This is a genomic window from Paenibacillus lupini, assembly GCF_011761355.1.
GTDB classification, from domain to species: domain Bacteria; phylum Bacillota; class Bacilli; order Paenibacillales; family Paenibacillaceae; genus Pristimantibacillus; species Pristimantibacillus lupini.
Genome location: NZ_JAASRW010000003.1, coordinates 390,859 through 448,529 on the forward strand (window position 1 = coordinate 390,859; position 57,671 = coordinate 448,529).

The 57,671-nt window shown below is 48.0% G+C and carries 52 protein-coding genes and 1 pseudogene (1 of these 53 running past the window's edge); 37 read left to right on the plus strand and 16 right to left on the minus strand.

Annotated elements, in window-relative coordinates; genetic code table 11:
- The 10 genes from FHS17_RS11340 to urtE all read left to right on the plus strand — a co-directional run.
- Positions 1 to 404 carry the 3' portion of an SDR family NAD(P)-dependent oxidoreductase gene (locus FHS17_RS11340; protein WP_167278512.1) on the plus strand. 253 nt of this gene lie to the left of the window's left edge, so 404 of the gene's 657 nt are visible here — the last part of the coding sequence; its start codon lies off the left edge, out of view; its stop codon occupies positions 402 to 404.
- A 584-nt stretch (positions 405 to 988) separates the two neighbouring features.
- Positions 989 to 1,501: an Hcp family type VI secretion system effector gene (locus FHS17_RS11345; RefSeq protein WP_167278513.1), complete on the plus strand. Its 513-nt coding sequence runs from the start codon at positions 989 to 991 to the stop codon at positions 1,499 to 1,501.
- Between the two features lie 217 nt (positions 1,502 to 1,718).
- Positions 1,719 to 2,870 (plus strand): enolase C-terminal domain-like protein, encoded by a 1,152-nt coding sequence (locus FHS17_RS11350; RefSeq protein WP_167278514.1) that lies wholly within the window; start codon positions 1,719 to 1,721, stop codon positions 2,868 to 2,870.
- A gap of 50 nt (positions 2,871 to 2,920) precedes the next feature.
- Positions 2,921 to 3,829: a helix-turn-helix transcriptional regulator gene (locus FHS17_RS11355; RefSeq protein ID WP_167278515.1), complete on the plus strand. Its 909-nt coding sequence runs from the start codon at positions 2,921 to 2,923 to the stop codon at positions 3,827 to 3,829.
- A 73-nt stretch (positions 3,830 to 3,902) separates the two neighbouring features.
- Positions 3,903 to 4,424 (plus strand): DinB family protein, encoded by a 522-nt coding sequence (locus FHS17_RS11360; RefSeq protein ID WP_167278919.1) that lies wholly within the window; start codon positions 3,903 to 3,905, stop codon positions 4,422 to 4,424.
- Between the two features lie 373 nt (positions 4,425 to 4,797).
- Entirely contained in the window at positions 4,798 to 6,048 is a 1,251-nt protein-coding gene (urtA, locus tag FHS17_RS11365; RefSeq protein ID WP_167278516.1) for an urea ABC transporter substrate-binding protein, read from the plus strand.
- 113 nt (positions 6,049 to 6,161) lie between these two features.
- A complete protein-coding gene (urtB, locus tag FHS17_RS11370) occupies positions 6,162 to 7,067 on the plus strand; it encodes an urea ABC transporter permease subunit UrtB (protein WP_167278517.1) in 906 nt (301 codons plus the stop codon).
- Between the two features lie 17 nt (positions 7,068 to 7,084).
- A complete protein-coding gene (gene urtC / locus FHS17_RS11375) occupies positions 7,085 to 8,179 on the plus strand; it encodes an urea ABC transporter permease subunit UrtC (protein ID WP_167278518.1) in 1,095 nt (364 codons plus the stop codon).
- Complete coding sequence (gene urtD, locus FHS17_RS11380; RefSeq protein WP_167278519.1) at positions 8,151 to 8,927, plus strand: urea ABC transporter ATP-binding protein UrtD; 777 nt, start codon at positions 8,151 to 8,153, stop codon at positions 8,925 to 8,927. Before urtC ends, urtD begins: the two co-directional genes overlap by 29 nt.
- On the plus strand, positions 8,905 to 9,603 hold the full coding sequence (urtE, locus tag FHS17_RS11385) for an urea ABC transporter ATP-binding subunit UrtE (RefSeq protein WP_167278520.1): 699 nt from the start codon (positions 8,905 to 8,907) through the stop codon (positions 9,601 to 9,603). The genes urtD and urtE overlap by 23 nt, the downstream gene beginning before the upstream one ends.
- 292 nt (positions 9,604 to 9,895) lie before the next feature.
- Here the strand turns inward: urtE and FHS17_RS11390 are convergent, their stop codons facing one another.
- Entirely contained in the window at positions 9,896 to 10,627 is a 732-nt protein-coding gene (locus FHS17_RS11390) for a suppressor of fused domain protein (RefSeq protein WP_167278521.1), read from the minus strand.
- Positions 10,628 to 10,894: 267 nt separating this feature from the next.
- Between FHS17_RS11390 and FHS17_RS11395 the strand changes: the two genes are divergently transcribed.
- Entirely contained in the window at positions 10,895 to 16,339 is a 5,445-nt protein-coding gene (locus FHS17_RS11395; protein WP_167278522.1) for an endo-1,4-beta-xylanase, read from the plus strand.
- A gap of 75 nt (positions 16,340 to 16,414) precedes the next feature.
- Here FHS17_RS11395 and FHS17_RS11400 read toward each other — a convergent pair whose 3' ends face one another.
- Positions 16,415 to 17,113: a Dph6-related ATP pyrophosphatase gene (locus FHS17_RS11400; protein ID WP_167278523.1), complete on the minus strand. Its 699-nt coding sequence runs from the start codon at positions 17,111 to 17,113 to the stop codon at positions 16,415 to 16,417.
- A gap of 59 nt (positions 17,114 to 17,172) precedes the next feature.
- Positions 17,173 to 18,108 carry a DMT family transporter gene (locus FHS17_RS11405; RefSeq protein WP_167278524.1) on the minus strand — a complete coding sequence of 312 codons (936 nt, stop codon included), beginning with the start codon at positions 18,106 to 18,108 and terminating at the stop codon, positions 17,173 to 17,175.
- Positions 18,109 to 18,254: 146 nt separating this feature from the next.
- Here FHS17_RS11405 and FHS17_RS11410 point away from each other — a divergent pair, with 146 nt between their 5' ends.
- The 14 genes from FHS17_RS11410 to FHS17_RS11475 all read left to right on the plus strand — a co-directional run bounded on the left by FHS17_RS11410 (position 18,255) and on the right by FHS17_RS11475 (position 37,524).
- Positions 18,255 to 19,595: an aminotransferase class I/II-fold pyridoxal phosphate-dependent enzyme gene (locus FHS17_RS11410; protein WP_167278525.1), complete on the plus strand. Its 1,341-nt coding sequence runs from the start codon at positions 18,255 to 18,257 to the stop codon at positions 19,593 to 19,595.
- Between the two features lie 94 nt (positions 19,596 to 19,689).
- A complete protein-coding gene (locus FHS17_RS11415; protein WP_167278526.1) occupies positions 19,690 to 20,295 on the plus strand; it encodes a GNAT family N-acetyltransferase in 606 nt (201 codons plus the stop codon).
- 116 nt (positions 20,296 to 20,411) lie between these two features.
- Complete coding sequence (locus tag FHS17_RS11420; protein ID WP_167278527.1) at positions 20,412 to 21,248, plus strand: RMD1 family protein; 837 nt, start codon at positions 20,412 to 20,414, stop codon at positions 21,246 to 21,248.
- Between the two features lie 92 nt (positions 21,249 to 21,340).
- Complete coding sequence (locus tag FHS17_RS11425; RefSeq protein WP_208420330.1) at positions 21,341 to 21,970, plus strand: 2OG-Fe(II) oxygenase; 630 nt, start codon at positions 21,341 to 21,343, stop codon at positions 21,968 to 21,970.
- 178 nt (positions 21,971 to 22,148) lie between these two features.
- On the plus strand, positions 22,149 to 23,705 hold the full coding sequence (gene abc-f / locus FHS17_RS11430) for a ribosomal protection-like ABC-F family protein (RefSeq protein WP_167278529.1): 1,557 nt from the start codon (positions 22,149 to 22,151) through the stop codon (positions 23,703 to 23,705).
- 159 nt (positions 23,706 to 23,864) lie between these two features.
- Positions 23,865 to 25,373, plus strand: a complete 1,509-nt coding sequence (locus tag FHS17_RS11435; protein ID WP_167278530.1) for a sulfatase-like hydrolase/transferase — start codon at positions 23,865 to 23,867, stop codon at positions 25,371 to 25,373.
- Between the two features lie 82 nt (positions 25,374 to 25,455).
- Positions 25,456 to 26,307 (plus strand): helix-turn-helix transcriptional regulator, encoded by an 852-nt coding sequence (locus FHS17_RS11440; protein ID WP_167278531.1) that lies wholly within the window; start codon positions 25,456 to 25,458, stop codon positions 26,305 to 26,307.
- 49 nt (positions 26,308 to 26,356) lie between these two features.
- The gene (locus tag FHS17_RS11445; RefSeq protein WP_167278532.1) at positions 26,357 to 28,366 is read left to right on the plus strand and encodes an alpha-L-arabinofuranosidase C-terminal domain-containing protein; all 2,010 of its coding nucleotides are present in this window, start codon (positions 26,357 to 26,359) and stop codon (positions 28,364 to 28,366) included.
- Between the two features lie 658 nt (positions 28,367 to 29,024).
- Complete coding sequence (locus FHS17_RS11450; protein WP_167278533.1) at positions 29,025 to 30,173, plus strand: hypothetical protein; 1,149 nt, start codon at positions 29,025 to 29,027, stop codon at positions 30,171 to 30,173.
- A gap of 34 nt (positions 30,174 to 30,207) precedes the next feature.
- Positions 30,208 to 31,746, plus strand: coding sequence for a glycan biosynthesis hexose transferase WsfD (gene wsfD, locus FHS17_RS11455; RefSeq protein ID WP_167278534.1), 1,539 nt, complete (start codon positions 30,208 to 30,210; stop codon positions 31,744 to 31,746).
- Entirely contained in the window at positions 31,743 to 33,320 is a 1,578-nt protein-coding gene (locus FHS17_RS11460; RefSeq protein ID WP_167278535.1) for a hypothetical protein, read from the plus strand. The genes wsfD and FHS17_RS11460 overlap by 4 nt, the downstream gene beginning before the upstream one ends.
- Complete coding sequence (locus tag FHS17_RS11465; RefSeq protein ID WP_167278536.1) at positions 33,317 to 34,567, plus strand: glycosyltransferase family 2 protein; 1,251 nt, start codon at positions 33,317 to 33,319, stop codon at positions 34,565 to 34,567. Before FHS17_RS11460 ends, FHS17_RS11465 begins: the two co-directional genes overlap by 4 nt.
- A gap of 15 nt (positions 34,568 to 34,582) precedes the next feature.
- Complete coding sequence (locus tag FHS17_RS11470) at positions 34,583 to 36,667, plus strand: cellulose biosynthesis cyclic di-GMP-binding regulatory protein BcsB (RefSeq protein WP_167278537.1); 2,085 nt, start codon at positions 34,583 to 34,585, stop codon at positions 36,665 to 36,667.
- A 5-nt stretch (positions 36,668 to 36,672) separates the two neighbouring features.
- Positions 36,673 to 37,524, plus strand: coding sequence for a diguanylate cyclase domain-containing protein (locus tag FHS17_RS11475; protein WP_167278538.1), 852 nt, complete (start codon positions 36,673 to 36,675; stop codon positions 37,522 to 37,524).
- Positions 37,525 to 37,586: 62 nt separating this feature from the next.
- On the opposite strand, the gene FHS17_RS11480 is transcribed toward FHS17_RS11475, so the two are convergent.
- A complete protein-coding gene (locus FHS17_RS11480) occupies positions 37,587 to 38,174 on the minus strand; it encodes an NAD(P)H-dependent oxidoreductase (RefSeq protein WP_167278539.1) in 588 nt (195 codons plus the stop codon).
- Between the two features lie 121 nt (positions 38,175 to 38,295).
- Here FHS17_RS11480 and FHS17_RS11485 point away from each other — a divergent pair, with 121 nt between their 5' ends.
- Positions 38,296 to 38,727, plus strand: a complete 432-nt coding sequence (locus tag FHS17_RS11485; protein WP_167278540.1) for a MarR family winged helix-turn-helix transcriptional regulator — start codon at positions 38,296 to 38,298, stop codon at positions 38,725 to 38,727.
- 15 nt (positions 38,728 to 38,742) lie between these two features.
- Entirely contained in the window at positions 38,743 to 39,156 is a 414-nt protein-coding gene (locus tag FHS17_RS11490) for a GNAT family N-acetyltransferase (protein ID WP_167278541.1), read from the plus strand.
- Between the two features lie 58 nt (positions 39,157 to 39,214).
- Here FHS17_RS11490 and FHS17_RS11495 read toward each other — a convergent pair whose 3' ends face one another.
- The 4 genes from FHS17_RS11495 to FHS17_RS11510 all read right to left on the minus strand — a co-directional run bounded on the left by FHS17_RS11495 (position 39,215) and on the right by FHS17_RS11510 (position 41,935).
- Complete coding sequence (locus FHS17_RS11495) at positions 39,215 to 40,435, minus strand: cation:proton antiporter (protein WP_167278542.1); 1,221 nt, start codon at positions 40,433 to 40,435, stop codon at positions 39,215 to 39,217.
- Positions 40,436 to 40,440: 5 nt separating this feature from the next.
- Positions 40,441 to 40,935, minus strand: a complete 495-nt coding sequence (locus tag FHS17_RS11500) for a cation:proton antiporter regulatory subunit (RefSeq protein WP_167278543.1) — start codon at positions 40,933 to 40,935, stop codon at positions 40,441 to 40,443.
- 50 nt (positions 40,936 to 40,985) lie between these two features.
- On the minus strand, positions 40,986 to 41,342 hold the full coding sequence (locus tag FHS17_RS11505) for a hypothetical protein (RefSeq protein WP_167278544.1): 357 nt from the start codon (positions 41,340 to 41,342) through the stop codon (positions 40,986 to 40,988).
- 89 nt (positions 41,343 to 41,431) lie between these two features.
- The gene (locus FHS17_RS11510; RefSeq protein WP_167278545.1) at positions 41,432 to 41,935 is read right to left on the minus strand and encodes an HPP family protein; all 504 of its coding nucleotides are present in this window, start codon (positions 41,933 to 41,935) and stop codon (positions 41,432 to 41,434) included.
- A 117-nt stretch (positions 41,936 to 42,052) separates the two neighbouring features.
- On the opposite strand from FHS17_RS11510, the gene FHS17_RS11515 reads away from it, so the two are divergent.
- The 3 genes from FHS17_RS11515 to FHS17_RS11525 all read left to right on the plus strand — a co-directional run bounded on the left by FHS17_RS11515 (position 42,053) and on the right by FHS17_RS11525 (position 43,835).
- Positions 42,053 to 42,916: a LysR substrate-binding domain-containing protein gene (locus FHS17_RS11515; RefSeq protein WP_167278546.1), complete on the plus strand. Its 864-nt coding sequence runs from the start codon at positions 42,053 to 42,055 to the stop codon at positions 42,914 to 42,916.
- Between the two features lie 105 nt (positions 42,917 to 43,021).
- Complete coding sequence (locus tag FHS17_RS11520) at positions 43,022 to 43,612, plus strand: TetR/AcrR family transcriptional regulator (RefSeq protein WP_167278547.1); 591 nt, start codon at positions 43,022 to 43,024, stop codon at positions 43,610 to 43,612.
- Entirely contained in the window at positions 43,599 to 43,835 is a 237-nt protein-coding gene (locus FHS17_RS11525; RefSeq protein ID WP_167278548.1) for a hypothetical protein, read from the plus strand. Before FHS17_RS11520 ends, FHS17_RS11525 begins: the two co-directional genes overlap by 14 nt.
- Before the next feature lie 46 nt (positions 43,836 to 43,881).
- On the opposite strand, the gene FHS17_RS11530 is transcribed toward FHS17_RS11525, so the two are convergent.
- Both FHS17_RS11530 and FHS17_RS11535 read right to left on the minus strand, forming a co-directional pair.
- Positions 43,882 to 44,655 (minus strand): SDR family NAD(P)-dependent oxidoreductase, encoded by a 774-nt coding sequence (locus FHS17_RS11530; protein WP_167278549.1) that lies wholly within the window; start codon positions 44,653 to 44,655, stop codon positions 43,882 to 43,884.
- A gap of 61 nt (positions 44,656 to 44,716) precedes the next feature.
- Positions 44,717 to 45,292, minus strand: a complete 576-nt coding sequence (locus FHS17_RS11535; protein WP_167278550.1) for a TetR/AcrR family transcriptional regulator — start codon at positions 45,290 to 45,292, stop codon at positions 44,717 to 44,719.
- 160 nt (positions 45,293 to 45,452) lie between these two features.
- Between FHS17_RS11535 and FHS17_RS11540 the strand changes: the two genes are divergently transcribed.
- Together FHS17_RS11540 and FHS17_RS11545 are read left to right on the plus strand one after the other, a co-directional pair.
- Entirely contained in the window at positions 45,453 to 45,962 is a 510-nt protein-coding gene (locus FHS17_RS11540; RefSeq protein ID WP_167278551.1) for a MarR family winged helix-turn-helix transcriptional regulator, read from the plus strand.
- Position 45,963: 1 nt separating this feature from the next.
- Positions 45,964 to 46,335, plus strand: coding sequence for a VOC family protein (locus FHS17_RS11545; RefSeq protein WP_167278552.1), 372 nt, complete (start codon positions 45,964 to 45,966; stop codon positions 46,333 to 46,335).
- A 124-nt stretch (positions 46,336 to 46,459) separates the two neighbouring features.
- Here FHS17_RS11545 and FHS17_RS11550 read toward each other — a convergent pair whose 3' ends face one another.
- The gene (locus tag FHS17_RS11550; RefSeq protein ID WP_243865301.1) at positions 46,460 to 47,335 is read right to left on the minus strand and encodes an S-layer homology domain-containing protein; all 876 of its coding nucleotides are present in this window, start codon (positions 47,333 to 47,335) and stop codon (positions 46,460 to 46,462) included.
- A 110-nt stretch (positions 47,336 to 47,445) separates the two neighbouring features.
- On the opposite strand from FHS17_RS11550, the gene FHS17_RS11555 reads away from it, so the two are divergent.
- The 3 genes from FHS17_RS11555 to FHS17_RS11565 all read left to right on the plus strand — a co-directional run bounded on the left by FHS17_RS11555 (position 47,446) and on the right by FHS17_RS11565 (position 49,886).
- Positions 47,446 to 48,315, plus strand: coding sequence for an SMP-30/gluconolactonase/LRE family protein (locus tag FHS17_RS11555; RefSeq protein ID WP_167278553.1), 870 nt, complete (start codon positions 47,446 to 47,448; stop codon positions 48,313 to 48,315).
- Positions 48,316 to 48,520: 205 nt separating this feature from the next.
- Positions 48,521 to 49,240, plus strand: a complete 720-nt coding sequence (locus FHS17_RS31085) for an IclR family transcriptional regulator (protein ID WP_341805827.1) — start codon at positions 48,521 to 48,523, stop codon at positions 49,238 to 49,240.
- Between the two features lie 19 nt (positions 49,241 to 49,259).
- Positions 49,260 to 49,886, plus strand: a complete 627-nt coding sequence (locus FHS17_RS11565; protein ID WP_243865302.1) for an MBL fold metallo-hydrolase — start codon at positions 49,260 to 49,262, stop codon at positions 49,884 to 49,886.
- 164 nt (positions 49,887 to 50,050) lie between these two features.
- Here the strand turns inward: FHS17_RS11565 and FHS17_RS11570 are convergent, their stop codons facing one another.
- The gene (locus tag FHS17_RS11570) at positions 50,051 to 50,776 is read right to left on the minus strand and encodes an LbetaH domain-containing protein (RefSeq protein ID WP_167278555.1); all 726 of its coding nucleotides are present in this window, start codon (positions 50,774 to 50,776) and stop codon (positions 50,051 to 50,053) included.
- Between the two features lie 158 nt (positions 50,777 to 50,934).
- Here FHS17_RS11570 and FHS17_RS11575 point away from each other — a divergent pair, with 158 nt between their 5' ends.
- Entirely contained in the window at positions 50,935 to 51,699 is a 765-nt protein-coding gene (locus FHS17_RS11575) for an SDR family oxidoreductase (RefSeq protein ID WP_167278556.1), read from the plus strand.
- A 69-nt stretch (positions 51,700 to 51,768) separates the two neighbouring features.
- On the opposite strand, the gene FHS17_RS11580 is transcribed toward FHS17_RS11575, so the two are convergent.
- A complete protein-coding gene (locus FHS17_RS11580; protein ID WP_167278557.1) occupies positions 51,769 to 52,782 on the minus strand; it encodes a zinc-dependent alcohol dehydrogenase family protein in 1,014 nt (337 codons plus the stop codon).
- Between the two features lie 120 nt (positions 52,783 to 52,902).
- On the opposite strand from FHS17_RS11580, the gene FHS17_RS11585 reads away from it, so the two are divergent.
- Positions 52,903 to 53,268, plus strand: coding sequence for a winged helix-turn-helix transcriptional regulator (locus FHS17_RS11585; protein WP_167278558.1), 366 nt, complete (start codon positions 52,903 to 52,905; stop codon positions 53,266 to 53,268).
- A gap of 74 nt (positions 53,269 to 53,342) precedes the next feature.
- Here the strand turns inward: FHS17_RS11585 and FHS17_RS11590 are convergent.
- The 3 genes and pseudogenes from FHS17_RS11590 to FHS17_RS11605 form a co-directional block, all read right to left on the minus strand.
- Positions 53,343 to 55,442, minus strand: a pseudogene (locus FHS17_RS11590) (CocE/NonD family hydrolase).
- 15 nt (positions 55,443 to 55,457) lie between these two features.
- The gene (locus FHS17_RS11600) at positions 55,458 to 56,618 is read right to left on the minus strand and encodes a dipeptidase (protein WP_167278560.1); all 1,161 of its coding nucleotides are present in this window, start codon (positions 56,616 to 56,618) and stop codon (positions 55,458 to 55,460) included.
- Positions 56,619 to 56,630: 12 nt separating this feature from the next.
- Positions 56,631 to 57,608: an ornithine cyclodeaminase family protein gene (locus tag FHS17_RS11605; RefSeq protein WP_167278561.1), complete on the minus strand. Its 978-nt coding sequence runs from the start codon at positions 57,606 to 57,608 to the stop codon at positions 56,631 to 56,633.
- Positions 57,609 to 57,671 lie beyond the last annotated feature (63 nt).

The window sequence follows — 57,671 nt, forward strand, 5'->3', positions numbered from 1 at the left end:
TCTACAATGCGGCTGTCATTTCACAATCCACGGTTTCTAACTTAAACGAACAGCAATTAATTGATGAATTTAAAGTAAATGTCGTTGGCGCGTTGACGAGCGTTAAGCAGGTAGTACCGGCATTTGTGGAACGCAGAGAAGGGACGATTCTTATTACAGGTGGTGGAATTGCGATCACTCCGAATCCTGAATATGCTTCGTTATCGATCGGTAAAGCTGGGGTCCGCTCGCTCACTTATTCTTTAGCTCAGGAGCTGAAGGCTCACAATGTCTACGTTGGTACAGTCTCAATTGGCGGGTATGTAGCTAAAGGCACGTTTTATGATCCGGATCAAATTGCCGAGAAGTACTGGGAGCTGTATCAAGAGCGCAACGAAGTGGAGTATGTGTATGCCCAGTCTTAAAGTACTGAGTAAGGGCCCAGATTTGATTTATATCTAACTTTAAGGGTACATCGCTGCATATGCGATGTACCCTTTCTGCAGTCATCAGTCTTATTCCACCTCGAATGTAACGACTAGCTCTGTGTTGAAATTCGCTAGATCAACACCCTTAGACGCGGTGTAGGGGTTAAAGTTACATGACTTTCCCCCGCCATAAGTTTTGCTGAAAATTATATCACATGACAAACAATGAGATGTCACATGAGAAGGTTACATACCTAGAAAATATTTGATACAAAACGTATCAAATAACAGTCATTATCCTGTATAATGCAAATGTATGACGGCCTATTAATCCGTTAAAAGGGGGATGAGCTTGATCGTTCTCTTCTTTGGGTTGGCAGAATAATGTAGTGTGTTTGGTTGGGTAATCATTTATGGATTATGCTTACGAAGTAAGAATCATCACAATTAACCATTGATCATGGTTAGTTGGGTGATAATTCTTTTTAGGAGGGATTTCTATTACGTTTTCATTTGGAAGCACATTCAAAAAAAGCGTCACGCTATTGCTCGTCGCCGCGATCACTTTGGTGGTGGTCGCGTTGTTTGGAGGACCATTCGCGAGCGCAGAGCCTCAGGAACACGTCTATGATGTTTATCTGAAGCTCGAAGGCTTTAGCGGAGACTCCGTTACGAAGGGTTATGAGAAGTGGATTGCACTAAATGACAACGTCAAGTTTGGGGTGGAAAACACATCCGTAGTTGCTGGTTCAGGAACCGGTATAGCCATTAGTAAACCTACCTTCAATGGAATTCAATTCACGAAGCCGACCGATTCTGCCTCTATTCAACTCATGCAGGCAGCTGCGATGTCGACGGTTATTAAGAGCGCATCGATTGTATTCGTGAAGGCAGGTGCAACAGGTACGAAGCCTTTCCTGACGGTTGACTTGACCGACGTCGTATTAAATTCTTATAGCTTTGATGGTGGCGTTGAAACGATAAAAGTCGGCTATTCATCTATTAACATGTCTTACACTGCTTTAAAAGCGGATGGTACGGCCGGTGCGACGATTAAGGGCGGCTTTGACCTCAAGAAGTTAATTAAAATTTAAGCTGCACGTTCAATATAAGATACAGTGAATATCCATAAGCAGGGCTGTAATTGGTAGCAACATGCTGCCAGTTACAGCCCTATTTAGTGTTCTTTTTGGCCAATCATCAAAATAATATAATGAATATATTTTATTTTGACATATTAGTTCTTCGCATAATATATTGGATGAAGATGGAATTGATATAAAGCTGACTAAATAATAGGGAGTGATATGAATGGATATTTCAAAGCTTCAGCCCGAGTGGAAAGTAGAGAAGATTGAGGTTGCGACTCTTACAGGTGAGCGTGCGAGAAGCGCGGGTTCGAACGGCAGGCTTGGAGATCACGGTAAAAATTGTTCCGTTCGTATCGCGCGAATTACAATTGATGGTGAGACGGGCTTTGGTCACACAGGATCATTGTCGGAGGAATTGGCGGAGGCCGTTGTTGGCATGAGGCTGATCGATCTCTTCGACGAGAACAGCAAAGTGCTTGAGCCGTATCGTATTCCGCTTGAATATCCGATTCTGGATTGGCTGGGGCGCAGACAGAATACTCCTGTATACGAATTAATAACCGCTGTCAATCGCGAGCCGGGTTCGCCGCTTGTTGTCCCTTGTTATGATACTTCGCTGTATTTCGATGATCTTCACCTGCAGAATGAGCAGGATGCAGTGGCGCTGCTCAAAGAGGAAGCGGAGCAGGGCTTCGCCAAAGGTCATCGGAATTTCAAAATTAAAGTCGGCCGCGGAGGCAGGCACATGCCGCTGTGGGAAGGGACGAAGCGGGATATCGCGATCATTCATGGTGTCGCCGAAGTTGCCGGACCAGCGGGGAAGATTATGATTGATGCCAACAATGCTTATAACTTGAATTTGACGAAAGAAGTGCTGGCAGCCGTCCAAGATGTGAATCTTCATTGGATCGAAGAGGCATTTCACGAAGATGATGCCTTGTATGCGGATTTGAAAGCGTGGCTTCGTGAACGTGGACAAAATGTACTCATTGCCGATGGAGAGGGGCTTGCATCTCCACATCTCGTCCATTGGGCGAAAAAAGGTCTTGTTGACGTACTGCAATATGACATTATTTATCCGGGCTTTACGCATTGGCTGGAGCTTGGCGCGGATTTGGACCAAGCGGGACTGCGTTCTGCACCTCACTGTTACGGTAATGCCTACGGCATCTTCGCACTTAGCCATATCGCTGCTGCGATTCATAATTTCGAGTTCGTCGAATACGATGATATCGCAATCGAAGGCATGGATACATCGGCTTATCGGGTGGAGAATGGCCAGTTCTACGTTCCTAATAAGGCTGGTTTTGGTCTCGATTTTGATGAGGAGCTATTTGGAAGTCGAGTTCTGGCAAATGGCTGGAGCCGTTAACGGACTTAATGGTATGATAGTGAGCAACACTATGAAATAGGTAGGTATTTATGAAATTAGAGCGCTTGATCTCCATCATCTACAAGCTGCTTAATAACGATGTGCTGCCGGCATCCACCCTGGCAGAAGAGTTCCAAGTTTCTCAGAGAACGATCTATCGGGATATCGATGTGATCTGTGCGGCGGGATTTCCGGTTGTGTCGTATCAGGGGAACAAGGGCGGCTTTGGCATGATGGACGGATTCAAAATGGATAGAAGTCTGCTTGGCTCGTATGACGTCGATTCTTTGATCACCGTACTGAAGGGTCTTTCCACCGTCTTTGAGGACGAGCGTGCGCAGGGGACGATCGAGAGACTGCAAACGGTCGGAACGGAACAGCAGACTTCCAGCTTAGCGGTAGATTTTGAAACCCGCCGGATAGATCCCGAAGTTCTTCCGCTAATACGCACAGCCATTTCGGCAAGAACTATTATCCGGTTTGATTACATTAGTGGGAAGAATGAGCGGACAAACCGTGAGATGGAACCAATCAGGCTGCATTTCAAGTATGGCAACTGGTATATGTATGGTTATTGCCGAACGCGCTGTGATTATCGGGAGTTTCGGCTTTCCCGGATGGTGGAGTTATCCCTGACAGAGCATACCTTTCAGCCGCACCAGGAGGTGCCTGAGGAGGCTGGTCCATTTGTGGGGGAGCAGATTCATGTAGAAGATGTGGTAATCCGGGTCGGGCAAGAGGCTTTAGCGGAAGCGATGGATCAGTTCGGTCATGTGGAAAAATCCTTTCATACGGACGGCAGCATGATGATGCGAATCCCGGTGTATAAGCCTCTGGAAGCCTGCTGGCTATGGGCCATTCTGCTAAGTTTCGGCAGCGGCGCCGAAGTGCTCGAGCCTAGTGGACTAAGAGATATCTTAAAACAAGAGCTCCAGAAAGCCCTCCAACTTTATGAGTAGTATGACACACTGTTGTCATACTACTTTTTTTATAATGACAACATGACCAGTCAAAAAGGAGACGATATACATGATGAATTATCCATCAGAAATGTTTAACTACCACACTTGGGCAAGCCAGACGATCCTTAGAAGAATCAAGGAGCTGCCAACCGCTGTACTGCATCAGGAAGTGAATAGCTCTTTCCCAACGATTGCCCATGCACTTAATCATATTTATGCCGTTGATAAAATGTGGTATATGGTGTTAACGGGCACCGATATGGGAGAAGCGCTGCAAGAGTGCATGCCGTTAAATGGGCGTATCCTTCAGACGGTTGATGAGTACGTCAAACTTTTCACCGAGCTATCTGAACAGTTCAGAAAATGGATCGGTAGTGAGTCCGATTTGGACCGAACCATTACGCTTAACAATCCATATGCCGGAATACGTGAAACACGCCTATCAGAGATCGTGCTTCAGGTGGCTAATCACGGAAGCTACCATAGAGGCAATATTTCTACTATGCTGCGTCAGTTGGGGCATGCTTCTACGATGAACGATTACGTATTATTCTTGTATCAGCAGCCTGCGGAACAGTCAGGGGCTTCATAGGCTAGGGTAACACGGCAACAGTGCGCGGTATATCGTGCACTGTTTTTTTTGTGATCACATGTACAACTCGGGAGCCATCTCTGTGGTCTCTACAGGGCAGATTAAATGCAATGAACATAACATAATTTGTTAATTTAATGGTATAAAATGTTGGTATTTTGATTAACGTACTGCGGACTATGACACTTTTTATCGAAAAATGCCAAAAACCACTCAATTAATAAGACGAATTTCCTCATTTTTTAATTTTAATGTCATGTATATTGACATGAAAATTGCCCCCTCCTATAATGATGATGCGAACGATGGAAATGCAATCCAATTTAATGTTCGTGATTAGAACAAAAACAAAGAAGAGTTGGGGAGTGGAGAGATGAAAAAGAAATGGTTTTATCAGATGGGGCTCGTTGCAGTGGTACTTAGCTTACTGCTTGCAGCCTGCGGCAACAATGAAGAACCAGCATCCACGACAACAGAGAGCAGCTCGGGAGCTGCAACCGGCGACACAATCAAGGTAGGGGTGCTGCATTCTTTAAGCGGAACGATGGCAATCAGTGAGGTATCCGTTCGGGATGCTGAAATGATGGCGATTGAAGAGATAAACGCAGCCGGCGGCGTGCTTGGCAAGAAGATCGAAGCAATCCAAGAGGACGGTGCGTCCGACTGGCCAACCTTTGCTGAGAAAGCACGTAAGCTGATCTCGGAAGATAAAGTCGCAACCGTGTTCGGAGGATGGACGTCTTCCAGCCGTAAAGCGATGAAACCGGTGTTTGAAGAATTGAACGGCTTACTATGGTATCCGGTTCAATATGAAGGTCTCGAAGCTTCCCCTAACATTTTCTATACAGGTGCAACAACCAACCAACAAATCGTTCCGGCGGTTGACTGGCTGCTTGAGAATCGCGGCAAAAAGTTCTATCTGCTTGGTTCGGACTACGTATTCCCTCGTACAGCAAATCTGATCATCAAAGAGCAATTGAAAGCAAAAGGCGGAGAAATGGTTGGAGAGGAATATACGCCGCTTGGCCATACCGACTACAGCACAATCATCAGTAAGATCAAAGAAGCGAAACCAGATGTTGTGTTCAACACACTAAACGGTGACAGTAACGTTGCATTCTTCAAACAGCTGCAGGATGCAGGCATTACGGCTAAAGATATGACGACATTGTCCGTGTCGGTGGCCGAAGAAGAAATTCGCGGCATCGGCGTAGACGTGCTGCAAGGACAATTAGCTGCATGGAACTACTATCAAACGACGGATACACCAGCGAACAAGACTTTCGTTGAGAACTATAAGAAGAAATACGGTGAAGACCGCGTAACGGCAGACCCAATTGAAGCAGGCTACACCGCAGTATACCTGTGGAAGGCTGCAGTAGAAAAAGCAGGCTCGACCGAAGTGGATAAAGTGAAAGAAGCGGCAAAAGGGCTTGAATGGGATGCTCCTGAAGGTAAAGTGACAATTGATGGAGAGACACAGCATATTTTCAAAACCGTGCGGATCGGCGAAGTGCAGGCGGACGGACAGTTTAAAGAGCTGTGGAACTCCGGAGATGCGGTTAAACCAGATCCATTCCTGAAAGGTTACGACTGGGCAGCAAGCATCAAACCGACGGATTAATCGGGTGAGCTTCAGCTAAGCGGCAGCGATTAAGGTGGGGAGTATTCGACAGTTTTTTGCTTCGGATACTCCTTTTCCTTTTGTGGCGGAAATCATGAAGGAGTTGAGGGTGTATGGAAGTAATTGTGTTGCAGTTGTTTAATGGGCTGAGCGTTAGTTCGATTTTGCTGCTGATTGCGCTTGGCTTAGCCATTACGTTTGGTTTGATGAAGGTGATCAATATGGCGCACGGGGAGCTTATTATGATCGGCGCTTACTCCACGTACTTGACGCAAAATATATTTAACGACTATTTGCCGAAATCGATGTTCGACTGGTATTTCGTGCTAGCGATCCCTGTTAGCTTCTTAATTGCCTTCTTGTTCGGCCTTATTCTTGAGATGAGTCTCATTCGGTTTCTATATGGCAGACCACTCGACAGCCTGCTTGCTACTTGGGGTGTTGGTCTAGTGCTGCAGCAGCTCGCGAGATCTATCTTCGGAGCACCAAACGTTGCAGTGACGAGCCCTTCCTGGCTGGATGGTGGTGTTACCTTCCTTGGATCGGTGCTTCCATACAAACGGTTATTTATTATCGGGCTGGTCGCTCTCACGCTGCTGGCGATGTACTTCTATATTTACCGCAGCCTTGAAGGGCGCAGAATGCGGGCGGTTATGCAAAATCGCGACATGGCCTCATGCCTTGGCGTATCGACTCGCCGCGTTGATGCTATGACATTTGCAATTGGCTCGGGGATTGCAGGCATTGCCGGATGTGCGCTTACGCTGCTTGGTCCAATTGGACCTTCGCTTGGCACTTATTATATTGTAGATGCCTTTATGGTTGTGGTCCTTGGCGGGGTCGGCAAGCTGGTTGGGACCGTGCTTGGTGCGCTTGGGATCGGCGTGTTTAATACGATGTTCGAATATTGGACGAATGCATCGCTTGGCAAAGTACTCGTATTCATCTGTATCGTTGCTTTCCTGCAATGGAGACCGATGGGGTTCATCGCGATGCGCTCGCGTTCGCTTGATTCATAGAGAAAGGTGGAGAATTGATGTTGACACTAAGAAAATTATCTCCCCAACGTTTATGGCTGCTCGCCGGATATGCAGCGGCTGCCGCTACGATGTTCTCAGCCCCGATGTTCTTAAACGACTTCCGGCTGAATCTGCTCGCCAAGTTTCTAGCCTTTGCGATTGTTGCGCCTGGCCTCGATCTCATCTGGGGCTACACCGGTATTCTGAGCTTAGGGCATGGTATCTTCTTTGGTCTTGGCGCCTATGCGATGGCGATGTACTTAAAGCTTGAGGCAAGCGGCGGGAAACTTCCGGATTTTATGGGCTGGAGCGGATTAAGCGAGCTGCCGTGGTTCTGGAAGCCGTTTGAGAATTTCGGATTTGCAGTGCTGATGGGGATTCTCATACCTGCTGCATTGGCGCTGTTTCTTGGATTCTTTACCTTCCGTAATCGAATTCGCGGCGTCTATTTCACGATTCTTACGCAGGCTCTTGTTATCATCACGACAACGCTGCTTGTTGGTCAGCAAGCCTATACTGGCGGGACGAACGGCGTTACGGGTTTTAGCAAAATATTAGGGGAATCCATTGCTTCGCCGGATACGAAAAGGTTGTTGTATTGGGTGACGGCGGCGGTGCTGGTGGCGGTATTTATCTTGTGTCGTTATGTCGTGAAAAGCCGGTTCGGCAAAGTGCTTCGTGCCATCCGTGACGGAGAGAACCGGGTTCGCTTCATCGGCTATAATCCAGCTGTTTATCAGATGGTTATTTTCACATTGTCGGCTGCGATTGCGGGGATTGCAGGGATGCTGTTTGTCCTCCATGTTGGTATAATTTCTCCTTCTATGATGGGGATTGTACCTTCGATTGAGATGGTGCTGTGGGTTGCTATTGGTGGCCGTGGCACATTAATTGGTGCCGCACTTGGCGCAGTGCTGATGAACTGGGCGAAAAGCGAGTTCAGCACGACCTATCCGGAAGGATGGACGTATTTCCTCGGTGGCGTGTTTATCCTTGTTGTTGTCTTTCTGCCAAACGGGCTGGCGGGCCTGGTCAGTAAGCTTAAGTTCAGCAAATCAAGAGAAGTCAGGAGTGAGGCGGAGCATGACGGAATCGAGCATCCTGCAGTGTGATGAGGTGACAGTGGCGTTTGATGGGTTCAAAGCGATTCAGGGCATGAGCCTGCATTTGCAGAAAGAAGAGCTTCGTTTTTTAATCGGACCAAATGGTGCTGGTAAAACAACGATGCTGGACGTGATCTGCGGTAAGGTAAAGCCGACGACTGGCTCGGTTACCTTCAAGCAATCCATCGATATCGCGAAGAAAAAAGAGCATCAGATCGCCGAGCTTGGCATCGGCCGCAAGTTCCAAGCGCCGTCGATTTTCCCATCAATGACGGTGTTTGAGAATTTGGAGATTGCCATGCGCCAGCGGCGCGGCGTGTTTACGGTGATGTTTGCCCGGATGAAGGCGGAGGAGCGGGAACGTATTGAACATCAGCTTGTTATGATCGGGCTGCAGGATAAGGCGGATTGGCGGGCGGGCGGCTTATCGCATGGCGAGAAGCAATGGCTCGAGATTGGCATGATGCTGCTTCAAGAACCGGAAGTCTTGCTGCTGGATGAACCTGTAGCAGGGATGACTGATAAAGAAACAGATAAAACAGGCGAGCTATTAATTGAGATAGCCCGGCATCGTTCAATCGTTGTGGTGGAGCATGATATGGAGTTTGTTCGTAATTTTGCGAGCAAGGTGACGGTCATGCATGAAGGGAAGCTGCTGAAGGAAGGGTCGATGGAAGAGGTGCAGCGGGATGACCGTGTAGCTGAAGTCTATCTAGGGAAAAGGCGGGATGCGGATGTTAGCCGTTCAACAGCTTGAAGCGGGTTATGGGGAAAGCGTCATTTTGCGTAACGTGACCCTGCGGGTAGAGCCTGGGCAGGTCGTCTGCCTGCTTGGACGTAATGGTGTCGGGAAGACGACACTGATGAAGAGTATTATGGGCTTGCTTAAAGCGCGTAAAGGAACGGTCGCATACAACGGGCGAGAGCTTACGAAGGCTGCACCGGGACGCCGCGCGAAGAGTGGAATCGGTTATGTGCCGCAGGGACGTGAAATCTTCGGACAGCTGACCGTCTATGAGAATATATTGGTCGGCCTTGAGGCTTCGCGGGACAATAAGCTCCAGTCCATTCCGGAGGAGGCAATCGCCAAGTTCCCGGTGCTGCCCACGATGTACACTCGGCGCGGAGGTGATCTAAGCGGCGGCCAGCAGCAGCAGCTGGCTTTTGCTCGAGCGCTCGCTTCAAAGCCGGACTTGTTACTGCTCGATGAACCATGCGAGGGCATCCAGCCATCTATCGTCGATGACATTCGTGATGTAATCCGATCCATTAAGGCGGATGGGAAGACATCGATTTTGCTGGTGGAGCAAAGCCTTGATTTTGTGAAGAGCGTCGGAGATTATTTCTATGTGTTAGAGAAGGGTGCTATCGCATGGGAAGGCGGCCTTGAAGCGCTGAGTGATGAGGTCATTAAGAAGTATTTGACGGTGTAACTGAAATAGGATCTCTTGGATCTGTCTAAAGACGTGAGCTACATTGGATTATCTCCAATAGAATGATACGCGGAGGATTTTATTGGATTTATTCCAATCAAGGTTCGAAGCTATCCCCAATTTAGTGTAAATATTGGATGAAATCCAATGTAAGATCCAAGGGAAATAAAAGCGGTTGTGCAATAGGCAGCGTGACGCCAGTCAAAATCGGCTGCACCGAGCTACGGAATACATTAGTGTTCATTAAAAGAGCAGTTCCTCTAATTGAAGGAACTGCTCTTTTCTTAGTCTGTTAGAACAAGCCTAACCACTTTTTGCAGGTATTTTTGCGTCCTGGATCGACTATAGGGGTTACGCCAGCTTTATCAAGCTTCTCTAATAAGGCATCTGAGCCATGCTTGAGTTTAAAGCTCATTTCACTATTATAAAGAGGCATTAAGTTGAAGAAGTGTACTTCCTTGCCAGGTAAAATCGGTAGCGTAAAGAACTCTTTAGGCGATTGGACTGTAGTGGGAAGGGTAAGCATCATACCCGACAGCTTTGTATTTTTTGCATAGGGCTCTACAGGATTGTTATTTGGAATCGTATGGCCTGCATACAGCCAAGTTTTATACTCGTGCGGAAAACGCGCAAGCGTCTTTAGGCTTCTGATGGGCCAATAATTCTCTTCGCTTTTGAAGCTCTCTTCAGATAGTTCCCAAGAAGCAGGGAGACAAATCATAAGTTCGGCATAACGGAAATCTTCTGCTCCATCAGGCACTGTCATTGATATATTACTCATTCCGCAGGTTATTAAGGTAATGTAGTTTCTCTCTTTGGTTGGAGCGACGAACAAGATATCCAGATGAATGAGATCGGAGATAACTTCATGGAAAACAGCTTGAATTGGCCCGATATGCTTCTCAACATGCTGGGAAATTAAATCAATGGAGACCTCATTAGCTTGAGCAAAAGTAAAAGAGTGGTTCGATGGTTGATGGCGATAAATGATACTTCCAGCAGGCGAGCGTTCTTCTGTTTTCATAAGGACTCCTTTGGGAGATTTAATATAATTAATTAAATAATACAATTTTGTATGTTTCTTGCATACTGCTGTGATAGTTTGCCGTTGGCAGGCTGTTACAGTCTTTTTTGGGTGTTCACGATAAATACTTGAGATATCGCAATATTTGAGAAGAATATAGTAACATTTTTGGGGAGTTTTGTTAGGATAATGAGTACAATTACACTTATGAAAGCGCATTCATAGTTTGTGCTGTGTAAACATTAGAAAAAGGAGGCTATATCCATTTTGCGAAATTTGAAAAGATGTCTTTCTCTAACACTCATTACTGCGATGGTTTCCTCATCCGTCAGTTTTGCAACAACAGCTGTTGCGAGTGAGCCTAACTCCGAGTCCGAGTCGCAGCTTGCTCCAGCTGGGCTGAATTACGATCAATACCCGGCGTTGAAGGACGTGTATAAGGATTACTTCAAGGTTGGTACGGTCGGTTCCTTGGCCGGTCCTAGGTCGGGCCTTATTAGTTACAATTTTAATGCGTACACACCAGAGAACGAGATGAAGCCCCAAAGCGTGCAGAACGTCAAAGGCAATTATACCTTTGATACCTTGGACGAGCTGCTGAACAATGTTACCGACTTGTCCAGCGGTATTGCACTAATTGGGCATACACTGGCGTGGCATTCGCAGACACCAAACTGGATGTGGGATGCGCCTAATTTCGATCGGGATACCGCGCTGGACAATCTTAATACCCATATCGACAGTGTCCTTGGCAGATATGGCGGTCAGCTTTACAGCATTGACGTGGTGAACGAAGCCATTGGCAAGGCGATCCCAAGTGATTGGAAGTCCTCCTTGGATAAAGGGGAGGGCTGGTCTCTAGCTCTTGGCTCGGATTGGGTTGAGCTTGCTTTCCTAGAGGCGGCTAAAGTAATTGACGAGAACGGCTGGGACACTAAGCTGTACTACAATGATTTTGGCCTCGACAGCGAAGCCAAAGCCCAAACCGTATACGCGATGGTTAAGGAAATCAACGAGAAATACGCCGGTACACGTCCGAACGGCAAGCCATTAATTGAAGGCATTGGTATGCAGGAGCACTACAACAGCAGCACGAAGCCCGAGAATGTAGAAGCTTCCATTAAGCTGTTCGCAACCTTACCGGGCGTGAATGTGAGTGTCACTGAGCTTGATATGGAATGGCCTAACCTGGGTTCTCTCACTTCGGAGCAGGCTGTGGCGCAAGCCCAAAAATACGCACAGTTTTTCCAAATCTACAAGAAATACGCCGCGGGTCCGGCGAATACCACGGATAACCCGAAGGTTATCGAACGCGTGACGTTCTGGGGCTCAAATGATGGAGACAGCTGGAAGCATGACGGCTTACCGCTGCTCTTCAACGCTCCGAGCGGAACGGACATAACAGCCAAAGAAGCGCTGGTAGCGGTTCTTGATCCCGACACTTATCTTGCGGGCAATCCTATTGTAGATGAGCCTGAACAGGAGCAAAAAGAGCCTGTCGACGGTATTCATGTCTATGATACAAGCAAAGGGGACTCTTGGTCCGGCGCAAATATCATCTTGGGCAATAACGCAAGCGCGTGGCCTTGGTCAACGGCGGGCGAGGATGGCAAAGCAGCCTTCAAACCCGAGAAAGATGCGACGTATCGTATTTCGGTTAATTTAACATCACTTGGAACTAATGCTATACGTATGCGTTGGCTGAAAGATGATACAAACGGCTCCTTTACTTCGGCCGATGCGGCAGCAGTCAACAGTCATCCCTATTCGGCTGACCAGGTCGCCACTTCATTACCTGCCTACTTCAACAGTGGCATGTCGACTGGCAACAGCTACACCTTAGTGAATGAAATCAAGCTCGACGGCTCCCAAGCTGCCGATGGTCTGATTGGCAACATTGCTATACGCGGAGGGGCAGGCGGCAATAGCTTCTCTATCAATTGGATCAAAGTGGAGAAAATTAGTACCGGCGATGCGTCCGATAAATTGCTGGTTAATTGGCCGGATGGTATGCCAAAGGCCGGAACGCAAGGCGTCCATATTTACAACACGAATAACGGAGACAGTTGGTCTGGTGCGAACATCGTTCTAGGCAATAACGCGAGCGCATGGCCATGGTCAACGGCAGGCGAGGATGGCCAAGTGGCCTTCACTCCTGAGAAAGACTCGGCGTATCGGATCTCCGTCAATTACACCTCGATGGGTACAAATGCTATACGCGTGCGCTGGCTCAAAGATGAATCAAACGGAGGCTACACCTCGGCCGATGCCGCAGCAGTTAACGCTCATCCGTATTCAGCCAGCCAAGTTGCTGCTGCAATACCTGCTTACTTCAACAGTGGTATGGTGAATGCCGGAACCTATACGTTAACTAGTGAAGTTACAATGGATGGCACCCAGCCTGCTGATGGCCTGATTGGCAACATCGGCATCCGCGGAGGAGCAGGCGGCAACAGTTTCTTGATTAACTGGATCAAAGTAGAGAAGATTGGTTCCGGCGGTGCAGTTGATAAGCTGCTTGTTAATTGGCCGGAAGGAATCGACGATCCAGGCACAGAGCCTGGAGAAACCGAAGAGCCTGCGATCGTAATCCCGCCTTCGGGCCAAACTTATGAAGCATATCCGGCGCTGAAGGATGTCTACAAAGATTACTTCACTATGGGGATTTTTGGCGCAGGCGAGAATAATGCCTTGATCCACAATTTTGCCTCGTTTACGCCTGGCAATCAGATGAAGCCTGAAAGCACGCAAAATGTTAAGGGCACTTTTACGTACGACAGCACAGACAATATGTTCAACAACCTTACTAGCCAGAACCAGGACATGCTGTTCTATGGGCATACGCTGGCTTGGCATTCGCAGACACCTACGTGGATGTGGGACGCGCCGCCTGCAAGATATGGACAGCCAGGCACGTTCGACAAAGACACCGCCTTAGCCAATCTCAATAATCACATTGAGAATGTACTTGGTTACTACGGTGGACGTCTTACAGGCATCGACGTAGTTAATGAAGCTGTTGGCACAGCGAATCCGAACGACTGGAAAGCCTCGCTTGCTAAAGGAGAGGGCTGGTACATGGCGCTAGGCTGGGAGTGGGTTGAGCTCGCATTCTTGAAAGCGGCCAGCGTGGTGGACAGTCATCCAGATTGGGATGTCAAACTGATCTACAATGACTTTGGTCTTGATTCACCGAGCAAAGCTCGAGTTGTCTATGAGATGGTTAAGGACATTAACGAGCGTTACGCTGGCGTTCGTCCAAACGGCAAGCCTTTAATTGAAGTCATCGGTATGCAATCGCATTACAACCTAACCACAAGTGCGGAAGATGTCGAGAATTCCATTAAGCTGTTCGCGACGCTCCCAGGTGTCAGTATCAATATTACTGAGATGGATATTGGCAGCCCGCCTGTTGGTGTTCTCACTCCAGAGAATGAGAACAACCAGGCTATGAAGTTTGCTGAGTTGTTCCAGATTTACAAAAAGTATGCGACAGGTTCAGCCAACAAGACGGACAACCCGAAAGTTATCGATCGCATAAGTATTTGCGGTGTGAGAGATGCAACAACTGGCTGGCGTGCTGGCGAATTTGCACTGCTGTTTACTTCGGAAGGGCTGGCCAAAGATGCGTTGGTGGCGGTTCTGGATCCTGCTGCGTATCTTGGAACTCATGAATACATTGAGCCGGAGACTGGTCCGAAGCAAGAGCCGCTTGACGGTGTCCATGTCTATGACGCTGGTAATGGAGATGCTTGGACCGGCGCGAATATCATCCTAGGCAATGACGCGAATGCGTGGCCGTGGTCGACGGCTGGTGAGGATGGCAAAGCAGCCTTCACACCGGAGAAGGATGCGAAATACCGTCTTAGCTTCAACTACACCGCGAAAGGGACGACTGCCCTTCGTGTTCGTTGGAGCAAAGATGATACAAACGGCGGTTACACCGAGGCTGATGGAGCGGCCGTCAATAGCCATCCGTATTCAGCTAGCGAAGTAGCTGCAGCACTACCTGCGTACTTCAACAGCGGCATGGTGAATATGGGAAGCTACACCTTAACAACAGAAATCCAATTGGATGGTTCACAGCCTGCCAATGGCCTGATTGGCAATATTGCCATCCGTGGCGGCGGCGGTGGCAATGCCTATACGATCAACTGGATTAAAGTGGAGAAGATTGGTGCCGGCGGCACTGCTGATCAACTTCTGGTTGACTGGCCGAAAAAAGTCGAAGTTCCAGCTGCACCTGCAGCACCGACTAATGTTTCCGCACAAGCGAAGAGCACAAGCGAGATTGAAGTCAGCTGGACAGCTGCGGACAACGCAACGGGCTACAATGTTTATCGTTCTGCTTTCGCAGATGGTGAATATAGCAAAGTGAATACAAAGTTGATTACCGAAACCAATCTCCGTAATAGCGGCTTGTCCGCATCGACTACCTATTTCTACAAGGTGATGGCTGTCAATGAGGCAGGTGAATCCGAGCTATCCGCTGCAGCGCAAGCGACTACGAATAAAAGTACGAATTCGGGGACTTCTCCATCAACACCTACAGATCAAACTCCTGTGAAGCCTGGTGAAGTGAAGGCAGAAGTTGATGCAAATGGTAATGCCAAAGCTTCAGTCACAGCCGATGATGTGAAAAAAGCTCTATCTGAAGCGCAGGCTGGTACCCTGAAGTTACAAGTTCAAGATGTCCAGAATATGAAGCAGGTTACGGTCTCTATACCGGTTGATCAGGTGGAAGCAGCCAAAGAAGCAGGCATTAAACGTATCGAGATTTCCTCCGGATTCGCGTCTGTACAGCTGCCTGTATCGTTATTCGAAGGCACGGCAAGTCATGCAAATGTTGAATTAACCATAGCTAAGGTGGACAACAGTACGTTGCCCCAAGAAGTGCGCGGAGTCGTAGGGATGAACACTGTATATGACTTCAACCTGAGCGTTAATGGTGTGAAAATCACCGACTTCGGTCAAGGTCAACCGGTGAAAGTAGCGGTACCTTACACGCTTAAGCCTGGTGAAAACCCGGGTCAGGTCGTGATCTACTATTTGACGGATGATGGCAAGCTCGAAGTGATCAAGAATGGCCGTTACAACAAGGATACGGGCATGGTGGAATTTAACGCGAAGCACTTCAGTAAATACACCGCCATCGCCAATCCCGTACATTTCAACGATGCAAAAGCAGTCGCATGGGCAAGTGAAAGTATTGAGGGACTAGCTGCACGTGGAATTGTAAATGGAGTTACAAAAGATTCATTTGCACCAGGCAATTCGGTTACAAGAGCCGAGTTTATCCAAATGTTAATGCTGGTGCTTGACCTGAACCAGGTTAACTCAATAAGTACTTTCTCGGATGTTAAGCAAGGCGCATGGTATTATAACTCGATCGCTTCAGCTCAGCAGCTTGGTATCGTGTCTGGACTGACTGATGGATCGTTTGGCATCAACAACAAGATTACTCGTCAAGAGATGGCTGCTATGGCATATCAAGCGATTCAGAAAGCAGGAATTATGCTGTATGAGGAGAATCCGGCATCTGGCTTCCGCGACGCGCAAGACATTGCAAGTTATGCCCAAGAAGCGGTGACTGTTATGAATCAGGCAGGCATCATCAAAGGCGTCGGCAACGACAAGTTTGATCCTAAGGGAACAGCAACTCGTGCTCAGGCGGCAGTTATTCTGTATCAATTGTTAATGAAGTCACTATAATTTCGAATCCGCAAGGATAAAAGGAAAGCACCCTACAGACTCTGGTCTGCAGGGTGCTTTCGATTTTAAGCCAGTTTAAAAGGATTGTTCTAGCAGTTCCAAAGGTAAAAAGGCGTAATCCCCGTGCCTCAGAATGTCGCCTTTGCGAACAGGGATAGGACACTTGAAGAGAGGGCCGTCGATGACGGTGGTATGGAACTCGCCGCCTTCTCCACAAGGGTCAATATCACGGGCTTGTAATTCTTTTATGTAGTCGTGAGTTAATGTTCGTCCCAAATCTTCTTCCCGCATTCCGAGCGACAAATTGACAGTGACCACAATGGAGGTAAATCCGAGATTTATAAACTCCTCGACAGCGTCTAGATGATCCATTTCCCATAACGGCATTCCAAGTTTAAGGCCTGCGATTTGAGTAACCTTGTCATGCCAGCAGTTGTCGATAGGCATATCTAAGTCTCCTGTGACTAACACTTCAGCACCTTGACGCTTAGCTTGTTCTAATAGAGTTATAAATTTATTCTCATAATCATCCCAGCTTGCAGCAGTTGTATAAACAGGCAAGCCAATTGATTCAGCTTGAGCGCGGATAAGCTCAGGAGGCATGCCATGGGATCTGGAACGTTTTCCTTCTTCCTCCATCATGACGATAAGTCCGATTGGTTCTCCAACCTTCATTGATTTATACAATGCCAGGACGCTGTCTTTTCCCCCGCTAAATGAAGCTATAAATTTATGCCCGTGAGCACCATTTTTCCAGTTCACCGTCTCGTTCATTCCTATCTTTCTCCTTTATTATTATGCTTTGTGAATTGTAACATATAGCGATACCCTTTTTAATTCGCCTGTATCGGACTATCTAATTCTTTTTTTCGGCCTAATGTATTTGTGCCAATTACCCCAGCTATAATCAGTACGGAGCCGATCAGGTGATATACCGTCACTTCTTCTCCAAGGAATAGCGCTCCGGCCGTCATGGATACGATGGTAGAGAGATTGGCAAATACGCTCATTCTCGACGCTTCCATCTTGGACAGAATGTAGTTGGACGTTAGTGCTGTGACCAGCGAGGATACTACACTTAAGAATAGGATTGATCCGATAAAGGTGCCGCTGGTGAGAGGTGCGAATAAGTGATGAAGGGTTCCCGCGGACGCATGGCTGGTGAACGAAGTGATTAGGAAAAAGACGAAGCCAATTCCCATCATCAAATAAGTGATTTCAGCCGGCTTGAACTGCTTCGACAGCGAGCGGGCCAGAACGGTATATCCTGCAAATGCAACGCAAGTCAGTAATAACAACGAGATCCCGAGCAGGTTGGACAGATCAATACTGCTGCCTTTCATGACGAAGATAAAGACAACACCAAACACCGACAGAAAGATCGATAGTTTCTGCAAAACGTTAGTTGCCTCTTTCAAAAATAGGGAGGCAATGATCAGCGTGACGACCGGGGTGAACGCGTACAAAATGCCTCCTTCCGCTGAGCTGGCATGCTGAAGCCCATACCCCTGAAGGGTGAAGAATCCAAGCGGGTACATCGTTGCCAGCAGCAGTACTTTGTATAGCGGCTTGTTCCTGTATGAAAGCTTAACCCAGCGAAAAGCTACCGGTATGGACATAAGCAGAAACGAAATGGCAAAGCGGAAGGCCAGCGTGTCGAGCGGGCTGGCGTAATCGAGTACGATTTTGGCAAACAAAAATGATAATCCGATAATGACCGCGTTAAGCACGGCGAGGAAATAAGGAAGTCTTATTTTCTTTTGATTCATGGTGCATCATCCTCTCTAACTCACGGAAGCGTGTTCGCGAACGTTTTAATCCGTTGATTAGAAGATAAGTTATAATAGTAAACCAAACAATGTCATTTTACCCGAACTGTATCGATACAGTTGGCTGGAGGGAATAGGGGGACAGAGTGAAAAAATACTTTTCGATATTATCGGATATGGAGGATAAGATTCGGCAGGGGACCTATCATCCCGGTCAAAAACTGCCTTCTGTCCGAAGTGCTGCGGAAGTCTATGGATGCAGCATCAGTACAATTACGAGGGCATATGCGGAGCTTGAGAAGCGCCACGTTATCTATTCGGTTCCGCAAAGCGGCTTTTATGTCGTTGTGAAGCCGGGAGATTGGCGCGATAACCGGGACAGCAAAATGATCTACTTTGCTACAGTATTACCGGATCTGGACGCGTTCCCGTATTTGGATTTTCAGCATTGTCTTAACAAAGCGATTGATATTTACAAGTACGATTTGTTTACTTATGGCGATCCGCTAGGACTGGAGTCCTTTCGTCACACGCTTGTTTCTCATTTGGCCAATGATCAGGTATTCACCAAAGCGGAGCGTATTATCGTCACCTCAGGAGCGCAGCAGGCGCTTGAAATATTAGCGAAAATGCCTTTCCCAAATGGCAGAGAAGCGGTATTGGTAGAGCAGCCGAGCTATGATAGGTATTTGCGATTTTTGGAGAGAGAGGGCACACCCGTGTATGGCATCGCTCGTACGGCGGCAGGTATAGATCTGCAGGAATTGGAGCGATGGTTCAAGAGCGGCAAAATCAAATTTTTCTATACCATGTCCAGGTATCATAATCCGCTAGGCACCTCTTATAGCGTGGATGAGCGAAAGGCTATAGCGAAGCTGGCTGGCAAATATGATGTGTTTATTCTAGAAGATGATTACATGGCGGATTTGGGCTCAGACCGGCAAATGGATCCCATTTATGCCAGTGATGGGGGAGAGCATGTCATCTATGTAAAGAGTTTCTCTAAAATCATCTTTCCAGGCTTAAGAGTAGGTGCAATCGTATTGCCGGAGCGGCTGCTGAAGCCTTTTTATGCTTATAAAATATATCCTGATACCTCGCTGTTATCCCAGGCGGCGCTTGAAGTATACATCAAGAATGGCATGTACGAGCGGCATAAGCATAAAATAGGCAGCCTGTACGCGTCACGCATGCTGGCTTTGAATGAATCAGTGGAGCGGTACAATGAACCGGGGCTGATGGAAGTGCCTGATATCCGATCAGGCATCTATACGCATTTTAAGCTGAGGCCGGAAGTTAATGTTGACCGTCTCCTAAAACGGCTTGCTGAGCGTCATATTAGTGTTGTGCCAGGTAAAGGGTTCTACTTAGAAAATTATCTAGAGCGGGAGAAGTTCCTGCGGATCAGCATCTCCCAGACACAACCTGAGCATATCGATGAAGGGGTTAGAGTGATCGTGGAGGAAGTGAAAAGGGGCAGCCGCTGAAGGATGAATCGTTCAATAACTGCAAATAATTGGTGCCTTCCTACATTCATGCTGTCCTGGCCAATTGATAGGATGAAGAAAAGGAGGGGTAATCATGAATTTTCGTAACGACCTCACTCTAGAAAACCACAAAGTTGTTCTTCAGCCTTTGCAGTCCAGGCATGTGAAGGAGTTAGCTCAATTGCTCAGTGATCCGAGAGTTTGGGAGCTGACTTGGCGAAAAAACAATACGGAGCAAGCGATTGAGTCTGCTCTTGAATCTGCATTGGTAAGTAGAGCAGAAGGAACGCAGCTTCCTTTCGCTATTATCGATAGAGCCAGTGGACGTTTGGCAGGGACGACACGGCTTGGTGATTTGGATCTATCCAATCGAAACGTTGAAATCGGATGGACATGGCTTTCTCCAGAGTTTTGGGGCAGGGGGATTAATTCGGCTTGCAAGTTGCTTCTCCTTCAGTACTGTTTCGAGGAGCTGGGTGTGATCCGGGTTCAATTTTCCGCCAGCGGCAAAAATGTAAGATCGCAAAGAGCGCTGGAGAAAATCGGGGCAATAAGGGAAGGTGTGCTTCGCGGGCATCGACTTGATGCAACCGACGGAGGTACGCTTCATGATAATGTCTTCTATGGTATTTTGGAAAAAGAGTGGCCTCTTGTAAAGGATCGGCTCCTTGAGATGGATGAGGCCGGTAGCGGCGGATAAAAGAGGAAGTTATGAACCGGGAGTCTCCTTGATGGAGATGTCCCGGTTCTTATGGTTATAAGGCTAAGCTGCGGGGAATAATATTGTAATACTGTCCATCGAAATGAGTGATAGAAATGAAGGAAGTTACCTTTAAAGCCTATGCGATTACGAATGAAATTGATTTGAACCAAATCGCCATCCATTGCGGAATTCCTAAGAAATACACCTGGGAGCAGCCTTTGATCTTGAAAGGTGATATTCTAGCGGCCATCCTGAAACGTCCAGTAGACGGTTCACAGCAGGTACTAGTGTTTTCCTTCGGCAGTATTGTCTTCGTTAATTATTCACGACCTGAAGATATAAAGAGTTTTTTGAGTTATGTCCAGGCCTTCGAGCCGGACATCAATATTTCGAATATAGACCGATATACCGATGATTACCGTCTTCATTACGGCGAGATCGAGACGATGGAGTTAACCGATGAATACGTGGAAGTACCTGAATATGAGGAGTTTCATCCTGAGCTTATAGCCACGGTACTGGCGAAATCGGTTGCGCTGGAGAAGATTGAAGAGCAGCTTGGGAAGATCCATGACAAGCTTGAGAACATGATTGAACGGCTGGAAAAAGGAAGGCTCAGAATCGGCAACAAGGAACTGGCCAGGACGACGGCCATCATCTTGCGTTACGAGTACAACACCCTTGGTTATATCATGATTTTGGACAAGCCTGATATAACATGGAGTATTAGCCATGCCGGCGAATTTTATGATAAAATGCTGGAGTTTTTTGAGCTGAATGATCGATATAAAATTTTAAAAAGTAAAACAGATCTTTTACATCACATCATGGAGGGGTTCTCCACGATCAGCCATTCGATACGGGGGTTATTTGTAGAATGGATCATTGTTATCCTTATTGTTATTGAGGTTGTTCTGACCGTATTGCAGATTGCGGGATTGCTGCCATAAAGGGTTTTGCCCGTTGGACGGAGAATGACTAATCGACTGACAAAATGCCGAATCGAATACGACCTCAGTATTCCATATGGAGGATCGAGACGATGACCATTAAAGAGCAGACGATCGTAGCGTCTACGGGCAACAAAATCCTGACCAAGGATAAAGAGATTCGTATCGTTGGGAAAATGGATGAACCGCTTATTTTGATCCTGGAAAATGTATTAAGCTCCGAGGAATGCGACTTGATGATTGACTTGGCTACAGCTAGAATGCAGCGAGCCAAAATAGGGAACTCTCACGATGTTAGCGACGTTAGAACTAGCAGCAGCATGTTCTTCGAGGAAAGTGAAAATGAAAGCATTAAACAAGTGGAATCCCGAGTTGCTGAGCTGATGAATATTCCGGTCTCTCATGCGGAGCCGCTGCAAGTGTTACGTTATCAGCCTGGTGAACAGTATCATCCTCATTTTGACTATTTCACAAAAGGTAATGACGTTAATAATCGGATCAGTACGCTGGTGATGTATCTGAATGATGTGGAAGAAGGCGGGGAGACGTATTTCCCATCGCTTCATTTTTCGGTCACACCTAAGAAAGGCAGTGCCGTTTACTTCGAATATTTCTACAACGATGCCCACTTAAACGAATTAACGTTACATGCGGGTCATCCTGTAGCAGCCGGAGAGAAATGGGTCGCCACCCAATGGATGAGAAGACAAAGATATCGCTAAATTTTTCAAATAGACAAGAAGGCCGGGATCCCGCTGAGGATTCCGGCCTTCTTTATTAGCGGCAAGTAAATTTTAGGAATATCCGCTAATGTCCGGAGTTGAATGAACGGATCTGTGTTACAATGATGCTTTGTGAGTGCTAATTAAGGTTTATATAAATGATTGGAGATAAATAATAATGAGTTTGTTAACAGTAGAGCAGTTATCGCATACGTTTGGCGATCGGGTGTTGTTTAGGAATGTGTCTTTCCGTCTGCTTGAGGGGGAGCATGTTGGGCTTGTTGGTGCGAATGGTACAGGTAAATCTACGCTTATGAATATTTTGACAGGTAAGCTGCTCAAGGACGAAGGCAAGGTGGAATGGACGCCGCGTATTCGTTACGGTTATTTGGACCAGCATACGAAGCTTGAAGCAGGGAAGACAATTCGTGATGTTCTGAAGGATGCATTTCTGCCGTTGCTCGTATTGGAAGAGGAGCTTAACGACATTGCTGCGCAAATGGGCGATGCCGATCCGGATAAGCTGGAGCAGCTGTTAGAACGTATGGGTGAAATTCAAGAGGAGCTTGAAATCGGCGATTTCTACTTGATCGATGTAAAGGTCGATGAAATGGCCAACGGCTTAGGCCTTAATGCAATCGGGCTTGACCGCGATGTTACCGCACTAAGCGGCGGACAGCGGACGAAGGTTCTGCTTGCCAAGCTGCTGCTTGAGAAGCCAGGCGTTCTGCTGCTTGATGAGCCTACCAACTATTTGGATGAAGAGCATATTAACTGGCTGACCAATTATTTGAAAAACTATCCGTACTCGTTTGTTCTGATCTCTCATGAAACTGGCTTTATGAATCAGGTTGTTAACGTGATTTATCATCTTGAATTTACGAAGATGACGCGTTACTCGGCCAACTATGAGAAGTTCTTGGAGATGTCTGAGCTGAACAAAGCGCAGCATATCGACGCATACGAGAAGCAGCAGGATTATATTAAGAAGCAAGAAGAGTTTATTCAGAAAAATAAAGCTCGTGCTTCAACCTCTGGACGTGCGAAAAGCCGTGAGAAGCAGCTCGTCCGGATCGATCGTATCGATAAGCCGGAGGAAGCGGCAAAGCCAACCTTCAACTTCAAAGAGTCTAGAACCAGCGGCAAGACGGTATTTGAAGCTGAGGGAATGGTCATCGGCTATAACAAGCCGCTGCTGCCTAAGATGGATATGGTTATTGAGCGAGGCGACAAGATTGCAATCGTAGGCTGCAACGGCGTTGGTAAGTCGACGCTGCTTAAGACGATTCTTGGTGTTATTCCACCACTGGATGGCAAGACTTATCTTGGCGATTATTTGACTCCTGCCTACTTCGAGCAGGAAGCGAAGGCGCCTACGATGACTCCGCTGGAGGATGTATGGGATGAGTTCTCCTTCATGAACCAACATGAGGTTCGCGCAGCGCTTGCCCGCTGTGGTCTGAAGAACGAGCATATTACACGTGCTCTGAATCAACTTAGTGGTGGAGAACAAGCGAAGGTTCGACTTTGCAAGCTGATGATGCGAGAGAGTAACTGGATCCTATTCGATGAGCCGACGAACCATTTGGACATCGTCGCTAAAGCCGAATTGAAGCGCGCTCTGAAAGCTTACAAAGGTACAGTCGTACTCGTCTCTCACGAGCCTGATTTCTATGAAGATTGGGTAACAAAAACATGGGATGTTGAATCTTGGGCTATGCAGAGCCAAAGATAAAAAATAGATGGAATTGGGAGGCAGTCACGAATCCGTGATGTGCCTCCCTTTTTTGTTGATTACGACCCAACATTTTGCCAAATACATAAGGACATTCCCATTGGGGCCGGGCTGAGCTATGATACCCTCAAAGTCACTATAGTAACGGGAGGTATTACAGTGGATCGACCAAACATTCTGCTTATTACTAGCGATCAGCAGCATTGGAATACGATAGGGGCATTTAATCCAGAGCTTCATACGCCTAATTTGGATCGGTTAGCGAAGGAAGGGACGACGTTCACTCGGGCCTATTGCCCAAATCCGACCTGTACACCTACACGGGCATCCATCATTACCGGGACATATCCAAGTCAGCATGGGGCGTGGACGCTTGGTACAAAGCTGCTCGAAGACCGTAAGACAATTGGGGCAGATTTCTCAGAAGCGGGCTATAAGACATCGCTGGTTGGCAAAGCTCATTTTCAACCGCTGCACAGCACGGAGGAGTATCCATCGCTGGAAGCCTATCCAACGCTGCAGGATTTGGATTTCTGGCGTAACTTTAATGGTCCGTTTTATGGCTTTGACCATGTCGAGCTGGCGCGTAATCATACGAACGAAGCACATGTAGGGCAGCATTATACCCTCTGGTTGGAGGAGAAAGGCTGCGATAACTGGCGGGATTACTTCCTAGCACCAACAGGGACGATGGATCCATCAATTACACACACTTGGCCAATCCCAGAAGAGTTCCACTATGATACGTGGATTGCCGAACGAACCAACGCTCTTCTTACACAATATAAGGAGGCTAACGAGCCATTCTTCTTATGGTCGAGCTTCTTTGATCCGCATCCTGACTATCTTGTACCCGAGCCTTGGGATCGTATGTACGATCCCGATAAGCTGACGATTCCGGGAGTGATCCCAGGGGAGCATGATCAGAATCCACCGCATTTTGGGCAAACACAGCAGGAGAATCCAGACTTCTCTCACTTGCTGGAGACAGGGCGGGCGATTCATGGCTATCAATCACATCTGCTGCCGGAAACGGAACGTAAGCAGCTAGTAGCGACCTATTACGGGATGATCAGCCTTATGGATAAGTATATCGGCCGTATATTGGATAAGCTCGACGAGCTGGGGCTTGCTGACAATACGATTGTCGTGTTTACGACGGATCATGGTCACTTTTTTGGCCAGCATGGCTTGCAATATAAGGGAGGCTTCCATTATGAAGATCTAATCAAGCTTCCGTTTATTGTTCGTTATCCGGGTCAAGTTCCCGCAGGGCAGCAGTCGTCTGCGATCCAGTCTCTTGTTGATTTGGCTCCGACCTTCCTTTCTATGAGTGGTCTGGGCATTCGTCCGGAGATCACAGGGGTTGATCAAAGTGATGTTTGGCGTGGCAAAAGCTCTTCAGCGAGAGACCATGCAATCTGTGAATTCCGGCATGAGCCAACGACCATCCATCAGAAAACTTATGTGAATCAACGTTATAAAATCACCGTGTACTACAATCAGACATACGGCGAGATTTTCGATCTGGAGAAAGATCCTGGCGAGCTGCGTAATTTGTGGGATGACCCCGAGCATCAAGCTTTAAAAACAGAGCTGCTGCTGAAATACGTTTGGGCAGAGCTTGGGAAGGAACCAATGCCGATGCCTCGTATTTGGCATGCGTGATCCGGGACAATAACGTGTAGCTATACAAGAGCGAGTTAAGTATCCTTAAGTAAGAGTCAGAATCCTAGGGGAGGTTTGACGATTGAAGGAGCACGCTCATGAATATGTGGATTTCCGTTATTATACACCGTCCGAATTCGAGAAGCTGGGAGGGCTATGGCCCATCCGGTCCGGCAACAATGTGGCGAAAGCCAATTATGCCATAGGCACTCGTATGATCGAGTGTTACTCTATTCACTTTGTTCTGAATGGATCAGTAGATTTTACGTTCGAGGAAGGGAAGGAACGTCTCAGGAAGGGAGATTTGTTCTGTCTGTATCCCGGCCGAAAACATAGCTATCAGGTTGCTGAATATACAACACATTCGCCTCTTCGTATGTGTTGGCTGGCTTTTGACGGGCCGCAGGCATTCCATCTTCTAGAGAGAATCGGGTTGACCGAGGGGAGACCTTATCTTCACGGTAAAGCTTCCGCTGAGGTTCATGACCTCGTCCAGCAGATCTTCGGCTGGATGGCTGATGAAGGGGCAGAGCTTCAGCTTCAGCAAGCCCTTTATCAGTTGTTCGCTATGCTGTCTCTTCCGCCTAATGAGGGTCAGAAGAAGACGGTAGATTGGTTGAAAAAATGCGAGGACTACATAAGCAGCCACTATATGGAGCCAATCAGTGTATCCGATGTAGCAGAGATTGCTGGCGTTCACCGCTCTCATCTATACATGGAATTTACCCGCAGCTATGGGATGGGGCCTAAGCATTATTTGATTCAGAAGCGGATGGAGAAGGCGAGTGAGCTGCTGCTGCAAGCAACACTTACGGTAACCGAAATTGCTCTCTCGCTTGGGTATGCGGATGTGTATGCATTCTCCCGAGCTTTCTATAACTTTTACAGCATCTCACCTAGTAACTATCGTCTGCAGCATCATTCGTCGCAATGAGGTGTCGACCCTTAAAGGCTAATTAAGAGGAAAGTGAGGACATTTAAAAATGAACAATCTTTCGACTATTACTATAGATACAGCAGCCGCCGGTGAAGAACGGATTAACCCGTTTATCTTCGGCCACTTTGTGGAGGATATCCGTGATCATATGGATGCGATGCTCGCCTTCACACTTAAGGACATGGACTTTGAGGAAGAGGCCGCAAGCCATGGTGTATCGGCGGGCTGGTACCCGGTGACGAATGGGAAGAACACACAATACAGCCTGGAGCCGGCCGCTCCTAAGCATTCCGGCCACAGCCAGAGGATCCGTATCCTCAGTGATGACCGCTGTTACGGAGGAATCGCTCAGCGTGTAGCAGTCAAGGGTGGTATGACGTACCGGCTGTCGCTTGTTGCGAGAGCAGCGATTGAACTGAAAGCGCTCGTCTGCGAGTTAGTTGACCCGGAAACAGGAGATCAGCTAGGCAAGGCGGAGCTTGAGCTGAGGAACCATAATTGGCAGACCTATGAGTTCGAGCTTACGGCTTTGAAGTCGCACGAGCGGGCAGAGCTTCGACTTCTTATCTCCTCGGAAGAGGAGGTCTGGAGAGATTCTACCGGCTCGGGTATGTTGTGGATCGATCATGTATCGATGCTGCCGGAAGATAGTGTAGGCTTCGTGAAACGTGAGGTCGTAGAGATGACTCGGCAGCTGAAGCCGGGCATGATGCGGCTGGCCGGCAACTATATTAGTGCCTATCACTTCGAGCATGCGATTGGACCAGTGTTTGAGCGCCCAAATATGGTTAATGAGGCATGGGGTGGATGGACGAACAAGTATTTTGGCACAGATGAGTTCCTTGCCTTCTGCCAAGCAACAGATACTGAGCCGCTAATCTGCGTAAATGCCGGAACGGGCACGCCAGAGGAAGCGGCAGCATGGCTGGAGTATTGTAATGGTGACGAGAGTACACCTTATGGGGCATTGCGTGTAAAGAACGGACATCCGGAGCCATATCGGGTCCGTTATTGGGAGATCGGCAACGAAATTTATGGACCTTGGCAGCATGGGCATTGTACCGCTGAGCAGTTCGCTGAGCGCTACATTAGATTCTCTGAAGCCTTGAAGCTGGTGGATCCGGAGGTTGTTCTTCTCGCTTGTGGTGATGTTGATCCTGCCTGGAATCGTACACTGCTCTCCGCAGCAGCAGAACATATTGATATGCTGACGCTACATATTTACCATGGCTCTGCTACGGTTGGCATTCATCCGGATACGTCGAAGGAAGCAAGGTATGCTGCTGTATCCTCCTTCCCAGAGATATCTCGAGCCATTATTAATCAAGCAAGTGAGCTGATTAACAGCGATACTCGTTATGGCCACGTCAAGCTGGCGATTACGGAGTACAATACCATGTATTATCCGAACACGATTCGCAAAGGGCTGCCAAACGAGCATACACTTGAAGCAGCGGTCGCTAATGCAGCGAATCTGAATGAATTTATCCGTCAGTCGAATCTGGTTCAGATCGGCAGCTACTCTGATCTCGTCAACGGCTGGCTCGGTGGCTGCATTCGGGTAGGAGACCACTATGCCGATCAATATCGCGGTAAGATTGCTGGCTGGAGCGGGAAAAGCCAGACGGTATACGGAACGCCAACCTACCATGTCATGCAGCTGTATGCGAACCGGCCGATTGCGTCGGTCGTACCGGTACAGACGGAATGTGGTTCTTATCCTTGGGAAGGAAGCCGCCCACAGTTTGGACTTGCGGCCACACCGCTGCCGACGCTAGATGTAGCGGCATGTATTGATGACAGCAAGCAGGTGCTCACCGTATTTGTTGTTAATAGAGGCTTGGAACCCGAAGAGGTTGATATCCATGCCCTAGCGTTTGAGCAGGAGCAGGCTGTGATTTGGGAGATTGGTGCTGACGATTACGAGGTGATTAATTCCGTGTTTGAGCCAGAACGGATCCTTGCAACTGAAAGGTCGCTAGCAATTTCGAATGACGGTCACCTCCGGGTGAGGCTTCGTCCTCACTCCGTCAACGTGCTGGAGCTTCGACGCTAAGCAGAAAATAAGAGAAAAAGAAAAGAGAAAAGAGAAAAGGGGGCTGTCCCATCGTCATTAAATGACGATGGGACAGCCCCCTTTATTCATTTTGTACGTAATACAACGATAAGACCCTCGTAGGGTCTTATGAATACTAATTTCACTGAACTACCATTGTATAAAGCCCCCGCAGGGTCTTATTGCACCTCGAAGTGCTCATGACAGCTAGGTTTTCTACGAATATTATGAAAATAAGACCCTCACAGGGTCTTATGAGTATTAGTTTCGCACAACGAACATTAAATAAGACCTTCGTAGGGTCTTATAGGACGTAACTAGTTTTACCAGACTGTCCCATGTAGGGGAACTCCTTGAATTTCCCTACATGGGACAGTCTCTTTTTTATAGGATATATTTGGCACTATTATCCTATATCATAATTAATTGTGTAAATATTTAACATAAATGGTCATGGATATCCCTCTTTGGGACTTTAAGCTTAGTTTTGTGTAACTAATTCTCAGTTCTTCATATTTTAGAAACAATTTTAGGTTATTATGAAGTAAAATCATCTATTTATAGACTTTTTTTGAAATTTCCATTAAATTCTAATCATCATACAATAAAAATATTAAAATTTTATATTCAAAAGATGATAGAATAGCAGAATATATAGATGGAGTTGAAGACGGTGAAAAAGCGGATTACTCTTCTGGCGACCCTGACAGCTGTACTGCTGGGAGTGGTCTGGTTTTTTAGCAGTCTGGGTGACAGCAGAAGCGATGGCAAAGCGGTTGAGGCGGCTCCCGCTAGATACGGGGATACGCTGGGGTTTAAGCCACATCGTCTGGAGCTGCAGCGGTTCATTGAGCAGAAGCTGGTGGGCGAAGCTGGTGTCTATACGAATTATAAGGAAACCGATGAAGCCGCGGAAGTCGCAACTGGGCACGAGACGTTAAGTGAATCTGCAGGTCTGCTTATGCGTTATTATGTGCTGACCGGGCAGAAGGATGCCTTTGACACCGTGTGGTCCCGGGCAAAGCAGACGCTGGCAACGGAAGCTGGCTTTAGTTATCGATATAGTCCTTTGCTCGACAAGAAATACCCGGTTAATGCCGTCGTTGACGATCTGCGGATTAACCGCGCGCTGTATGAGGCAGAAACTGCGTTTGGAGATGCGTACGGACAGGAAGCTGATCGTTACGGTGATCTTGTATTTGAACATAATGTCCAGCAGGACAAGCTGTTTGATTTCTACGATATAACCTATGGTACGACTAATGATTTTCTAACTTTATGTTATGCCGATTTTCAATCTATTCGATTGTTAGACGCCTCGTCAAAAGATAAACGGAAATTGGAAAACAAGCTTTTGGAAATCGTCTCGGGTGGGTATTTATCTGATAAGTTCCCGTTCTATGAAACCCGCTATGAGTACGCAACAGATACATACGGTGACCATGAGGGTGAAATAAGTACGATCGAGTCACTGCTGACGGTGTTGTCTCTCGCTGAAATCGGCAAGGAGCGTGCCCCAAGCATCACGTACATTAAAAAGGTTGTGGAGGCAGGCACGCTGTACGGCCGTTATGATCGTGAAGGTAAACCGGTTACGGATATCCAATCTACAGCCGCTTATGCCATTGCGGCGATGATCGGCTCAACGATTGGGGATAAAGGGCTTTATGAGGACAGCATTCACCGAATGGAGCAATACCGAATCGAGGATGGGACAAGCCCGATTAATGGAAGCTTCGGGAATGCTGCTACTGAAGAGGTCTATTCGTTCGATAATTTGTTGGCTTTATTGGCTTATGCCTATTAAGACTTCATAGGAACGGTGCGGAAAGGGGCATAGCATGAATAAGCTGCAGCGGATGAAATTGAAACAAACGCTTTTCTTCTTAGAAAAGTACATATCTCCGGCCTCGCTGGCAGCGTTTGGCGTTGCGCTTATTTTGCTGATTGAGCTCTTTATTCCTCCTTATGTCGGCATGGCGGATAACGGGGATTATTACCGGATTTTGTACAGCAACGGCTTGTACTTTAATGTGCCGGATTATACGAGCCAAACTCTCGGATATTTTGTCAAAACTTTCGGAATTTTCCAATTTTATAATGAGAATAGTGCGCTGTTGTGGTCTTCGCAGACACTATTTGTCCGCTTATCTCTTCAGATCAGTGAGTGGTTTGGTTATGATAAGCAGTTTGATATACGAATACAGGCAGCGCTGTACGGCGTGCTGTATGTTGGTGCCGTGTATTTGCTCGTGAAGGCCGTAACCTGGAAGGCTTCACGCAGAGCAGGCTACGGGCTGGCAGTTGCTGCGATTTTCGTATTTGGGGACATCGGGTATGTCGCGTATTTCAATTCTTTCTATAGTGAGAGTGTCGTGCTCATTATGCTTCTGCTCTTGTTCAGCGCATGTATGCTGCTTTACCAGCGGCAGTACAACGATTATTTCCTGCTGTTCCTGTTTGGCGTTAGCGCGATCATACTCACGACGAGTAAACAACAGAATGCGCCTATTTGTCTAATCGTTGCGATTGTTGGGGTATTGTTCGTCTTCCTGCGGCGGGAGAGGATATTTCGGGTAATCGCCGGATTACAGGCGGTTGTTCTGCTTCTTACAGCAGTGGGGACGTATGCTCTAATTCCGGAGCAGTTCGTAAACATAAACAAATACCACGCAATGACGCGAGGTGTGTTGATGACGACGGATAATCCGGAAGAAGCGCTGGCCTTTTTTGGCATAGACAAGCAGTTTGCCGTCCTTACCGGTGAGATTTATTATGATCAGTTCTCACCTATTCCCGTCGAATCAGAAGAGATGCAGACTCAATTCCTGGACAAGTATGGATTCCCATCTATCGCGCGGTATTACTTGTCCCATCCCGATGCAGCGAGCAAGATTTTCGAGACAGCAGCGCGTAATGCCTTTTCGAACCGAACGAAGCTTGGCAACTACGAAAAGGCGGCGGGCAAGTCGTTTGGGGCACGTACGGTGGCCTTTTCCGGATACAGCTATCTGAAGGAGCTGGCGGCTCCCAAGACATCGGGGTTCGTAGTGTTATGGATGATTGTGATTGCCGGACTGTATGCCCCTTCGTTCTATAAAGCTGTTAAGGCGCGTGCAATTCGAAGGGCGCTTCGTCTTCCTATTATCCTCATGATGATGGCAGCGGGGCTTTGTGCGATGGGGGTAGCCGTCATTGGTGCCGGAGATGCGGACATCGCAAAGCATGAGTTTTTATTCGCGGTGGCGTTTGATCTGGTAACCTTCTGGACGGTAGCCGACTGCGTCTGCCGCCGGTTATGGGGACCAAATGCGCAGAGAAATGCAGGCGAAGAAGACGACGAACAATCGTTGTTGCAGCAGCAGGAGGGACAGCAATGAGCAGACTAGCAGCAATTAAGCTTTGGTTGTTCTATACGGTATGTCTCAGCTTACTGGGAGCTTTGCTGCTCCCGGCTTCCGCGGCTGCACAAGAGGAGTCCAAGCCTACGAATGTACTGCTCGTCTATGACAGCTTGGGGGTTGATACACCTGCGGCTGGTAATGTAGAGGCTTTACAGCAGCTGCTTCTATCGTTTGGGATGGCAGTTAAGACATTGGCTTCTGACGACTATAAGCCGGAGATGGCAGCGGATTACGAGAAGCTGATCACGGTATGTAACACGGAGGATTTGTGTGACTCCACCAAGCATGGGGCTGAACTATACACAGAAAAAGACCAGCTGCATATCGGTTACAATCCCTCCGACCTTCTTCGCGGAAAGCTCGCTTTGCAGACGGAGACTAGAACGAGGCAATCGCTTAAGCTGTCGGTTGATGGACTCTCGCAGGACAATGTATTCGTCAGTCGACTGGATTTCATTGCAGAAGGAAAGGGCGAGACTTACGGACGAATGACGTCTACGGACGGGACTATTAATGGTCCATTCGCTATTAAGGCTGGCGGCTATGCCTATGTGCCGTATTTCGAGCCGGGCAATATGAGTGAAGTGGCGATTACCTACGTTCTGCGAGCATGGCTTGGTATAGAAGCTGCAGATACTCCCACACAGGCGTATTTGCTCATTCGTGGAGTGACGCCGTTCATTGATTTGAATAGACTTGAGGGGCTCTCGAAGCAATTGTATGAGGCCGGCATTCCGTTTCTGGTTAGTGTTAGCCCACTGTTCAGCAATACGGATTATCCGGCAATGAAGCGATACCTGGCTGCTCTGCAAACCGTGCAGTCCTATAACGGCAGTGTACTTGTCAACGTACCGGCACCAACGTCTATGGGACAGGATGCTTCGATCCTAAAGGAGCAGATGGACGGGTTTTTAAATGATTTGGCCGAAGTGGGTATTGCCCCTCTTGGCATGACGGGTGAAATGAAGAGAGCGCAGGAGAAGAGTGGACGCGAAGCGGGCTTTGCGTTCTCGGATACAACGATTTTGTTCCCAAATGAAACAGCATTCATGCAGGAACAATTGGAGGCTGTTCAGCCGTTTACTTCATCACCTTACAGTATGCGGGGAGAAGAGCTGCTCCAGGTTAATCGTGCAGACAAAATATGGCCTGCTTTTCCAGTTGATCTGGCGATCACTTTTGATTGGTTTGAGAGTGAAGCCAAGCAGGAGGAGGCTGTTCATTCTATAGCGGGCAGTTGGCTGCCATTCGCCGACTTTAAGTCCGGTGAGCATAGCCTGAGCAGCAGTTCGCACAAAGCCGAATCTTTACAAGGGGCACTGCTTCTCGACGGCAAGCTGGTTGACCTGCAGGATCAGTCGAATCCAACGGAGGAAGCGCTTCAAGTGAAGGCACCCGTACAAAAAGAGAGCTTTCATTTATTATTTTCGGTGCAGAACAGGGTCTTGATTGTACTGATTGTAACAACATTAATGCTGTTCGTCGTCTTCCTAACGGTGGGATATCGATTGTATAAGAAAAAATACTACAAGTCGGGAGGGAGTTTATGACGATACCGGATATATTAATGGTTATTTGCGTTTTATGTATCTGGTCTTTACTGCTCGTAAATATAGCGCTGATCATCGCTGGTTACTTCTACTATATGAAGCTGGAGAGTGAGATGCCGCCCGAGCTCGTAGGGGAAGCGCCTTTTGTATCCATTATGGTACCGGCCCATAATGAAGGCAAAGTGATTACCAAAACGGTAGAGTCATTACTCGCACTTGATTATCCGCATGACCGGTATGAAATTATCGTTATTAATGATAATTCTTCAGATAATAGCAGTGTACTGCTAGGTCAATTGCAGGAGAAATATAAGAGCCGCAATCTGATCATCATTAATACCGATAATATTACCGGAGGTAAAGGGAAATCGAACGCGCTTAATATCGGCTTCACCCGCAGCAAGGGGGAGCTGATCGCCATTTACGACGCAGATAATACCCCGGAGCGGACTGCGCTTCGTTATCTTGTAGCCGAAATTGTTAATGACGCTAAGCTTGGCGCGGTTATCGGCAAATTTCGGACGCGGAATCGGGATGAGAACCTGCTTACCCGATTTATTAATATCGAGACCTTATCGTTTCAGTGGATGGCACAAGCCGGCAGGTGGAAGCTGTTCAAGCTGTGTACGATTCCAGGCACCAACTTCATCATGCGCCGGCATATTATTGAGGCGATTGGAGGCTGGGACACGAAGGCGATCGCTGAAGATACAGAGATCAGCTTCCGTATTTACATGATGGGTTACCGGATCAAGTTCCAGCCCAAGTCGGTTACCTGGGAGCAAGAGCCCCAGACGGTTAAGGTATGGTTCAAGCAGCGAACACGCTGGGCGAAGGGCAATATTTATGTGATTGTCAAAAACATCCCGCTGCTCTTCCGTCCGGAAGCGCGTACCATTCGCTTTGATATCCTGTATTTTCTAGCCATCTATTTCTTACTTGTCACATCGCTCTTAACATCGGACTTGTTACTCGTCCTGCATGCTCTAGGTTATGTCCATACGACGATTTCGGGACTAAGCCTCTACTTGTGGATGCTCGCCATCACACTGTTCGTGGTTGGGACGTTTGTTACGCTTATTACGGAGAAGGGCGAAATGCGTCCTTCGAATCTCGGTATTATTTTACTTATGTACATCAGTTACTGTCAGCTATGGATGCTCGTCGCTGCCAACGGCCTTTATCAATATGTGAAGGACGTTATTTTTAAACGCGAAGCCAAATGGTACAAAACGGAACGGTTCTGAGAAGGAAGTGATCACATGAATAGAAGAACAGGAATTGCGGTATGGGCGGTAGTTGCTCTGCTTGCCGCACTGCTTCTTCCGGGCGCAGGGACAAGAACCGCAGCGGCAGCGGAAGTGCAGAAGACATACGAAACACCAATGACGGAAACCTCGCTTTTGGGCACCAGCGCGTATGCTCAGCAGTTTTTTCAGGTGCCGAATTATTGGAAGGTCGAAAGTGCAGCGTTTAGGCTGGATTATAAAGTATCACAGCTTACGATCAATGATTCATCGACCGTTACGCTTAAACTAAACGGCAAGCCTTTCTACACGTTAAGGCCAGGGACCGATACGAATAAAAAGGTGACCCGAACCATTGGTCTTCCGCTTGAGTACTTGAAGAGCGGTGTGAATGAGCTGACGATTGAAGGGGTTATTCAGACTAAAAATAACACGGATCAGATCTGTACCCCAACACAGGATCAGGGCAGCTGGCTGCAAATTTTCAACAGCTCAGGTGTTGATGTGAAATATGGATTGAAGCCTGTAGGTGCAAGTATCAGCGATTTCAGCCGCCATTTTATTGGACTGGATACGGTACAGGATGGGCTTGCTGCTGTATTTGTACCGGAGAAAGGTGATCTGAATGAAACGGAGGCTGCCATCTACGCGTTGTCCGGATTAACAGGTGTAAGTGAGAATACCGCGCACAACATTCCACTCTTGCCTTACCGTGCGGATAATGTGAAAAATAAACCGCTGGGTATTCTCGTTGGACTTACGAAAAACCTTTCGTCAGACCTGCGCGCGAAGCTGAATGAGACATCCCTGCAGGATAAGGCGCTTATCCAGCTTATCCAAAGCGGAACATCTTCTCTACTCGTCGTAACGTCAGACAATGAGGAAATGCTGAAAAAAGCCGGCCGTTTCATTGGCAATTCCGCTTTGATGGAACAATTACAGGGCTCGTCGAAGCTTGTGGACGAGGCGACAGAGGTCAATACGCCAGTCTCCAGCATCAGTCGTTATTTTCCGCTGACGGATTCGGGTGACAAGCTGACCGGCTCATCGCATCGGGAGAAAAATTATTTCATCACGCTGCCTAGTAACCGCTCCATTGCGGAAGCCAGCAAGCTGAGTCTGGATTTCCGTTATGCTACCAATTTGGACTTTGACCGTTCGATGATTACGGTTCTTGTTAACAATGTACCAATCGGCAGCAAAAAGCTGACCGCCGAGCGTGCGGGAGGCGACAATCTCGAATTAACGATTCCGAAGAACCTTGGTATTTCCGGTAACTTCACGATTACGACGGCTTTTGATTTGGAGTTGAAGAACGCTATATGCACTGGTAATCAGGATCAGATGCCTTGGGCGTTTGTTTCCAAGGATTCGGTGCTTCAACTGAATACAAAGGATCGTACGGATATGCTGTTCAATAATTACCCGTATCCGTTCCTTCGGGACGGCAGCTTTAACCGGGTAGCTGTTGTATTACCCAAAACCCGCGACGACTACACGTATGCGGCACTTTCGAATTTGTTTAATCTCATGGGTCAATTCGCGACCTCTAATACCGGTGAAATCCGGTTTTATACGGATGAAGTAGCGGAGAGTGAACTGAAGGACCGGCAGGTTATCGCGATTGGATCCTACGCCGATAACCGCTACATTCGGGATAATAACGACAAGTTGTATTTCCAATATGACGAGAAAGGCCAAGGCTTCCAATCTAATGAGAAAGTAAGTATTGAAGAAGGCTACGGGCGGAGGATTGGGACGCTGCAGCTTATCGACTCTCATTATGGCAAGGGACATGGCTTTCTGGCTATAACGGGGAGCAGCTCGGAATACGTCTATTTAGCATCAAAGCTGGTCGGTAACTCGGCTAATTTATATAAAATTTTCGGTGACGGGGCAATGGTCGATAAAAACGGACAGGTTAACGCTTTCCGATTCAAGAAGGTAGCTGAGTCAGAAGAGCCGGCTGCACTTACCCAAGTACTTGATCGCAGCGACGTTGTCAGCTTCATCGTCGTGATCATGCTTGTGCTTGTTCTGGTGCTCGTATCGCTTGTGCTTCTCGTTCGTAAGCACCGGAAGAAGAGAAGAAGGAGGTAGGAATCATGAGACGTAACTCAAGCCTGATATCGGATGGGGGCTTCCTGCTTCTGTTCATTGCGTGCTTCGTCACGATCATGTTTACGGCGCGTGATCCGAATCTTTATCTGCAAAATATTATCTTCTTGAATGTGGCGTTCCTGATCGCGATCATCACGTATTTTACGACGATTACGACGGGGCTTATTTTAAACATCCTGTTTGTGTTCGGGTATGGTACGTTCACGATCTATCAGACGGTTGTGCAGGGAGATGTCGTGACCGCCCAAAGCTACTTCTGGCTGTTCATGACGCCGGTGTTTACCGCGATAACCTGGATGTTCACCCAGGCGAGCAAACAGCTTCAAGAGCAGAACGACATGCTGACGAAGAAAAATGCTTCTCTCGCAACGATGGATGAGAGTACGAATCTGAAAAATATGCTATCCTTCCAGAAGGATACGACAGTGTTCATGGCATTGTCAGATCGCTACAAGATTCCATTAACGCTGCTCGTTCTGAACGTCAAATACTGGCATGAGCTGAGACGTATGATCGGCGAGGAGCAGCTTAATGCGGCTGTCTACAATATTACAACGATCAGCCAGACCAGCATTCGGGCGAATGATTCGCTGTATATGCTGACGCAGGATAACCCGACTTGGGGGCTGCTCCTATTCACGGACCGGGACGGCGCAGATATTGTGATGAATCGGATCCGGAGCAGAATGATTGAGATGAACGAGACGGAGAGATCAAGCCGCAACCGATTTGAGCTCAACCTTAGAATGGGTGCCTTCGAGTATAATGCCGAAGAAACACCTACACCTCTGGAGTGGATCGCTCGGGCACGGAAGGAACTAGAGTATGATGTATAGCAGAGAGTTTGTTGACTCTGCTCAAGGAAAGGCAGCTGCGAATCGCATGCTGCCTTTTTAGTTTATTGCGCAATCGTCTTAAAATATTGATAAATCCGGTCCAGCTTCTGCTCTTGCTTGCCTTGTTTTTTCTCCATGCCGCCAAATTCGAAAAACTTCACTTTCTTAATACCAACATAGCTGAGCAGGGCTTTTCGCATAAGCACCTTATGAGCGTTATTCAGCCAGAGCAGCGGATAGAGAGTGGGACCCTTCATCGTGGAGACACATACAACCGTCTTACCCTTCAGTAAGCCTTCCGGAAGCATCCCGCCTTTATCGCGATAAGCGAAATTGGAAGCGAACATGCGGTCAATGTAACCAAGCAGCATTGCAGGGGGCCGTCCCCACCAGATTGGATAGACGAATACGATTTTTTCCGCCCAAAGCAGCTGATTCCGGTATTTCGTAAGCTCCGGATCCCTATGCATATCTCTTCTTCGTTTGTCCTCGTTGAACACGAGAAGCGGATCAAAGGATTCCGCATACAGATCCAGTACTTGGACTTCATCTACATGTGGATTTTCTTCCAGACCTTGTATTGTTCTCTGCAGAAATGAGTAGCTTAGACTATGATGATTCGGATGCGTATAAATAATAAGGGTTTTCATAGGGCACCTTCTTTGTTATCATTTGATAAGAAGTTACCATGTGGTCAAATTAGTTGTCAATAGATAATTGTTATTTGATAACAATTATACGCCTGAGCCTAATACAAGGAGATGTTTTGGTATGGCCTCCAAGGAAATCGTCTTTCAACAATTGGTCTCCCTCATTGCATCCTCTCATCAATTGCATTACGACATGACCAAGGATTTGCCGATGGATGATATTACGCCTCTTCAATATGGCATGCTGGAGCTTTTGTCGGTGAAGCAGCCGATGACCTTAAGTGAAATCAGCGATTGCACAGGGATCTCGATGCCAAACACAAGCCGGGAAATCCGAAAGCTGACGGAAAAAGGGTTATGCGAGAAGACCGGGGATGGGGAAGATCGCAGAAAACAGTACATTCGGCTTTCTTCGCTGGGCGAGGAGAGAATGGCCTTAGCATTCGATCATATGAATAAGCTGTTTATGCAGCAGGTTAAGGATGTATCGGATGAGGAATTGTCCCGAATATCTGAAGCACTGCATGTGCTTGGATCGACCATTTTTCGATAATTAGGGGGATTAATCATGGACAAGAAGATTGATGTTCTTAGTAAGGCACCGGGTCCAGAAGAATATCTTGCTCTAAGAGCTGCAGCGGGATTAAGTCCACGAGATGTGGACGGTGCCAGGATCGCCATGGACAATTCCATCTTTGCGGTTACCTTGAGAGATTCAAGCCAGCAGCTGATTGGGATGGGGAGAGTTATAGGAGATGGCGGCTGTTTTTATCAAATCGTGGACATCGCCGTTCGTCCCGACTATCAAGGCCATGGTTACGGCAAGCGGATTATGACGGAATTGATGGATTATCTAAATACCCATGGGCAAAAAGGGGCTTTCGTCAGTCTGATCGCCGATATACCCGCGGATAGCTTGTACAAGAAATTTGGATTTGAATACACAGCTCCGAACTCCGTTGGGATGTACAAAAAACTATAGAACATGCAAAGAAGCCGTGCTCCTATTCAAGGAGTACGGCTTCTTTTTTCTGCTCCTATTATTTCGATTGTGACGTGCTCGTCATCTGTTTGCGGTCCCAGCGGAATAAACGGTTTAGTACGTTAAATATTACTTTGTTCTCCTTTGTGAGGAGTGGCCCCAGGATGGCCAGAATCAGAACATATAGGGCAGCAAACGGCTGGATCACCGCCATCAGTGCACCTGCCTTAGCGAGATTAGCCATAATGATGGAGAATTCTCCACGTGATACGATGGTCAGTCCGATATTAACGGAAGCTCTAGGCGAAAGTCCTGCGCTGCGCCCAGCCAGCATCCCGGCAGTCAGATTGCCGATCAGCGTGATGGCAACGGCAGCCAGTGACAGCCAGACCGCTCCGCCTAAGGCGGTTGGGTCAATCGTTAGCCCGAAACTGAAGAAGAATACTGCGCCAAAGAAGTCCCGGAAGGGAAGGATCAGCTTCTCGATCCGTTTCATATGTTCAGTCTCAGCAAGTACGAGGCCAAACAATAAGGCACCAATGGCTTCGGCGACATGAATCGTCTCGGAGAGTCCTGCCACAAGGAACAGCCCCGCGAAGATGACCAGTGCAAACAGCTCATTGGAACGAATATTAAGTAGCTTGTTCAGTGTCGGCGCCGCTTTGCGGCCAAGGGTAAGAAGAGCAAGCATAAAGACAAGGGCAATAACCGTAGAGAGTACAATGCCGCCGATCGAGGTTGAACCACTCAGGACGAGCCCGGATAGGATCGAGATATAAACAGCGAGGAATACATCCTCGAACATAATGATGCCAAGAATCATCTCCGTTTCCGGATTGGCGGTGCGCTTCAGATCAACCAGCACCTTGGCGACAATCGCACTAGAGGAAATCGTAGTAATTCCAGCAATAACGAGTGTTTCTTGAAAAGGAAAGCCGCTCAGCCAGCCGAACAGGAGGCCAAGTGTGAAGTTAATGGCGATATAGATCGTTCCGCCGACCGCGATAGAGCGGCCGGACTTGATTAAGCGCCCAACGGAGAATTCCAGTCCGAGATAGAAGAGCAGGAATAAGACGCCAAGCCTGCCCATGAACTCGATTAGAGGAGCGCTTTCGATAAAACGGAAGTCGAAATGCCAGAGTTCAACCGAATGCGGACCAACGGCCATTCCGATCAGAATATAGAACGGAATGACGGAAAACCGGATTTTTGCCGACAGCAAACCAGCCACAGCGATAAGCGCAATAGCGAGGCCAACCTCTAATATGATGTGATCCATGACGATTAATCACATCCATTCATGAGGATTTTTTTCAGTTCTTTATGCTGCGCCCGTTCTCCGGCAACAACAATCGTATTATCAGCGGCCAGAATAACCTCGGGCCCAGGATTGATCTGCTTGGCATGATTGGCGGCGAGCAGAGCAATAACCGTCGTTCCTGTATTTTTACGGATATTCAGCTCTCCGATCGATTTACCGATGCAGGCGTAATGCGCCTCAAGTTTGTACCATTCAATAATGAGCTCATCGAGTGCGACCTCGATCGTCTCAAGCATCTTTGGTTTATACGTCATACCGCCGATCATAGCGGCAGCCATACGGGCTTCGTCGTCATCAAGGGTAATCATGGAGATGCTGGATTCGGGGTTATCGTGGTGGAAATGGTAGCATTCCCGGCGGCCGTCATTATGCACAATTATGACAAGCTGGTCGCCGCTGCGGGTATTCATTTGAAATTTTTTACCGATACCGGGCAAGTCGATTTCACGGATATTCATAGGGAATTCCTCCTCGAGTATGATCGAAATTCTATTCGTCTGTTGTTGCCTTAAATGATCGAATAGGATGTCGTCAGCTTGAGGGGCATGAGCAGGCGTTTGAGCCGCTGCAGGAAAATGAAGGGGAGTAGAAAAACACGCTTGGCCTGCAAGAACAGGCGAGGGTAGCTGATCCAGCAGTAAATCACAGCCAGCAGTGTTGCCATGAGAAGCAGCTTGCTGGCAGGAGACACCGTGACCCTCTTAACAGCTTTCATGCTGTTCGGAAGGCTGTGCTCGATGTGGGCTCTGCTTGATTTCGAGGCATCGAAGTTGCCAAGCATCATGGTTGGCATGCTGAACAGAATAAATGCTCCAAGGAGGAAGAGAAGCAGCGTCAAACGACCTGCAGAATGTGTTGTTCTCATGAATGACGCCTCCCTTCGTTATTCTATCTGCTTTTGCCATTACTGAGCTTATGCGGGATTCGAGCCGTACCTCTTTTACGTCAAAATGGCTATTGAGGTTTCACTCCTTTATCTGGAACAGGAACAGCCCTCGCTGTGGCTTGCCGCTCTTGCGAGCTTCTAAGAAGAAGGCGATACGCAGCGCTTAATCCGACTAGCAGCAGAGACCCAGCCAAGACCGGGGTTAGCAGGAAAGACCAGCCTGCTCCGGACAGGATAACGACAAGTGGATCGGCACCAGCTGGGGGATGAAGGGTTTTGGTTAACTGCATGAAGAAGATCGATAATGCTACCGCTGCAGCCATGGTCCAGGCATGATGACCAAACACATGCAGGAAAGTGAGACCGGTCAATGTGCTAATAAAGTGGCCGCCGATTACATTGCGAGGTTTAGCCAAAGGACTATCTGGCAGGGCGAATACAATAACGCAGGAAGCACCAAAGGGGGCCATTAACAGCGCTAGTCCCAACGAATTTTCAAACAGGAATAAGAGAAAGATGGCAGCAAAAGCACCTATAGCGGGCCATAGGAAGCGGATAGTACGGTCAAACATGGAGCATCATCTCCTTTACGATCGAATGCTTCGATGGTATCATATGCTTAACCATTTGAAAAACGAATATATATGATAACTGTCATTTCGAAATAAAATACCTAAGGAGGCGGTAAAGTGCTGGATCAATGGGATGGGAGGTCGCTCCGAACTTTTCTGACGGTAATGGAAGAGAAGAACTTTAGCCGAGCAGCTGATAAATTGGGCTATGTACAGTCCACCGTGACAACTCATATTGCACAGCTGGAGAAGGCCAGCGGCAAGAAGCTGTTCGACCGTCTGCCAAGAGGTGTTGAGCCAACAGAAGCAGGAGCTGCGCTGGCGCGGTTCGCGAGACAATTTGCGGAATTAAGTCAAGCCTTGGAGGATGATCTTCTTCGTACGGAGCAGCCTCGCGGGGTGCTTAAGGTTCGGGCATTAGAAGCCTACTGCGTGACCAGACTGCCTGGTCTCCTTGCCTCCTATGTAGAGCAGTACCCGGATGTTGAGCTGCAGCTCTCGACAGGGTTTATGGAGGATATTTGCGGCAGGGTACTTGATCAGAAGGATGACCTAGGGATCGTCCCTCGTGATCCTGAGAATGACAATCTCGTATTCGAACCGCTGCTTGTAGAGGAATTAGTGTGGGTAGGTAGTCCGGATGCAAGAGGTGGCGGGAAACAGGTTTACATCAGTTATGGGAATGCTTGCTTGTATCACGAGCTAGGCGAGTCATCCCTTCGTGAAGCGGGATATACCGTGCATGATCGCAGAAGCTTCCCGAGTGTGGAACTGATTAAGCGGATGGTTCAGTCGGGGTTTGGGATATCTTTATTGCCCAGGGTGAATGTGGAGGAGGATCTGCGGTCAGGGAAGCTGATTATAATGGATTTCCCTGTGCCAGAACCTGTTCATCAGGGTTTTATCTATCTGAAAGGCAAGCAGCTTCGGCCGGCGGCGGCAGCATTTATAGAATGGGTGCGTTCTGGGCTTACCTCATAAGACGGCGAATTCGCTCGATCGTACGAATTTATATTGTGATTTTAGCTCGATCGTACTAAAATAAAGGATATCAATGGTCTCAATGATTAGCGAGGTTGGAAGAGCATGAAGGGAACACGGGAAAAAATACTGCAAGCCTCACAAGAGCTTATAGCTAAACTCGGTTACGCCGGCTTTTCGCTAGGTATGATAGCCGAGCATTTGAGCATCAGCAAGGGCGTAGTAACGTACCATTTTCCGCAAAAGGATCTTATTCTGGCGGAGCTTGTGGAAGGCTACTTTCAACATGCAGCGGAGTATATGGGCAGGCATATGGTTATTGATAAAACGGCGCTTGAAGCATTGGAGTCTTATATCGATAGCAATCTGCGTTATGTGGCTGAGAATCGGCTCGGGACATTGGCCATCATTCACATTATTGCAAATCATCGTAACAAGGATGGAGAGTTGATTTTCTCGGATAAAGATAACCAACTTCACCAGCCGCTTATCGAAATTTTTCAATACGGACAAGATGAAGAGAAAAGCTTTAGGGATTTTCAGCCTGAGTTAATGGCTTTGCTCGTTAGAAGCGCAATAGACACGTTAAGCGGACGGATTGCGATGAACGAAATTGCTGATCTTGATGGAACCATTAAGGAGACGATCCGAACTTTTACTTTTGCGACAAGGAGAGAAGGTCATGAAGAAAATTAAAAATGACGGGCTGCAAATCTTAGGGATCGTCCTGAGTATGGTCGGTATTGCTACCATTGCACAGCCGCTTATTCGAGCGCTCTTTGGCAAACCGCTGAAGTATCAGTTTCTTGGACTACTTCCGGACGGTTGGGCATCCTTTGCAGCATGGGCCGTTATTTTGGTCATTGGGCTTGTCCTTGTGACGATTACGCAGGGACTCACTTCAGCTAAAAAAGAATAGCAATTAAAAGAGCAACGGCCTTGATAGCACCGTTGCTCTTTTTCACTTATTGACGATAGATTGGAGCGCCAAATGGTGCTCCGTCAGCTCCGCCGTCTACTTGAAGCTCAGCAGCTTGAACAAAGGAGGATTCATCCGAGGCCAAGAATAAAACAGCATTCGCAATTTCCTCGGGTTCTCCGAGACGGTTCTGCGGAATGGAGTGGGAGAGAGCAGCCTCCAGCTGCATCAGTTGCTCAGGTGAAGAAGCTCCCCAGATTGGGGTTTTGGTCGCGCCCGGCACAACCGTATTCACCCGGATGCCACGCGGCGACAGCTCGGAGGCGAGTACTTTGGCCATGCTGCTAACAGCACCTTTGCTGGCGGCATAAGCTGCCCAGCCAAATCCGCCGGTAGTGGCAAGCACTGAGCCGACAAGGATAACCGACGCACCAGGCTGCAAATAAGGTGCCGCTGCCTGTACGGTGAAGAATACACCAGTCACGTTAATCTTCAGAATATGCTCGAAGTCTTCCAGCTTCGTATCACCAAGTGGTGTACTGCCGGCTACACCGGCATTCGCAAAGACGATGTCCAGTTTGCCAAATTGCTTAATGGCAGCAGCAACGGCTTGCTCTGCACCAGCAGGTTCGGTTGCATCCGCCTGTACAGCGAAGGCATTTTCTTGACCAAGCTCATTAACTGCTGCTGTTAAAGAAGCCTGATTGCGGCCTGTAATAACAACCTTTGCACCTTCCTCTACAAATCTTCTGGCGGTAGCCAGCCCGATACCACTATTACCTCCAGTAATTAATGCTACTTTTTCGTTTAATTTACTCATTATAAACACAACTCCTTATTTTTTAATATGAGAACGATCATTCTATAATATGCAAAAAAATTTAATCTAGAATAGACATTGTTGTCGCAATAATCTGTTGTAATCTCTCTCTATTGTATTGGGTCTTCACCATCACCCGAAGTCCCGTCAGTGCATTGTTGAAGTAGGCAGATAACATCTCTGCATCAAGTGCTGCAGACAGTTCCCCAGTTTGCTGGCCTTTGACGATCAGATCACGGATCAGCTCTTCGGTAAGTTCCCAGCTTCTGTTGACATAAGCTTCAAGCTCGGTATCATGAACGGCTAATTCCACAGCTGTATTCACCATTAAACAGCCTTGCGGACGTTCCTCATCTTGAGCGATCGTTGCTTCCATGAGAGAGCGAATGGCGGCATTTGCTGTGAAGGAGCTGTTGGCCCGTTGTTCAATGGACTTCCAGACCGTGTTGCTATAGCGCTTCAAAGCTAACAAATATAAGGCGTGCTTATCGCCGAAGGTATCGTAGATACTTCTTCTGTGAATGCCCATATGCTCAACAAGATCCTGCATAGAGGTCTTCTCATAGCCTTGTGCCCAGAACAGCTTCATTGCCTTCAGCAGTACAGCATCTTCATCAAATTCTTTGCTCCTGGCCAAATCGTTTCTGCCTCCTTTCGAAATCAGAATATCATATTGAGAACGATCAGTAAAGAATTATTTTTACTGATCGTTCTCAAAAGGGGGGGTGGCCCCCTAATTCGCCCTACTGGAAAATTTTAATAAAAATTAGTTGCAATAGCATTCTATCTGGCATAAGATGAGAATAAAATTAGTTGCAATAACATTCTATTATGGAGGAGGAAATAATCTGAGCGGGCATTGGAAGAAAGGGCATGATAATGCCTCAGAATCACATGGGCAATATATTTCGGCGATCTACCGCCATATGCAGATCTTGATTACAGCAGAGCTGGCGCCATACCGGATTGGAAGCGGGCAGTATATTTTTCTCATGGCGATTGCCTCAAGGCAGCCAGTTACACAGAAGGCCCTAAGCGAGAAGCTGTTTATTGATAAAACAACAACGGCGAAGGCTATTGCGAAGCTGGAAGCGGAAGGGTACGTGCGTAGGAAGGCCGATCCGGCGGATAACCGCTACCATCTGCTCTATTTGACAGAAGCGGGGCATGAGGTAGTACCGAAGGTGCAGGAGGCGTTGAATCGGATCAAAAGTAAGACCCGAAGAGGAATCAGCGATGATGAGTATGGCTTATTATTAACCCTGTTAAAAAATGTGCTTCATAATCTAACGGAGGGGGATGAATAAGATGATTGCACAGCCTTTTATCGTAGTGGAGAATTGCAAAGAGGAAATCAAGTATTATCAAAGCGTCTTTGGCGGTGAGATTGTGATCCTGCGCGAGCAGGGGGACACGGTTCTTAATGCGGATCTCCATGTAGAGGGAACTTCTCTTAAGTTCGCAGATACTAAGGCGGCGAAGCCGGCTGTGAAAGGCGATTATGTTAGAGTGTTTCTGAAGATTGATACGGAGGAAGCGTTCAGGAAAATCTATGAGGAGTTTGCAGGGAGCGGGACGATTCAAGCGGCTATGTACGAAGCACCGTTTAATGGCTATCTGGCGATTGTCACCGATCGGAATGGCGTATGCTGGGTGCTGTCGTATTATCGGGAGGGTTAAAAAGAAAACAACAGTGGGGGAAGTTCCCGCACTGTTGTTTCTTATGGTGCTGGTACGCACGCGGGAAAACTAACGTTGGATCCGGGCATGTAAAAGCTGGTGGTGTGAAAGTCAGCGGTGTTGCTTAAGGAGAAAATGTCTCTTCCGTATCAGTAGGAGGAGTTGTCTCATCTACCCATGGAGGAGCTGTCTGCTCGGTGTCAGTGTCAGTAGGAGAAGGATCTTCAGTTACCGGAGTAGTCGACTCTTCGGTTACTGGAGTAGTTGGTTCTTCACTTGTAGGTTGTTCCGACTGCGAAGGAGTTGAAGGTGTCGTTGTATGTACCGGCGTTGGTGTTGGTGTCGGACTTGGTGTTGGCGCTACATACTGCTGCTTGGCCTCATATGCACCTGTAACGAGCAAATCACGTGTTGCATTGGCTTGTCCGCCAAATTTTCCATCAGTTCCATTAGACAAAATTTTTAATTCGAGGGCCATCGAGACATAACCTTGTGCCCAATCGGATACAGTTGTGTCATTCCCAGTGGCTGCTCTGCCTTCGGTATCTTTGCCAAGAACTCTGACCAAGAACGTAGCGAGCTGTTCTTTGGTTACTTTACCAGCAGGATTGTAAGTGCCTTCTCCATAGCCATCGGTAATACCTGCCGTTTTAAGTGCTTCAATATAAGGCAAGGCGTAACCATTTGCAGGATCATCGCTGCTTACATCGGAGAAGCTGGATGTCTTCAATGAAGAGTCGGTTTCCAGCCCTGTTAGCAAAGCTGCAACCTTAGCGAATTGAGCGCGGTTCATTTCTTCCTTGAGTCCGAAGCTCGTGTCGGAGACGCCGTCAAAGATTCCCGCGCTGATCAAAGCATCGAACTTGGCTTTAGTTGCTGCATCCAAATCCTTCAAGTCGGTGAAATCTGCAGATGTCTTTGTAGTGGCGGCAAAGCTCAATGAACCATAGGTACATAAGAGCAGAGCGAATGCAATGCCTGCGATTTTCTTTTTCATCATACTCATCCCTTTCAAGTTATAATCATTGCAATTGCTATATACAATTATCGACGCAATATTAAAAAATGTTTATATTATTCAGTTAATTTTCCCTATGGAGGTATAGGTATATGGAACTATTATTGGAATGTGTTTTGGAAGGGCAAGATCAGTTGGGCGAAGGCCCTGTATGGGACGAACGGCTGCAGGAGCTGTTCCGGGTTGATATCGAAGGCTGCAAGCTTCACCGTTATCGTCCGAGTGATGGCAGACAAGTCGCATATCAGCTGGATCAGAAAGTAGGTGCAGCAGTTCCTGCAGAGGATGGATCATGGATCCTGGCGCTAGCAGATGGGTTCTATCGTTTCGACCTCGAGACAGGAACAACAACATTAATTGCTCACACCAAAGAGGAAAGTCCGAATAGACTCAATGATGGCAAATGCGATCCGAACGGACGATTCTGGGCGGGCACAATGAGCAGCAAATGGAACCAGCGAAGCGGACATTTGTACGTTCTTGAGGATGGCAAGCTGTCTACGCTCTTGTCCGAAGTTGGCTGTTCGAATGGACTTGCTTGGAATGAAGATGGAACGGTGATGTACTATATCGACACCTTCGATAATTTCGTTTATGCCTTCGATTACGATGCAGCGACCGGTCAGATTTCAAACAGAAGAACTGTGATTACGATCCCGGAAGGAGAGGGCAGTCCGGACGGGATGTGCATCGACTCAGAGGGAATGCTGTGGGTTGGTCACTGGAATGGCTGGCAGATCTCACGATGGAATCCTTTGACGGGTAAAAAGTTGGCAAGTATTCCGCTTCCCGTCAGTAATGTTACGTCCTGCGCTTTTGGCGGCGAGAACCTGGACGAGCTATTCATCACAACAGCAAGAATTGGAAATGACGAATTACAGCTCAGCAAACAGCCGCTTGCCGGGGCATTGTTCCGCGTTAAGCTGGAGGTTAAAGGACTGCCCGTGCAGCGGGCGAAGTGATTAGAATAAATGAAACGACCACTCAATGAAGTGGTCGTTTCATTTATTCGTTGTTACAGCTCATTGAGTAATTTTTGAGCGCGATTTTCACATACTGAAACAAACCATGCATTCATTGATCGAGGAAAATAGCTGCTTTATGCTAGTTAAGAGGTGAGCATTCATGCCAGGCTATGAGGTCTCCAGCCTGAAATAAGGACTCCAGATTTTAGATCTGCTTAAGGAGCAACAGCGCCTCAATCTTACTGAAATCTCAAACCGGATTGAAGTGAACAAGACAACAGTGTTCCGTCTGCTGCACACCTTAGAAGAGATGAATTACATCATTAAGCTGGGCAGGGACTATGAGCTCCATCCGATGCTTTTCAACGATATACAGGCTGTAAGAAGGACGATAAAATGGTCCAAGCTTCAGGCACTTGGCCGGCTGGGGGCGGAGTGCGGAAAAGATCTGTTTGTTGGTACGCTTCATGGACGCGATGTCATCGTCCGTCAGGTATATGAGGCGAATACCGGGCAGATGGTCGACAGGGAGACGAGCGGATCTGTACCTGCCTATCAAACAGCTGTGGGCAAAGTGATATTGGCACAGCTGGAACGTTCGGAACAGCTCGAGTTATTCCTTTCGTCAATCGATCCGATGCAGATAACGGATCAAACCTTCACGGATCCGGATTTATTCCTCCGTCATCTGGAAGTCATCAAGCAGCAGCGATACGCAGCAGATTACGAAGAATTTCGTAAGGGTGTGCAGTGTATCTCTTCCCCTGTGTTTAGCGGGAATAAGGTTGTCGCATCTATTGCTGCAGCGGATTACAGCGATTTTATGCCGAAACACGAAATGAGAAGCTTAACTCGCAAAGTTATTTATGCCGCTGAGGAAATAACGAAAGAAATCAACACGTATGTCAATGCTATGGAATGAGAAATGGGGAGGTACGTTCATGCGCATTGCAGAAGGAGTAGAAATGCTCGAGATTGAAATGAAGCTGGCCGGACGTTCGATGATGATTCATCCGGTTATCCTGCATGATAAAGACACTTGGATACTGATCGACACTGGAATGCCAGGCAATGCAGACGATATTCGTGCTTTTGCAGAACAAGTGGGAATCTCAGGGCTCCCATTAACGACAATCATTCTGACCCATCAGGATATCGATCACATTGGCGGCCTGCCGTCATTCCTGGAGAAGGAAGGCAGCACGATACCGATTGAGATATATGCCCATGAAGAAGATAGATCCGTCATTGATGGAGAATCTCCGCTTCTCAAGTTCCCGGCGGACCGGTTAGAGGCTGAGCTTGAGGCTTTGCCGAGTGAAGTAAGTGAGCAGTACAAAAATGCATTTATGCAGGGGTCCAAGCCGAATGTGACAAAGCTGATGTCAGACGGAGAGACACTGCCGTTTGGCGGCGGTCTAACCGTCATCCATACGCCAGGCCATACGCCGGGTCATGTCAGCCTCTATCATCATGCCAGCAAGACGCTGATCGCCGCGGATGCTTTGGTTATCCATAACGGTGAGCTGCTGCCTTCGTCGCCATATTCAACCGTAAATATGGAGTAGGCACTTCGCTCTGTAGAGAAGTTCAAGGACTTTGATATTGAAGCAATTATTTGTTATCACGGCGGATTGGTGCGGGGCAATATGAATGAACTTATTGATGAATTATTAGCGAAAATATAATCAAAAGACCGGGAATCTCCTATGTGAGGTTCCCGGTCTTTGCTTTAATGTAATAAGTTCGCATGGTTATAAGCTATTCCGCAGGAGCAGCGGTGACTGCCAAACATGGCATCGTAGGAGGGAGGGAACTCCCGGTTGACTCGAATGACTTGTTCGGCGAATTCCACGGAGTCCTTTGGTACTGAGCCAAGAGAGTCAGCTTTCTCCTGTGTATCAATATGTGCACCAGGCGGAACAAATCGTTGAGGAGCGATTCGTACCCCGTTTGTCACAATAGCATCCATCGAAACATAAGAACCACGCCCTACATAAGCATTAAATACAATGGCTTTAAAGCTCACGAATACATCATCCTCGATGAGGCAAGGACCGTGGACCATAGCCCCGTGAGCAATGGAAACTCTGTCGCCTATAAAGATAGAATAACTTTTACTCCCTACTTGAATACCTTGATTAGCTAATCCGTGAAGGATTACTCCGTCTTGAATATTGGAACTCTTGCCAATGAAGAAAGGAGTACCTTCATCGGCGCGAAGAGTAGCGCTGGGTGCTACAAATACGTTGTCGCAGATGATCACGTCACCAATAACCGTGGAGAACGGACTCAGAAAGGCGGTAGGATGGATGGAAGGAAAGCGCTGAACCGGATTCACCGATGTTATTGGGTTTGGGCTAATAAATCTTGCGAATAGATTAACAGGGCCTTTCGGAAGAAGCTCAGGGCTTATGGGCCAGGCGCTGCTCCTGTTGAAGGGTCTCTCTGGTGCCATGTTACATTCTCCTCGTTATGATTAATACCTCTTAAGTTAGGCTATTCGGCATATAGGTAAATGCCACAAGGAATTCCGCAAAATGAAACAGCAACATTACAAAACTGCTCCTATGATACAACTAATAGTGTAAAAAATTAGAAGGAGTTGAACGGAGCATGAGTAGATTAAATGGGAAAATTGCTTTGGTTACAGGTGCAAGCAGAGGGATTGGCCGTGCTATTGCGCTGAGACTTGCCCAGGAGGGAGCAATGATAGTTGTTCACTATGGTGCTAATCTTGAGGCGGCGGCTGATGTTGTACGGCAAATCGAGCAAAACGGAGGGGAAGCTTTTTCAATAGGGCAGGAGCTTGGGACTGCTGCTAGTGCTGCTAAGCTTTATGAACAATTGGATCAGGCTTTGGAGCAGCGCAAGGGTGAGAGGTCCTTTGATATTCTCGTCAATAATGCAGGTGTGGGGCTTCCCGCTGCTATTGAGGATACTACAGAGGATGCCTTCGACCACGTTATGAACACCAATGTAAAGGCTCCTTTCTTCCTCATTCAGCAAGCGCTGCCTCGCCTAAGAGATAACGGCAGGATTATTAATTTGTCCTCTGCTACAACGAGGATTTCCCTGCCTGGGGTTACGGCATACAGTATGACCAAAGGAGCTGTCAATACGCTTACGCTTTCTTTATCTACCCAGCTTGCACATCGCGGGATTACTGTTAATGCCATCCAGCCCGGTTTTATCGCCACAGATATGAATAATGCCTTGTTGCAGGATGCGTCCGGGTATAGATTTGGCGCTGAATATTCGAGCTTCGGCAGATGGGGAGATCCTTCAGATATTGCGGATGTTGCAGCTTTCCTGGCTTCTTCAGATAGCCGCTGGATTACCGGGCAATGCATGGATGTAAGTGGCGGGTCGCATTTATAAAGATGCAAACAAAAATACACCGCTTCGTCCCTCAGGGCTTCAGCGGTGTATTTTTATCCTGCCACAAGCTTAGAATACAATGCTTATCTTCCCAAATGCAGATCCTTGCGCCAAGTAGCGGAGAGCATCAAGGGATTGGGAGAAGGGGAAGGATCGGTCCATGACTGGACGGAGGCCATGCTGCTCAATGACAGCATTCATTCTTTCGAACATTTCCCGGCTGCCGACATTGATTGCTTGAAGTCTGGCTTTGCGGATAATAGCAGGGACGATTGCAAAGTCCTCAACTGCTGCGCCAGAAAGGATGCCTATAATGCTTACTTGTCCACCGACTTTCAACGCTGAGATGGAACGATTCAGTGTAGAGGCACCACCTAGATCAACGATGTGATCGGCTCCGCGTCCTTGTGTATAGGCTAGAACAGCTTGATCCCATTCGGGATTTGTTCTGTAGTTGATACCATAGTCGGCGCCAAGCGCCTTTGCGCGTTCCAGCTTCTCATCACTGCTGGATGTAACGATAACCGTGGCTCCCAGAAGCTTGGCGAATTGCAGAGCGAATAAGGACACACCACCCGTTCCTTGCACAACAACGATGTCACCAGCCTTCACTTGACCTTCCTCCGCAATCGCATGCCATGCCGTGACACCCGCACAGGCTAAAGTTGCAGCTTCCTCATCAGTGAGATGTTCGGGTACCCGCACAAGTCCTTCCTCCGGCAGTACAACATATTCAGCAAGCATACCGTCAAGCGGGCTTCCTAGTGTCGATACCCAGTTCTCCTGTGTAGGTTCGCCTATTGTCCAGCTTTGCGTGAATATTCCGCTGACACGTTCTCCGACTTGGAACTTGTCTGCGTGTTCCCCTAAGGCAATGATCCTGCCGACACCATCTGAGACGGGAATAAGAGGCTCTGTCCGATTTGGTTCATAAAACCCGTCAATCACTCCTGTATCACGGGAATTAAGAGACACTGCCTGTATCTGAATCAGAACATGCCCAGGTCCAGGAGAAGGAATAGGGAGGTCAGCCTCCATCACATGATCAAGTCCAAAACCGCCTTGTAACACAAATGCTTTCATCTCAAGCACACTCCTTTGTAAAATATAGACATAATATAGCGCACGTCATAAAATTTAGTAACACGGCACTTTAAAGTCGGTTACGAACTTAAAGGTGCGTACAAAGGGAGGGGAGCAGTCATGAAGAAGCTGCCGGATATCTCTCTGGAAGCATGCAGGTATAGTCATGTGCTGGATATCATATCTAACAAATGGACGGCACTGGCTATTTATGCGATGGAGGATGGCACCATTCGTTACGGGGAAATGAAGAGGCGTATTGAAGGTATCTCGCAAAAAATGCTGACTCAAACGCTGAAGCAGCTGGAGCGGGATGGCGTAGTAAGCCGCAAGCTTATACCTTCTGTTCCGCCGATAACGGAATACTCACTTACGCCACTCGGGGAGTCGCTTCTTCCCATTATGAATATGCTTAAGATCTGGGCGGTCGACCATTATGACGATGTGAAGCAGGCAAGAGAAGGATACGACAGCGATAAGAGTTAGATAGACGATGGCTGGAATAGGAATAAAGGGCCGAGAATCTCCACATGGGAGAATCTCGGCCCTTTATGATTATCTTAAGCTCCAAGCACAGGAAGCAGGACATGACTCGGATATTGTTCGGAATGATGGATTGTCTGCGTAGCCAAGATTGGTTCCGGATCATCGTACGGGTTAAGGCCTGTGTTCGAGTTCGGGAATGCGACGAACTTGCTGGACGATGTAATCGAGAAGCGGATCCGGTGTCCAACCGGGAATTGATGCGCGATGTTTGGCATGAAAATGTCAAATCGCTCCACTTGCCCTGGCGTTAGCAGCTCCGGCTTATCATAGCCGTGGCGGTATTTCGCCCGGAAGATGTAGCTGGACAGCAGGATTGAGTTGTCCGCCTCATCCACATCGCTGAGTGCCACAACCCAATCGGTATCCACAGCAGAGCTTGAGGCATACAGAATGGCAGAGAGCTCACCGGCGATGGTAATCGACTCAACTAGCGTCTCGCTCGTATAACAAACCACATCCTGGCGAAGCTCAATTGTGCGGCGATTTTCCGGGATACGCTCGCCGGAGTCAACCACTGGATCGGATGGATTATAGACATAAACATCAGGCTTGCTGTCTTGCTGTGGTTGAGTAATGCTCAGCTTACCATCACCAAAGGCGGAATTCGCTCGTCCGTCACTACCGAGATAGAAAGGCGTAACTGCGGCTTCTTCCGGTGTCCAATCCTCAGATGTACGCCACTTATTCTCGCCGACGACATAGTAGCGGGCACGGGGCTCTTCGTTGATGCCATTCTGCACAACTTTGAGGTAATGGTCGAACCAGCGAAGGACGTTGACGTCATAGTCGTAGACGACTGCATCTTCACCGAAGGCGGTGCCTTCGAGGTCGCGGGCACGGTTTGGACCATGCTCCCACGGACCAAGCCAGATTTTTCGGTTCGGAACATCATGCTCCGTAAGCAGACGCCATGTCTCAGACACGCCAGGGCTGTCGCCATCGTACCAGCCGGAGATGACGAACATTGGTGCCTTAATCTGGTTAGCTCGCTCCGAATGGGTACAGTTCGCCCAGTATTCATCGTATTCTGGATGCTGGCTCCAGAAATCCCATGGCCCGGAAGCATTGCCGATCATCTGCTGCGGAATGTCGCGGATTGGCCGCGCTTCAACCGCTTTGGCCGGATCAACGGTAATGCCGCCGAAGATTTGGAAATCTGTGCGTGTGCCAACCGATTGAGCTAATGTCCAGGAAAGGAGCGGCCAGGAGCAGACCGTACCGCCTCAGCGGACCGTATCTACAAACGGAGAGCCAACGTTGACTTCGTTAACAACAGCTTTCAGGTTCGGGTGTCCGCTTGTGGAAGCCGCCATGACAACATAACCGAGATACGAAGCGCCCCACATGCCAACATCACCATTCGACCAGTCCTGGGAAATAATCCAGTCGATGGTGTCACTGCCGTCTTCCCGTTCATAGTAGAACGGCACTAGCTCACCTTCGGAATCCGCACGACCCCGTACATCCTGGTTCACGACGGCATAGCCTTTGTTCGCCCAGCGGATAAGGTTTTCTTTCTTACCGTTCCGGTCGTAACAGGTCCGGATCAGAATGGTAGGCAGACGTGTTCCCGGCTTGATGCCCTCCGGCAGGTAAACGTCAGTTGCTAGCCTCAGGCCATCTCTCATTGGAATAAGGAAAGTACCCAGATCATTAATGCCATACTCAGACTTGGATAAAAGAGGATCATCATATACAACAAGCGGCGTCAGCTTCTCCAATCCCTCTTGAACGATCAGCTCCATCCCATAGCGGTTAGGGCAGAGGAAGGCGATAATGTCGCCATCTAAGGTTACGATATCAACTGCTGTATCGCCGCGCTTCGCCCATACTTGAGAGGTACGGCCTTGATCATCGGAATAGGTGAGGTGGCGGTGATACGTCTCACCGTTGTCTACAATGACGCGGTCCCCGGACCATTCTGCTTTGCGATAGAGAGACAGATTTTCGTGGATCTTTTGCAGCGGCAAAACATACTTTGCTCTGTCATCCAGTACATGCTCCTGCATTTGCGTACGTCTTCTTGTATCGACCTTGGCGTGCATCACTTTCGTATCTGTGAAACGAATCTTACCTTCGTACACACCAGCGCAGTAAAAGTTAAAAGTTGTCATCTTTACGTATCCCTCCTATCCCCACACCTGTTCGAATATACGCAGCCAGTTGCCGCCGATGATTTTGCTTACTTCTTCATCGGAATAACCACGGGCCACAAGGCCACGGGTGAAGTTGATGAACATGCCATATTGCTCAAGCCCTGCAACGAGCTCGGTCGATGGACCATCGCCTTTGGCAAAACCAAGCTTAGGTGCAATATGCTCCTTGAAATAAACGAGTGACCAGTCAACGTCGCTCATCGGCCAGTCTGTTCCGATACCGACATGATCAACGCCTACCAAGCGGACGATGTAATCGATATGATCAAGCACATGGTCGATTGTTGTTCCTTTTGGATCCTCGTGAACGAACCATGGCATAGCGAAGACGCCGATGACACCACCTGTAGCGGCGATCGCACGAAGCTCTGCGTCGCTTTTGCATCGGCGATGCGGATAGATCGCTTCTACTCCTGTATGGGAAGCGATAACCGGCTTCGTTGACAGACGGCATGCGTCCAGCGTGGTTTGCTCGCCGCAATGACTTGTATCTACAACGATGCCAAGCTCATTCATCTTGCTGATGAACTTTACGCCGAAGTTGGACACTCCGCCGTTCGCCAGTTCCATACAGCCGGATGCGATAGCGTTCTGATTGTTATAAGTTAATTGAAGGACCCGCAGGCCAAAGCCATGAAGGGCTTCAAGAAGATCGAGGTTTTTGCCAAGGCCAGTTGGATCTTGTGAAGTAACAATACCAGCCTTAAGACCTTTGCTCTTGGCTTCGCGGATATCTGCTGCCGTTAGAGCTTTCACAAGCCAATCGATTCGGTCGAACTGCTCCTGGACCTCACCCATACTCGTCATAATTGCTTCCGGGCTGGATAAGTCTACTTCCCGGTTGCCGGCTGTGATACCGGAGCGATACCACTCATCTTTGAACGCAGCTTGTTCACCGCGTACAGACATCTGACGCAGTCGTTTGGCAGGAAGGGCGCTGTACGCCATCGGGTCGTCCTTCAGAGCTTCACATTCTTGTTTGATTTGCGCCGATATTTCGGCAGGAACAACGCTAGGGGAAAGAGGGCCTTGGAACAGCAGGTCAATGATGATGCTGCTCTCGTGAATGTCCTTTGCCCGCTGCTCTTGTTCTGGAGTCAGGTTAAAGTTGTACAATCCTTGATGATCTCTCATGATGACACGCTCCTAGATTGCGATAGTTATACCTTTGCCTTGAAGCTTGGCTTGCTCAACGATGTAAGCTGCTGCTGCCAAATCCTCTACGGCGAGACCAAGTGATTTGAACAACGTAATTTCTTTGTCTGATGCTCTTCCTGGAGCATGACCAAGTAACACTTCGCCAATCTCTCCGACGATGTGTTCGCTGTTAATAGCCCCCTCTTGAAGCGGGATCAGATAATCACCAGCTTCATTCAGAGCGGATTCACGACGGTCGACGTAAAGCTTCGCCTTCTCGACAACGTCTGTCGCGAGCTCTCGATCTTGAGCACGGCAGGCTCCAACGGCATTAATATGGGCACCTTCTGGAATCCACTTGCCTTGTAAGACAGGCACTGTCGAAGAGGTGATGGTACAAATGATGTCGGCATCCGCAACAGCTTGCTTCGCGGAGTCCGCAGCTGCAATGGTCAAATCGGGGTAAAGGGCACTCATCTCCGACTGAAACTTAAACGCATGTGCCGTGTTTGGACTCCACACACGGACAAGCTTAATAGGGCACACGAGAAGCAGCGCTTCTAGATGGCTGCGGGCTTGTTCGCCCGTACCAATCAATGCAAGTGTTCGCGAGTCAGCTCTTGCCAGCAGCTTGGTTGCTGCTGCACTAACAGCGGCTGTGCGGATCGCGGTAACCCGGCGTCCGTCAACAATGGCGTTCATGGCGCCATTCTCCGCATCAAATAAGGCAATAACGCCCTGATGGGAAGGCAGTCCACGATCATGGTTATGCGGGAAGACGCTGATCAGCTTCGCTCCGACAACTTCTTGGCGGACGAGATAAGCAGGCATGAGTCCCATTAAGCCGCCCTGACGGACGGGTACGACAGATCTGAGCTGCTGCTCAGCTTGTCCACTAGATAAGTCAGTTAATACATCTTCCATGAGAGTAATGCATGATTCCATGGACAATAGCTCGAATACTTCATTGCGGTCAATGATTATCATGCTGCGCTCACCTGCTTGCTTCCGAATAAAAGAACAACTTTATTTTACCTCAAAAGCATTCGG

Coding starts and splice junctions, on each gene's coding strand:
- FHS17_RS11350 (WP_167278514.1), top strand. CDS start 1,719: ATGGATATTTCAAAGCTTCAGCCCGAGTGGAAAGTAGAGAAGATTGAG.
- FHS17_RS11355 (WP_167278515.1), top strand. CDS start 2,921: ATGAAATTAGAGCGCTTGATCTCCATCATCTACAAGCTGCTTAATAAC.
- FHS17_RS11360 (WP_167278919.1), top strand. CDS start 3,903: ATGAATTATCCATCAGAAATGTTTAACTACCACACTTGGGCAAGCCAG.
- urtA (WP_167278516.1), top strand. CDS start 4,798: ATGAAAAAGAAATGGTTTTATCAGATGGGGCTCGTTGCAGTGGTACTT.
- urtB (WP_167278517.1), top strand. CDS start 6,162: ATGGAAGTAATTGTGTTGCAGTTGTTTAATGGGCTGAGCGTTAGTTCG.
- urtC (WP_167278518.1), top strand. CDS start 7,085: ATGTTGACACTAAGAAAATTATCTCCCCAACGTTTATGGCTGCTCGCC.
- urtD (WP_167278519.1), top strand. CDS start 8,151: ATGACGGAATCGAGCATCCTGCAGTGTGATGAGGTGACAGTGGCGTTT.
- urtE (WP_167278520.1), top strand. CDS start 8,905: ATGTTAGCCGTTCAACAGCTTGAAGCGGGTTATGGGGAAAGCGTCATT.
- FHS17_RS11390 (WP_167278521.1), bottom strand. CDS start 10,627: ATGAAAACAGAAGAACGCTCGCCTGCTGGAAGTATCATTTATCGCCAT.
- FHS17_RS11400 (WP_167278523.1), bottom strand. CDS start 17,113: ATGAACGAGACGGTGAACTGGAAAAATGGTGCTCACGGGCATAAATTT.
- FHS17_RS11405 (WP_167278524.1), bottom strand. CDS start 18,108: ATGAATCAAAAGAAAATAAGACTTCCTTATTTCCTCGCCGTGCTTAAC.
- FHS17_RS11415 (WP_167278526.1), top strand. CDS start 19,690: ATGAATTTTCGTAACGACCTCACTCTAGAAAACCACAAAGTTGTTCTT.
- FHS17_RS11420 (WP_167278527.1), top strand. CDS start 20,412: ATGAAGGAAGTTACCTTTAAAGCCTATGCGATTACGAATGAAATTGAT.
- FHS17_RS11425 (WP_208420330.1), top strand. CDS start 21,341: ATGACCATTAAAGAGCAGACGATCGTAGCGTCTACGGGCAACAAAATC.
- abc-f (WP_167278529.1), top strand. CDS start 22,149: ATGAGTTTGTTAACAGTAGAGCAGTTATCGCATACGTTTGGCGATCGG.
- FHS17_RS11445 (WP_167278532.1), top strand. CDS start 26,357: ATGAACAATCTTTCGACTATTACTATAGATACAGCAGCCGCCGGTGAA.
- FHS17_RS11450 (WP_167278533.1), top strand. CDS start 29,025: ATGGAGTTGAAGACGGTGAAAAAGCGGATTACTCTTCTGGCGACCCTG.
- wsfD (WP_167278534.1), top strand. CDS start 30,208: ATGAATAAGCTGCAGCGGATGAAATTGAAACAAACGCTTTTCTTCTTA.
- FHS17_RS11460 (WP_167278535.1), top strand. CDS start 31,743: ATGAGCAGACTAGCAGCAATTAAGCTTTGGTTGTTCTATACGGTATGT.
- FHS17_RS11465 (WP_167278536.1), top strand. CDS start 33,317: ATGACGATACCGGATATATTAATGGTTATTTGCGTTTTATGTATCTGG.
- FHS17_RS11470 (WP_167278537.1), top strand. CDS start 34,583: ATGAATAGAAGAACAGGAATTGCGGTATGGGCGGTAGTTGCTCTGCTT.
- FHS17_RS11475 (WP_167278538.1), top strand. CDS start 36,673: ATGAGACGTAACTCAAGCCTGATATCGGATGGGGGCTTCCTGCTTCTG.
- FHS17_RS11480 (WP_167278539.1), bottom strand. CDS start 38,174: ATGAAAACCCTTATTATTTATACGCATCCGAATCATCATAGTCTAAGC.
- FHS17_RS11485 (WP_167278540.1), top strand. CDS start 38,296: ATGGCCTCCAAGGAAATCGTCTTTCAACAATTGGTCTCCCTCATTGCA.
- FHS17_RS11490 (WP_167278541.1), top strand. CDS start 38,743: ATGGACAAGAAGATTGATGTTCTTAGTAAGGCACCGGGTCCAGAAGAA.
- FHS17_RS11495 (WP_167278542.1), bottom strand. CDS start 40,435: ATGGATCACATCATATTAGAGGTTGGCCTCGCTATTGCGCTTATCGCT.
- FHS17_RS11500 (WP_167278543.1), bottom strand. CDS start 40,935: ATGAATATCCGTGAAATCGACTTGCCCGGTATCGGTAAAAAATTTCAA.
- FHS17_RS11505 (WP_167278544.1), bottom strand. CDS start 41,342: ATGAGAACAACACATTCTGCAGGTCGTTTGACGCTGCTTCTCTTCCTC.
- FHS17_RS11510 (WP_167278545.1), bottom strand. CDS start 41,935: ATGTTTGACCGTACTATCCGCTTCCTATGGCCCGCTATAGGTGCTTTT.
- FHS17_RS11520 (WP_167278547.1), top strand. CDS start 43,022: ATGAAGGGAACACGGGAAAAAATACTGCAAGCCTCACAAGAGCTTATA.
- FHS17_RS11525 (WP_167278548.1), top strand. CDS start 43,599: ATGAAGAAAATTAAAAATGACGGGCTGCAAATCTTAGGGATCGTCCTG.
- FHS17_RS11530 (WP_167278549.1), bottom strand. CDS start 44,655: ATGAGTAAATTAAACGAAAAAGTAGCATTAATTACTGGAGGTAATAGT.
- FHS17_RS11540 (WP_167278551.1), top strand. CDS start 45,453: ATGAGAATAAAATTAGTTGCAATAACATTCTATTATGGAGGAGGAAAT.
- FHS17_RS11545 (WP_167278552.1), top strand. CDS start 45,964: ATGATTGCACAGCCTTTTATCGTAGTGGAGAATTGCAAAGAGGAAATC.
- FHS17_RS11550 (WP_243865301.1), bottom strand. CDS start 47,335: ATGATGAAAAAGAAAATCGCAGGCATTGCATTCGCTCTGCTCTTATGT.
- FHS17_RS11555 (WP_167278553.1), top strand. CDS start 47,446: ATGGAACTATTATTGGAATGTGTTTTGGAAGGGCAAGATCAGTTGGGC.
- FHS17_RS11565 (WP_243865302.1), top strand. CDS start 49,260: ATGCGCATTGCAGAAGGAGTAGAAATGCTCGAGATTGAAATGAAGCTG.
- FHS17_RS11570 (WP_167278555.1), bottom strand. CDS start 50,776: ATGGCACCAGAGAGACCCTTCAACAGGAGCAGCGCCTGGCCCATAAGC.
- FHS17_RS11575 (WP_167278556.1), top strand. CDS start 50,935: ATGAGTAGATTAAATGGGAAAATTGCTTTGGTTACAGGTGCAAGCAGA.
- FHS17_RS11580 (WP_167278557.1), bottom strand. CDS start 52,782: ATGAAAGCATTTGTGTTACAAGGCGGTTTTGGACTTGATCATGTGATG.
- FHS17_RS11585 (WP_167278558.1), top strand. CDS start 52,903: ATGAAGAAGCTGCCGGATATCTCTCTGGAAGCATGCAGGTATAGTCAT.
- FHS17_RS11600 (WP_167278560.1), bottom strand. CDS start 56,618: ATGAGAGATCATCAAGGATTGTACAACTTTAACCTGACTCCAGAACAA.
- FHS17_RS11605 (WP_167278561.1), bottom strand. CDS start 57,608: ATGATAATCATTGACCGCAATGAAGTATTCGAGCTATTGTCCATGGAA.